Source organism: Bacteroides sp. NSJ-48 (genome assembly GCF_014287405.1).
Classification (GTDB): domain Bacteria; phylum Bacteroidota; class Bacteroidia; order Bacteroidales; family Bacteroidaceae; genus Bacteroides; species Bacteroides stercoris.
On sequence record NZ_JACOOD010000013.1, the window covers coordinates 57,672 to 111,308 of the forward strand.

Sequence of the window (53,637 nt, forward strand, 5' to 3'; positions counted from 1 at the left end):
AACCCCGATTCCAACGGACCTACTTCCCTGTATTTTTTCAAGACTGCCGTTGAACCGCATATCGGTGATGTGCAGTATTTCAAGGTTATGAGCGGCAAGGTACACGAAGGAGAAGACTTTACCAATGCCGACCGCGGTTCTAAGGAGCGTATTGCGCAGATTTACGCATGTGCAGGAGCTAACCGTATCAAGGTGGAGGAAATGGTAGCCGGTGATATCGGCTGCACGGTGAAACTGAAGGATGTGCATACGGGCAATACGCTGAATGCCAAAGGGGCTGAGAATCGTTTCAACTTCATTAAATATCCGAATTCCAAATATTCCCGCGCCATCAAGCCGCTGAATGAAGCCGATACGGAAAAGATGATGGTTATCCTGAACCGTATGCGCGAGGAAGACCCGACATGGGTTATCGACCAGTCCAAGGAGTTGCGCCAGACCATTGTGCACGGACAGGGTGAATTCCACCTGCGTACATTGAAATGGCGTTTGGAGAATAACGAGAAATTGCAGGTTAAGTTCGAAGAACCGCGTATCCCGTATCGCGAAACCATCACGAAGGCTGCCCGTGCCGACTATCGCCATAAGAAACAATCCGGTGGAGCAGGACAGTTCGGTGAAGTTCACCTGATTGTAGAGCCCTATTATGAAGGCATGCCGATGCCGGAAACCTATAAGTTCAACGGGCAGGAGTTCAAGATGAACGTGAAAGGCGTTGAGGAAGTTCCGCTGGAGTGGGGCGGCAAGCTGGTGTTTGTCAACAGTATCGTGGGCGGTTCTATCGATGCCCGCTTCATGCCGGCTATCCTGAAAGGTATCATGTCCCGTATGGAGCAAGGTCCGCTCACCGGTTCGTATGCCCGCGATGTGCGCGTTATCGTATACGACGGTAAGATGCACCCGGTGGATTCCAATGAAATTTCCTTTATGCTGGCCGGTCGCAATGCGTTCAGCGAAGCGTTCAAGAATGCCGGTCCTAAGATTCTGGAACCGATATACGATGTGGAAGTGTTTGTTCCTTCCGACAAGATGGGTGATGTGATGGGTGACCTGCAAGGACGCCGCGCCATGATTATGGGTATGAGTAGCGAAGCCGGTTATGAAAAGCTGATTGCCAAAGTGCCTTTGAAAGAGATGTCGTCCTATTCTACGGCTCTGAGTTCGTTGACGGGCGGGCGCGCTTCGTTCATTATGAAGTTTGCCAGCTACGAACTTGTACCGAGCGATGTACAGGATAAACTTATCAAGGAATTTGAAGCAAAGCAGGCTGACGAATAAAGTATTTTAATAAATCGTGAAAGCCGTTGTTCGCTCATAGTGAGGAATAACGGCTTTTTTATTAACACTGGTTAAGAATGAAGGAGAATGTGAATGCTAATATTTAATTTTTTATTAAATTTGCAAACCAAAGGTGTCTCATTTTGTTATAATGCTCGTAATACAACTTAAAAAACACACTACGGTTAATTAACGAGAACACCCGGTTAAATCAGGTTAATTTGTTAGGAGTGTTAATTAGGGAGTGTTAATTTTGTGACTATGAAAAAGTCGACAATATGGATATTAGGCGTCGTTATGGGCCTTTCCTTTATCAGTTTGCTGTATCTGCAGATCAGCTATATTGAGGAAATGGTGAAGATGCGTAACGAGCAATTCGATGAATCGGTGAAGCGTGCCTTGATGGCTGCTTCGAAAGATGTGGAGTCTGCGGAGGTCGACCGCTGGTTGCGGGAGGATATCTCCGAGGCTGAGAAGAAAGCGTGGGAGCAAAGCTCGCAAGGCAAAGGAGTGGTGCAGACGCAGCGTTTTACGGTTACATCGCCGGATGGTACAAGGTATTCGGCTATCGAACTGAAGACATTTACCAACGAAGCATCAGAACTGCCCAGGGCAATGATTTCGCGTAAACACGGAACGAAAACGATACCCCAGACATCGCGTTCGCTGGCGGATGCCATAAAGAACCGTTATCTGTATCAACGCGCCTTGCTGGATGAGGTGGCCTGGCAGATGATTTACCGTGCCAGTAGTCGGCCGATAGAAGAACGGGTGAATTTTAAGAATCTGGACCAGTATCTGAAATCGGGGTTGATTGACAATGGTATCGAGCTGAACTATCACTTTAAGGTGATAGACCGGGACGGCAGGGAAGTGTATCGCTGTTCGGATTATAGCGATGAAGGCAGTGAGAGTTCCTACTCGCAGCCCTTGTTCCTGAACGACCCGCCTGCCCGTATGAGTATCGTCAAGATACATTTTCCCGGCAAGAGGGATTATATCTTCGATTCGGTCAGCTTTATGATTCCATCGATGATATTCACCTTTGTGCTGTTGATAACGTTCATCTTCACGATTTATATCGTGTTCCGCCAGAAGAAGCTGACGGAGATGAAGAATGACTTTATCAATAATATGACGCACGAATTCAAGACGCCGATTTCAACCATTTCGTTGGCGGCGCAGATGCTGAAAGACCCGGCGGTAGGCAAATCTCCGGCAATGTTCCAGCATATATCGGGTGTCATTAATGATGAGACGAAGCGGTTGAGGTTCCAGGTAGAGAAGGTTCTCCAGATGTCGATGTTCGACCGGCAGAAGGCGACATTGAAAATGAAGGAATTGGATACCAATGAACTGATTACCGGCGTAATCAATACGTTTGCCTTGAAAGTGGAACGGTACAACGGGAAGATTGAGTCGGACTTGAAAGCAACCGATCCGATAATCTTTGCAGATGAAATGCACATCACGAATGTGATTTTCAATCTCATGGATAATGCGGTGAAGTATAAAAGACCGGATGTGGACTTGCAGTTGATGGTGAAGACCTGGAATGAACCGGGTAAAGTGATGATTTCGGTGCAAGACAACGGTATAGGTATTAAGAAAGAAAACTTGAAAAAGATATTTGATAAGTTCTATCGCGTGCATACAGGTAATCTGCACGATGTTAAGGGGTTCGGACTCGGACTGGCTTATGTAAGGAAGATTATTCAAGACCATAAGGGGACCATCCGTGCGGAAAGCGAACTGAATGTTGGAACTAAATTTATTATTGCATTACCTCTATTAAAAAATTGATTGATATGGATGAGAAACTGCGTATTTTATTGTGCGAAGATGATGAGAATCTTGGCATGCTTTTAAGAGAATATTTACAGGCAAAAGGTTACGCTGCCGAGTTATATCCCGATGGAGAAGCAGGATACAAGGCTTTCCTGAAGAATAAATATGACCTGTGTGTGTTTGACGTGATGATGCCAAAGAAGGATGGCTTTACTTTGGCACAGGAGGTTCGCGCAGCAAATGCGGAAATTCCTATTATCTTCTTGACGGCCAAAACCTTGAAAGAAGATATTCTGGAAGGTTTCAAAATCGGTGCGGACGATTATATCACCAAACCGTTCAGTATGGAAGAGCTGACTTTCAGAATTGAAGCAATCTTGAGACGTGTCCGTGGCAAGAAGAACAAAGAAAGCAGCATTTACAAGATTGGTAAGTTTACGTTTGATACCCAGAAACAGATTTTGTCAACGCCTGAAAAGCAGACCAAACTGACTACAAAAGAATCCGAATTGCTGGGCTTGCTTTGTGCACACGCCAACGAAATCCTGCAACGTGACTTTGCATTGAAGACTATCTGGATTGACGATAACTACTTCAATGCGCGTAGCATGGACGTATATATTACCAAATTGCGTAAGCACCTGAAAGAAGATGAATCTATCGAGATTATCAATATTCACGGAAAGGGATATAAACTGATAACTCCGGAAGCCGAGTCCTGATGGGGAGCCGGCTTCGGACAATGGGAAATAAAAAAAGGCGGTTGCAGTGCAATCGCCTTTTTTTATTTCTTTTTCTCGGTATTAATCCGCAATTCTCTTGTTGATAAGAATGTAAGAAATCAATCCTATTACAATTAAAACAGCGCTGGTGCCCAAAATCGCGTTGTTGTTTACATTGCCGGTAAAAGAACATGCAACCAAGATTACAGCTCCTACCAAGATTAATATCAATCCCAGATTTTTTAATAAGCCTTTCATGTGTGTGTATTTTAATAGATTATTATTTTCGTATTCTTGTCACAAAGAAAAGCATAATTCTTTAACAAGCGAAATTATTTTTGCAAAAAAACTATTATTCGCTTAATTTAGTTGGTTTTCAGCTCTTCCCTATGGATTTACGGTTAGTCTTTCGTATTGAAAAATATTTTTCTCAGCACTTCTTGGCTCACGCTCAGCTCTTCGATGGTGATGCCTTGCAATGCTTCCTTTAACGTCTGGTTGGCTATGACGCGGGCGCGCTCTTCCAGTTCCTTTCCGTCTTTAGTAAGGTGTATCAGATTGGTGCGGCGGTCTTTTTTATCGGAAATGCGTACTACAAGATGCTGGCGCTCCATATTATCTATAAGGCGGGTCATGCTGGGTTTGTCTTTAAAGGTTGCATTGCACAACTCTTGCTGCGTAACTCCGTCTTTTTCCCATAAGAAGATAAGGACAGTCCACTGCTCCGGAGTGATTTCCAAACCATTCTGCCTGAAGTTGCGTGATAATTTACGGTTAATCGCGGCAGATACCTTACCATTCAGAATAGCGAATATCAGCCGGATGTCAAAGTTAAATTGCTCTATCATGAAATTATTGTTTAAACAACTTTGCAAATATAGTACAACTTGGATACAATACAAAATAAGTCCGCTTATTTTTGCAGTTCAAAATAAAATGCCTACCTTTGCACCCGCATTTAATAAACAAATAATTTATTTATTTAATTAAACGAGTATGAATCAATACGAAACCGTTTTCATTTTGACTCCCGTTTTGTCTGATGTTCAGATGAAGGAAGCGGTAGAAAAATTCAAAGGCATCCTTACTGCTGAAGGTGCTGAGATTGTAAATGAAGAAAACTGGGGACTGAAAAAACTGGCTTATCCTATCCAGAAGAAGTCAACCGGTTTCTATCAGCTGATTGAGTTCAATGCAGAACCTACTGTAATTGAGAAATTGGAAATCAACTTCCGTCGTGACGAGCGCGTAATCCGTTTCTTGACTTTCAAGCAAGACAAGTACGCTGCAGAGTACGCTGCGAAGAGAAGAAGTGTTAAATCAACTAAAAAGGAGGATTAATCATGGCACAACAAGTTCAATCAGAAATCAGATATTTAACTCCGCCCTCAGTAGACGTTAAGAAGAAAAAATACTGCCGTTTCAAAAAGAGCGGTATTAAGTACATCGACTACAAAGACCCTGAATTCTTGAAGAAATTCTTGAATGAGCAAGGTAAAATCCTTCCGCGTCGTATTACCGGTACTTCTTTGAAGTTCCAACGTCGTGTAGCTCAAGCTGTGAAGAGAGCACGTCACTTGGCGTTGCTGCCTTATGTAACTGACATGATGAAATAATAGGAGGAGGAAAGTATGGAAATTATATTGAAAGAAGACATCGTAAACTTGGGTTATAAGAACGACATCGTAACCGTTAAATCCGGTTATGGTCGTAACTACCTCATCCCGACAGGAAAAGCTGTCATCGCTTCTCCTTCTGCAAAGAAAATGCTGGCTGAAGAGCTGAAACAACGTGCTCACAAGCTGGAGAAAATCAAAAAGGATGCTGAAGAACTGGCTGCTAAGCTGGAAGGCGTATCCTTGAAGATTGCTACTAAGGTTAGTGCTACAGGTACTATCTTCGGTTCTGTAGGCAACATCCAGATTGCCGACGAGCTGGCTAAACTGGGTCATAACATCGACCGTAAGATTATCGTTGTTAAGGATGCAGTGAAAGAAGTTGGTAACTACAAGGCTATCGTTAAGCTGCACAAGGAAGTTTCTGTGGAAATTCCTTTCGAAGTAGTTGCTGAGGAAGCATAAATATAGAATTCTATATAAAAGGAAAAGTCCGGTTTCTGAAAGGAAGCCGGACTTTTTTTTGTTTTCTCCCTTTCCCGGTTATTCATTTGGGACGGAGTGAAGTTTCATGATAAGACAGATGCTTAACTTAAATGGTAAGATGTCTTCTTGTACTGATTGGATATAAAAAAAGTCTGTCCGTACTTTCGTACGTCAGACTTTCAATTCTCTCTAATTGTTGTTCTGAAATTATTCAGCTACAACTGCTGCGCTATCTGTTGCAGTAGTATCAGCTACTGATGCTGCTGCCTCAGCTGCTGCAGCTTCTACAGCTGCGATTGAGTCAGCGATACGGATTGAATCAGCTGTTGCTTGTTCAGCGTTAGCTGCTTTGTTACCACAAGATGCGAAAGATACTGCTACGATAGCTACGGCCATCAAAACTAATTTTTTCATTTTCTTTACTTTTAAAACGTAATACAATCAATTGCTTTATTAAAACGCTGCAAAGGTATGTACTTTTTGGATATGTTGTTCTCCAAAACCCAACTTTTTTTATACTTTTTTTTGAGGAAAGCCCATTTTACCCTCTTCAAGCATGTTCTATAACATATTAATCCTCTGCAATGCTGTTGTATAAATACCTTTTGATACTTCTTTTCGGGGTTTTCTCAAATTCTGTAGGATAAAGCTGTATTTGGCTGACTTTTTCGTAAGCGGCAACGCTGTTGTTCAGATTCTTGAGATTTTCATCCATGATGGTCTTTAGATTTTCCGGATTGTTCAACCCTAAAGAATCCAGTGCTTCATAGTCGGCATAGACCAGAGCTACCAATTTCCTGTTGCGCTCAATCACAAGGCTTTCCAAAACGAATGGCATATTGTTGAGGCGGGCTTCTATTTCTTCCGGGAAGATATTCTGTCCGCTGGAACTGAGAATCATAGTCTTGCTTCGTCCGCGGATGTAGAGGTTGCTATTGTCGTCCAAAGTGCCTAAGTCGCCGGTACGCAGCCAACCGTCTTCGGTAAAGACTTCCTTCGTAGCTTCCGGATTTTTATAATAGCCTGCCATCACATTTTCACCGCGTACCTGTATTTCGCCAAGCTGGTCATCCGGATTTTCTTTATAGATACGGGCTTCCATAATATCGAGCACCCGTCCAGAGGAAGTTGTTACAAATTCGTTCCATGGAGCGTAGCTGATAAGCGGAGCGCATTCCGTCATGCCGTAGCCGATGGTGAAAGGGAATTTGATGCGATGGAAGAATTCTTCCACTTCCGGATTCATGGCAGCGCCACCGATAATCACTTCTTTGAATCGGCCACCTAATGCATCTACCAGTTTTTTGCGGATTTGTCCATATATCTGTCCGTCCAGCAAAGGAATGCTGAGCGCCCATTTCATGGACTTTTTGTTGATAATAGGCTGAATGACGTTCTTGTATATCTTTTCGATAACAAGGGGGACGGTTATAATCAGATTGGGCTTTACTTCTTCAAACGCCTTCATCAGGATTTTGGGAGAAGGAATTTTCCCTAACAGTGTAACGTGAGTGCCCACGGCAGTAGCGGTCAGAAAGTCGAAAGCGCAACCGTAGGCATGTGCCAGCGGAAGGAAAGAGAGGACTTTATCACCTTTCTTCAGCAATCCGGTACGTATGCCGAAAGTTACGTTACCTGCCAGATTGTTTCCTGTCAGCATAACGCCTTTGCTGAACCCTGTCGTACCCGAGGTGTAGTTCAGCAGCATTACTTTATCATTGGAGAGGTCTGTATACGTCACATTTTCTTTTGTAAAACCGTTGGGGTAGGTTTCTTCCATTTTATCGTCCAGATGTTTGAGGAAACGCTGGATGGTTTCTCCGTCGCGCTGGTACAAGCAGCGGAAGTCGTTGAGCGAGAACACGCCGCGCAATCCGGCAAGCCGCTCTTCCTCCAGATGCTCCCAAATGGCATCGCTGGTGAAGAGGAATATCGATTCGGAATGGTTAACGATGTGGTGCACATCGTTGGGGTTGAAATCCTGTAAGATAGGAACCACAATGCCGCCATAGGTGATAACAGCCATATAGGAGATACACCAGCGGGCATTGTTTTTGCCGATGACCGCTATCTTATCGCCGCGGCGCAAGCTGCAATGTTTGAACAGCAAATGTAGTCTGGCGATTTCTTGCGCCACTTCTCCATAGGTGTAATTCCCGTTTTCTCCATAATCGGTATAGCAGGGAAGGTCCCAATTCTCGCGGAAACTATGCTCGTATAGCTTGATGAAGTTTTCTTGTATCATTGCACGTTTTTTGATGAATTGTGCAAAAGTAGGAAAAATATAATAATAATGTGTACCTTTGTCGTGAAAATGTGATTTAGACTCATGATAGATACCAGTATATTTCAAGATAAGACAGCGGTTTACTATACGTTGGGGTGTAAACTGAATTTCTCGGAAACTTCGACTATCGGTAAGGTTTTGCGGGAGGCAGGCGTGCGTACGGTGCGCAAGGGAGAGAAGGCGGATATATGTGTGGTAAACACTTGTTCGGTCACCGAGGTGGCGGATAAGAAGTGCCGCCAGGCAATTCATCGTTTGGTGAAGCAGCATCCGGGAGCTTTTGTGGTGGTAACGGGGTGCTATGCCCAGTTGAAGCCGGATGCCGTAGCAAAGATAGAAGGTGTGGATGTAGTGCTGGGTGCGGAGCAGAAGAAAGACCTGCTTCAGTATCTGGGCGATTTGCGGAAGCACGAAAGCGGTGAGGCGCATACCTCTGCCTTGAAAGATATCCGGTCGTTTGCTCCGTCGTGTTCGCGTGGTGATCGTACCCGCTTCTTCCTGAAAGTGCAGGACGGTTGCGATTATTACTGTTCTTATTGCACCATTCCTTTTGCCCGCGGCCGCAGTCGTAACGGAAGCATCGCATCTTTGGTGGAACAGGCTCGTCAGGCAGCCGCCGAAGGCGGTAAGGAGATTGTATTGACAGGGGTAAATATCGGCGATTTCGGAAAGTCGACGGGAGAAACCTTCTTCGACCTGGTGAAGGCGTTGGACGATGTGGAAGGCATTGAGCGCTATCGCATATCTTCTATTGAACCTAACTTGCTGACGGACGAAATCATTGAGTTCGTATCCCGTTCCAAGCGGTTTATGCCTCATTTCCATATTCCGTTGCAATCGGGTAGTGATGAAGTGCTGAAACTGATGCGCAGACGATATGATACGGCGTTGTTTGCTTCTAAAGTGAAACGGATAAAGGAAGTGATGCCCGATGCCTTTATCGGTGTGGACGTGATTGTAGGAACGCGTGGAGAAACGGAAGAATACTTTGAGCAGGCATACCGGTTTATTCAAAGTCTGGATGTGACGCAGCTTCATGTGTTCAGCTATTCCGAACGTCCGGGTACGCAGGCTTTGAAGATAGAGCATGTGGTGTCTTCCGAGGAAAAGCACAGACGCAGCCGGCTTCTGCTGGATTTGTCGGACGAAAAGACACGTGCGTTTTATGCCCGCCATATCGGGCAGACAATGCCTGTGCTGTTGGAACGTTCTAAACCGGGAACGCCGATGTACGGTTTCACTCCGAATTACATCCGGGTGGAAGTGCCGCATGATGATGCGCTGGATAATCAGGTAATTCCGGTGCGTATGGGCGATTTTAATGAAGAAGGCACGGCGCTTTCGGGAGCGTTTGGCGATAAGTGATTTACTCAGTAATCTGTAATAAGGAATTGACAAGGTGAAATCAAGGTTGATTTATTGGTTGACTTATGCGGGCATGTGGTTGTTGGCCTTATTGCCTTTTAAGGTACTTTATATACTGTCCGACGGGCTTTGCTTTTTGATGCATCACGTCGTGCACTATCGGCGCAGAGTAGTACGTGCTAATTTGTGCAATGCGTTTCCTGAAAAATCCGCGGCTGAACTGCGGGATATAGAACGTGAGTTCTACCGTTATATCTGTGATTATATGTTGGAGGAGGTGAAGATGCTGCGTATGTCTTTCAAGGAACTCTGCCGACGCATGGAATATGACAATAAGGAAGAGTATCTTGCCATGATTGAAAAACATGGGGGTATTGTGTTGCTGATACCGCACTATGCTAACTTTGAGTGGATTACGGGAATGAGTAGTATCATGCAAGAGGGAGATATACCGGTGCAAATCTATAAACCGTTGCATAATAAATATATGGATGCTATGTTTAAACGCATCCGTACCCGTTTTGGCGGTTACAATGTAGCCAAACATTCTACGGCGCGCGAGATTATAAAACTGTGCCGTGACAACAAGCGTGTGGCGGTAGGTATGATAACCGACCAGTCGCCCAATCCTAACGAGGCGCATTACTGGACAACTTTCCTGAATCAGGATACCGTCTTTATGGATGGTGCCGAACGTATTGCCAAACTTATGGACTTTCCTGTATTCTACTGTGAACTGCAAAAGCAGGGAAGGGGATATTGCCGGGTTCGTTTTGATCTGATAACCGAAACTCCGAAAGCGACTGCCGACGGTGAGATAACGGAACTTTTTGCCCGTCGCCTGGAACAGACAATCCGTCGCGAACCGGCTTATTGGTTCTGGTCGCATAAGCGTTGGAAACTAAAGCGTGAGGATACCATACAACATGGATAAGATTGCTGTTGTCATATTGAACTGGAATGGGTGTGAAATGCTTCGTTCGTTTCTTCCTTCCGTAGTGCGCTATTCCAAGACGGAAGGTGCGAAAATTTATGTGGCGGATAACGGTTCGACAGATGCTTCCGTTGATATGCTTCGCCAAGAGTTTCCTGACGTGCATCTTATTATATTAAAAGAGAACCTCGGTTTTGCCGAAGGGTACAACCTTGCCTTGCAGCAGGTATCTGCAGAGTATGTGGTGCTGCTTAATTCCGATGTGGAAGTGACCGGACACTGGCTGGCGCCACTTGTAAGCTACATGGACGCTCATCCTGAAGTTGCGGCATGCCAGCCTAAAATCCGGAGTTGGCGGCAAAAGGAACTGTTCGAATATGCAGGAGCGGCCGGCGGATTTATAGACCGTTACGGTTATCCCTTTTGCCGGGGGCGGATAATGAGTGCAGTAGAGAAAGACAACGGACAGTATGATACTGTCGTTCCTGTGTTTTGGGCTACAGGCGCTGCCTTGTTTATCCGTCGGAAAGACTATTTGGATGCCGGCGGATTGGACGGACGTTTTTTCGCTCATATGGAAGAGATAGACTTGTGCTGGCGACTTCGTGCCCGCGGGCGGATGCTGGTTTGTGTACCCCAAAGTACCGTTTATCATGTAGGCGGTGCAACCTTGAAAAAGGAGAATCCTCATAAGACTTTTCTCAATTTTCGTAACAATCTTGTAATGCTCTATAAGAATCTGCCGCAAGAAGAATTGGGGCCTGTAATGCGTGTGCGCGCAGTGCTTGATTATGTTGCGGCTTTGAGTTTTCTGCTCAAAGGGCAGTTTCCCAATATGTGGGCAGTGCTTCGCGCACGTCGTGCATTCCATTTGCTCCGTCCTTCGTTTGCGGATGCCCGTAAAGAGAACTTGAAAAAAACATCACTCCCGATGATTCCCGAACGAGTAAAAAGTAGTATCTTGGTAGGGTTTTATCTGCGTGGGAAGAAATTTTTCTCTCAGTTGTAGGAACTGTTATCTATTCTTGATTGTTTGTTTTGTAAAAGTTATTTGCTTATGGAAAAATTGGTTAGAAAGATTGGCCTGGTGGCGCATGATGCCATGAAGAAAGACCTCATAGAGTGGGTACTTTGGAATTCGGAATTGCTTATGGGGCATAAGTTTTATTGTACGGGTACTACGGGAACCCTTATTTTGGCAGCATTGAAAGAGAAGCATCCCGATGTCGAATGGGATTTTACCATTCTCAAATCCGGTCCTTTGGGCGGTGACCAGCAAATGGGCTCGCGCATTGTGGACGGGGAAATTGATTATCTTTTCTTCTTTACAGATCCCATGACTTTGCAGCCGCACGATACCGATGTTAAGGCTTTGACCCGTCTTGCCAGCGTGGAGAACATCGTGTTTTGCTGTAACCGCAGTACGGCAGACCATATCATTTCGAGTCCGCTCTTCCTTGATCCTACTTATGAACGTACTGTTCCCGATTATAGCAACTATGCCAAGAGGTTCGAGAACAAGCAAGTCGTTGCCGAGGCGGTTGAATCGGCTAAGAAAAGAAAGAAGAAGCAATAATTCATTCTGTGCATATAATGAGGCGGGGATGTCCGAAGTGCCTGTACAGGGTTGCTTTTGTTTTAAGTAGTTATTGCTGTCGCTTCCCGTGAGATGCAAATCTCTATTCCCGCCGCTTCGATGTCTGCCCCCATTGGCGGATTGCGCTTTGATAACTTTAATTCAATATTTTCTATTTGGGGGAAATCGCCGAACAACCGTTTCACAATACGTCCTCCGACATGTTCCAATAGCTTGGAAGGAATTTTCATTTCTGCCTTTACGGCTTCATACACATCTGCGTAGCTCACGGTATCCGCCACATCATCGGTCTGCATGGCAGGTGCGATGTTTACTTGCAGTCGCAGGCTGACAGTGAATTCGTTACCTGCCAGTGTTTCCTGTTCGCCTACACCGTGGTGGGCGAAAAAGCATATCCGGTCTAAAAATATGTAGCTTTTCATAAACGAAAAAATAGTCTCTCATGCAAACTTATGGATAATATTTTTGTTCTACAACTCGTGGAGCACGATTTCTATGCTTTTTTGCAAAAAATGGCGTGAAAATTTTCATTCTAATTATATTTCTATAACTTTGCATTGAAGTTCGGTAGCGACTGTAGCTTGATTTTTTAAGGAGAAAAATATATTAGAAGCGTTGTGCTTTGTCCTCTAAATGGAAACCTAGGAAATTTTCATTATTTAACGAAGGACAGCACAGTGGATTCTCACGTTTGTAGCGTGGGACTGCTGTCTGTTTTCGTTAAAGGGCTATTCCTAGGGCCTCCATTTAGAAACAGCACGCAGCTCCACGTTTCTGTTTCTAACCGGTCCTTTCGGAGTTTGGAGGACGCATGCTTCCGGTCTGCCTGTGCAGACAGAAGTTTATAAGACGTTTATGCAGATAAGATTGTTGCTGTTTCTGTTGTGCATATTTCTCATGACTCCGATTGATGGGTATGTAAAAGCCGGTAATGGGGAAGATACCTTGTACTACGCCGGGCGAACATTCAGTCCGAATTCGAGCATCGGGCGCAATAACCATTCGTTGTTGCTGAAGACCAATGCTGTGGCGTGGGGAATGGCGGTTATGAACGTAGCGGTGGAGTATGATATTTCGCCTGCAATTTCTGTCCTTATTCCTTTTTACTATTCTCCTTTCAATTATTTTACTTCTTCCCGCAAACTGCGCACTTTCTGCGTGCAGCCCGAAGTGCGTTATTGGTTCGGGCAGGTGGATGGTCTTTTTACCGGTGTGCATATCGGGGTGGCTTCTTACAACTATGCTCTTAAGAACAGTACATATCGCTATCAGAATAGCGATACGGGTACTCCATTGCTGAACATGGGGCTTACTGCCGGTTACCGGCTTTCACTCGGAAAAGGCGGGTGCTGGTGTCTGGAGTTTTCTTTGGGAGCGGGATATGCTTATCTGGATTATGACCGCTTTTTTAATATTCCCGGTGGTGCTTATGTCGATACTCGTCATAAGAATTTTTTCGGCATCGACCATGCGGGTATTTCAGTGGGCTACCGTATTGATTGGAAAGGAGGCCGGCGATGAAACAACTGTTTGTGGCTGTCTGTAGCTTGCTGTCTGCACTCTTGTGGGGAGGATGCAGCGTACGCGAATTGCCGGAAGGAGGTGGGATAGACCCTACAATCGTACATACCGAAATTGTCCTGCTACCCGGTTCCGATATGACACAGTTCGATGTTCCGGAGCTCTCTACACGTACCGCCGATGTGCACAAGTACAAGGTGCGTTATATTGTGGAAGTATATGCCGATGACAGGTTCGACCAAAGCCTGCAATTCCGCCGTCAGTTGATTTGTGAGGAAGGAGATGCAGGAGAAGTGGCATTGGAATGTGAACTTCATGCACGTAACTATCGGGTGGTGGCATGGCGGGACTTTGTACTTGCTGCCGAGGTTTCCGGCAACACTGCTGCCGACTGTTTTTACACCACCTCCGATTTTGCTGCCGTCAAGCTGAAAGGCGATTATACGGGTGGAACCGACTATAAAGATGTGTTTTGCGGGCAGGCAACCCTTGACCTTACCCCTTATCGTTGCCGTTTGGCAGTCCGTCATCGCGAAGAGATACAGTTGGAACGTCCGCTGGCGAAAATAGAGTTGATTACTACCGATGTCATCAAGTACCTCAACAAGTTGGAACAAATGAAGTCTGTCCGTCCTGCGGGCATAGAAGATTTTACGGTGCAACTGGTTTATACCGGTTATTTCCCCACAGGTTTTAATGTCGTTTCCAATCGTCCCAATGAGGCGGTCACGGGTATACAATTCACTTCCGTTCCCATTGTTGTTTCCAACAATGAGGCTTGTCTGGCTTTCGACTATGTGCTGGTGAATGGTACGGAGTCTTCCGTTACGCTGGAAATGGTTATCTGCAACGAAAAGGGACAGGAGGTGAATCGTGTCGGCGGCGTGGAAGTGCCCGTCAGACGGAATAGGATTACTACGGTGCGTGATGCGTTTCTTACCCGTGAGTTCGCTCCCGGCATCGGTATCAACCCCGGTTTCGACGGAGAGATAAATGTGGTGGTTCCCTGACGGCTTATTTAAACAGGACTTCTTCAAACAGAATAAACAGATGTCTCATTTTAAACAAAACGAACATGAAAAAGTGTTTTTTATTAATGGCAGGTATTATCTTGCTTACATTCACAGCCTGTCAGAGTGACGAGCTGGCGAATGGCGGAAGAAACGGCGAAGTAGCCGCCTCTTTCAGTGTACAGTTGCCTGGGAACGGGAACGATGCTGTAACCCGTGCTGTAACGGCGGGTGACGGTACATCGGTGAATCGTTGTATCATGGAAATCTACCTGAACGACGAACTTTATAGCCGGCAGATAGGTACGATTCAACCGGATGGTCTGACGGCCGGCTTTGATGTCCGCCTGGTTACTTCACAGACTTATAAGTTCGTGTTCTGGGCAGACCACGTCGAGTCAGTGGAAGATGAAGCCATAAAGACCGATTTGCATTACAACACTGCCGACCTTCGTAACATTTCCATGAAAGGGGATTATAACGGAAGCAGCAAGGATGATACGCGGGATGCTTTCTTTGCCAGTCTGGAGAAGCTGGTGACTAATGCTTTTTCAGAAAGTGTGGAGCTGACCCGTCCGTTCGGACAGTTGAACATCAAAACGGAAGATCTGGCTTCTATTCCTAATAATCAAAAAGAAGCATTTGTTCCGGTAACGGCGGGCTTGTCATTCAAGAACCTTTATACCGGTTTTAATGCAGCCACGGGTGACTTGCTCGGCGAACCGACGGCTGTAGCTTACAAAGCTGCTTCGGATGTGGTGGATGCCAACGGTAACCTGACTGTAGACTATCTCTTTGCACCGAATACTGCGGGCGGACAACATTTGGCAAATATGACGCTTGCCGTATACAACGCTGCCGGTGAGCAGATTACCACGAAAGACCTGAATAACATACCTGTTCAGCGTAACTACAAGACGAATGTAACGGGTAATTTACTGACGGTTGACAGTAAGGTAAACGTAACGGTAGCTCCTGCATTCTCTTCTCCTGCTTTAAGTGAAACAGTAATAGAGGTAGCATCCGTAAGCGAAGTGGCTGAAGCCTTGAAAACCAATACTAATGTGGTTGTAACGGAAGCGCCGAAAGAAGCAGCGACTATTTCACTGCCCAAATATGAGAGTGGGGATGTTGCGGTATCCATAACATTGCCTGAAACATCGAATGATATAACCATTAATTATGTAAGTGATGAAAGCGGTGGGAATGCTCCTAAGGAACTGAATATAACCGCCCCTTCCGCCAGCAAGATAATCATTGACGCTTCGGAGTCTACCGTAACGTTGAACGGACAGTCTTATACGGCTGTTGAGGCTACTACAGCGGATAATACGCTGATTGTGGAAAGCAGTGTTACTATCGGAACACTGACGCTGAAGAAAGGCAATGTTAAACTCTATGGAAAGATAACTACTTCTGTATCGAAGGATACAGGTTGGAGCGGGACTATCATCCGCTGTCTTGATAATCAGCAAAGTTATGACAACCTGATAGCCGATAATGTATCGGGTTATACCAGTATTTTGATTGAGCGTGAGGCTTCGTTTGATGCTTCCAAGGCATCTGCCAATGCTTCGGCAACCGTAGGAAAGCCGATGAAGATTGCTGCTAACGCCACGATTGCTCATTTAAAAATGCATGTAGACCAGGCTGCCGTATCTCCTATCGAGATAATAGACGGAGCTGCCAACGTGGTATTCGATGACCTGACAGTATCTTCTACCAATGAACAGTCATTGGTGAAGGTAGTAGGAACCGGTCAGAAAGTCACTATCCGCAACGGTTCTCTGTTGTTGACTTCCGGCAAGTCCAACCAGTCCGGTTTCAATATTCAGAACGGAGGTCATGAGAATACGATTACAGCCTTGTTGGAAGATACTTATATCGGTTTTGGAGCAACGAAAGTGAATGTGGATAAGTCGCAGGATTATACTTATACGGATGAGAAAAAGGGTGACTTTACCAAATCTGCCTGGTCGAGAGCGATTACCGTAGGGTATAATAGTGCTAAAGTGTATGACGGGACGGCTGTGACAAACCTGACTGTAAACCGTTGTGTTTTCGAAGGAGTATATTATGTTATCAACACACTGCATAATGTATCGCTGAATGTCGATGTGGATAACTCCATTCTCGACGGGCGTGCAGCTTTCAATATCTGGTCTACTGCAAAAGCCGGTTCAACTTTTAATGTGAAGAATTCCAAGTTGATAGGGCGTAACTGTTTCTCCGGTTCTACGGAAGAGTTTGCTACGGTTGTGCTGAATGACTACAATAGTAATGATGTAGCATCGGTGAAGTATGTACGTAACAATACGATTACATTGGATAATTGTGATGTAGTGAGTGACAATGCACCACAAACAGAGACGAACTATCAGTATGGCATCAGCATGCGTTCTCCCTATTATAATAAATTGATACTGAAGAATCATACGAAATTCCGTGAAACTCAGACTCCGCGTTTGCCGCATGTAGTAGATTTCAATACCAATGCATGGCGTAATGAAGTGCTTGCCGACGGTTCGGTAAATTTGGACGGATGTGCGGCAGGTGTAACAGTGCTGCCAAGCAATAAATGGAGCGGACACAGTTATGCTTCCGTAGGAACGGTTGCCGATGACGGTAAGATTTATATAGGCGATCCGGATGTGCTGGCCGGCTTTATTCAGGGCGGAGCCAATGGAAAAGGGGCAGAGGTAGTGCTTGTACGCGATTTGGATATGGGCAGCCATAATATAACATTGAGCACTTCATTTAAAAGTATAAGTAATTGCACTTTTAATGGGAATAATCATACCATTGCCAATTATACTTTATCGAACAAGCTATATGCAGGTTTGTTACCTAATGCCATTAGTGTGACTGTCAGGAATCTGACTTTGAAGCATGCGAACATTACGGCTGTTGACGACGGCAAAAACAATGCTTATGCCGGTGGGTTCATCGGCTGTGCCTATGGTACGAACGTGGTAGAAAACTGTACACTCGAAAACAGTACCGTGCAAGGCATCAATAAGGTGGGTGGCATAGCCGGTTTCCAGGCAGAAAATGGAATCAGTATCAGAAACTGTACCGTGAAAGGTTCGGTCGTAAAGGTGGATACAGAGAATAAGGAATATGGTCAATGTGGCGGTATTTTAGGATATATCGGTTCAGTGGCGGCAGCAAATGAGGTAAGCGGAAATTTCATTATCGACACCAAGGTGGAAGCTCCGGCTAATACCAATGCCGGTGAGGAACATCGTAAAAGTAGTATTTGTGTAGGTACATTGCACGGTGTAGCGGGGCAGTCGCTGGTTATAGATATGCCGTTCGGGTATATTCAGGGCTCGACTTTTAATGGGAAGCCGCTTGATAAGACAGAATATATGGGCTTGTTGGGCGGAGTGCGTTTCACGGATGCCCATCCTTCGCTGACTATTAACGGTACAAGATATTGATAGAGAGTGTGTCAAAATACATTTGACGATTTCTTTTAGGCACGGATTTTAGTTTTGACGCACATTCATGGAACTTGTCTCTTTCGCAAGAGGAGATGATGCAACTGTTGCTTTCCGGATTACGGAAGTGTTCTGCGGTTCGGAGAGCATACGGTTTTTTTGTTTGTTTGCCTTCCCTGCGTTGCGAAACGTGGGGAAGTTTTTGTATGATTTAGTCAGTTGTTTGGTATCATAGGTCTGTTTATTAAGTAGGGGTATAGCAGAAAATTCTATGTAAGGAGATGCAATGAGTAAAAAAGCGGTGGAAAACTATTAAAAGGTCTCCACCGCTTTTTTACTCATTATCAGTTAATATGCTGTTTATCGTCCCGTTTGTGCGATCAGCTCTTTTATCTTTTCGTTCAGGCTTTCGGCTTTCATCAGTTGTTCCAGCGTCAGGTGCATACGCCAGCGCCAGTAGTGGCGCGGATTGGCAGGTACATTGATACGTTCTTCCTGCGCATTGGGGTTGCGCCATTTGCCATCCATCGACATCCAGTCCTGCAGGGAGAGGATGGCAAGTATGGAATTGCTTTGCAGGTGCTTGCGTACAACCTCTTCACAAAGTTCGGGCGTGGCAACGGCGGGAGCGGCACCGTAATGTCCGAGCATCGTGTTGTAGTAACGTTGTGTCTGCTGGAAGTCTTCTTCCCACCAGCCGCGCAAGGTGGACATATCGTGTGTGGATATGGTGCAGACAGAGCGATACGGATACCAGTCCGGGTGTCCGAACTCCTGTGCCGGGTCTTTGGGCATGCGTTGTATTTCCAGGGATAGAATGCGTAAATCGTTCATTACCCATGCCACGCAACCGGGAATCATGCCCAAGTCCTCACCGCATACCAGCATCCGGGTAGATTGCGTCAGTTGCGGCAGTTTGTTCATAGCCTGCTCACGCCAGAATTCGTTGTGGCGGTGATAGTAGTACTGGTCGTACAGACGGTTGAAGGCAGCCTTTTCCCAATCGTTCAGGGAACGGTAGATATAGTCGTGCTGCACACCGATACGCGGGTGGTATTTGTACGGGTCATTGCGGTCGGGCACAAACAGTACGTCGCTGATAAGCGCATACAGGCCGTCGCGTATCCAGATACTGTCCTCATCTGTTTTGCCGGCAAAGTAGGCCTCTACCTTGCGCTGGGTATCGAATTCGGGACGCATCCGGTAAATTTCCCACGTATCTGTCGGTTCGATGAACGTCTGCTTTACGTAATCGGTATGCGGGCCGAACATCTGTCCGAGGAAATACTCGTGTATGTAAGGTTTCAGGAACTCATCGCGGAAAGAGAGACCGTAACTCTCTATCTCTTCACGCGTCATGGGCAGGGCGGGCACGAACTGTCCCAGCAGACCGTGCACGGCGTGCATCGGAATTTCCCAGATTCGGAAGAAACCGAGGATATGGTCAATGCGGTAGGCATCGAAGTATTCCGCCATTTTATGGAAGCGCTTCATCCACCACGCATAGCCGTCCTTTTCCATGACATCCCAGTTGTAGGTGGGGAATCCCCAGTTCTGTCCGTTTACGGAGAAATCATCGGGCGGTGCGCCGGCTTGTCCGTTCAGGTTGAAATAGTGGGGTTCTGTCCATGCTTCTACGCTGTTGCGGCTGATGCCGATGGGTATGTCACCTTTCAGCACAACACCATTGGCACGTGCATGTTCGGTAGCGGCAAGCAGTTGCAGATGCAGGTTGAACTGGATATAAAAGTAGATGGCTATATGCGGATAATCGGCTGATTCCGGTTGGCAGAGCTTCTCAATCTCTGCGGCATCGTAGCTGCTGTATTTAGGCCACTCGCGGAAGTTGGGCGTTTTATAAACATCGCGCAGGTAACTGAAAACGGCGTACGGTTGCAGCCACTCTTTGTTTGATTCAAAAAAATCGTGGAAAGCTGCCGAGCTCAATACTTTTTCTCCTTCTTGCTTGAAGATAAGATGAAAATATTCCCACTTGGTTTTGTTGACGGCTTCGTAATCGACGGCGGGCAGGGCATTCAGCTCTTTCTGCCGTTTGTTGAAGTCTGCCATGGCTTTTTTATCCTTCAATGTTCCCAGTTGCTTCAAGTCGGTGTACATCGGATGGAAAGCATAGATGGAGATGCTGTTGTAAGGATAGGAATCCGTCCATGTATGCGTCATGGTAGTGTCGTTAATGGGCAGAATCTGTACGGCTTTCTGTTTGGTGCTTACCGCCCAGTCAATCATACGCTTCAAGTCGCCGAAGTCGCCCACACCAAAGCTCTTTTCGGAGCGGAGTGAGAATACGGGCACGGCAACACCTGCGCCCTTCCAGGCGGGAAGGCTGAAATATACGTAGCGGTCTCCGACAACAAGGGTTTCGTTGGCGCCTGTTTGCGGGTCTGCCATATATCGGTTCGGATTGTTTTCCCAGCAAACGGCACGGCGTTCTTTCTTGTTATATAGAATGAATTTATATTCCAGCGGGAAGCTGATTTTGGTGGCATCCACCTCTATCTGCCACTCCGGGAAGTTGGCATCACTCATAAGTACGGCTTTGTCCGGGTTCCACTCTCCGAATATAGGCTGGTTTCCGCAGATGCCCAGGCAATGGTCACTGTCTATGCAGGGTGCGTATGCCTTTATCAGCAGCCCTTTCTTGTGTCCTTTGGGTGCGGCGTTGCGTTCGCGGTGTGCCAGAAGAGATTCCGTAAAGGCGGAAGTATAGAAATACTGCTGCTCCGGCAGGTTTTTCCAGCAATCCTGTATCCGGTACGTTTTCTTGGAAGTTCCGGAAAGGTAAAGCGTACGGGGCAGGCTGTTCCACTCTGCACGTGTATGCCGGCCGTCGCGGAAGATATGGTAGCTGTATCGGACAAGTCCGTCTTCCGGCATTGCAATGTTTACTTCCGCAGTCCAGTGAATACCGTCTATGGTCTGTAGCGGCAAAGCTTTGTCGGGATGTTCGTTTCCGAGTTCGGGGATGGAGCCTGAAACTCTGACTTCTTCACCCCAATTGGTTCTGTACTCGATATTGAATAATAAAATCATATATATTAGATTTAGAAACAACAATAGCTGCAATGATTATGCAAGTATAGAAAATATTCCTCATAATCATGCAGCTATTGCCGGCTATCTCATTTAAATTCCTATGCAAACGTTTGTGCTTGCCTGAACCTTATCCGCAACGGGATGTACCGCAGGTGGTGCAGATCAGGCAGCCTTCCTGATAAACCAGTGTCTCGTTGCCGCAATTCGGGCATTTTTTGCCTTTAGCTTCTGTTCCATCCGTTACGTATTTCTTCAAGGCACGTTCCACACCGTTTTTCCAGGTATTGATGTTCTCGCTGTCCAGTTGCAGTGAGCTTACCAGTTTCATTACCTGCTCGATAGGCATGCGGTAGCGCAGTACGCCGGAGATGAGTTTGGCATAGTTCCAGTATTCTTTGTTAAACTTTTCGGACAGTCCCTCAATAGTTACCTTGTAGCCGCGCTTGTTTTCGAACTGGAAGTCGTAACGCTTGTTGCCGTTTTCGTCAACGTTCTTGATGATGTGTCCTGTTGAAACGTTCTTCGGAAGGATGATTCCTTCATCGTCGTCCTGAAGACCGGTGAATATCTCGTAAGGATGTCCGTCGAGCAAGCCAACGAATGCCACCCATTTCTCTTTGTTGTTTTGGAAGCGTACAACGTCTGCTTCGAGTACTTTGGGACGGGTTTCGACAACCGTAGGCGGTTTGCATGGGGGCAGCTCCTCTTTTTTGTCCTTTTGGGTAGAGATAAGCACGCCCGAACGTGAGCCGTCGCGGTATACCGTACAGCCTTTGCACCCCGATTTCCACGCTTCGACATAGAGGCGGTTCACTAATTCCTCGTCTACATCATTCGGCAGATTGATGGTAACGCTGATGGAGTGGTCTACCCATTTCTGGATACGTCCCTGCATTTTTACTTTCATCAGCCAGTCCACATCGTTGGAAGTTGCTTTATAATAAGGTGACTTCTGAACCATCGTATCTACCTCGTCCTGAGTATAATGCTTGGCCGGGTCGTATCCTTGCGCTTGCATCCAGGTGACGAACTTGGGATGGAATACGATGTATTCCTCGAATGCGTCTCCGGTTTCGTCTACGAAATCCACACGTACGTTGGCGTCATTCGGATTGACTTTGCGACGTCGCTTGTATACCGGCAGGAATACGGGTTCGATGCCGGAAGTGGTTTGCGTCATCAAGCTCGTCGTACCTGTCGGCGCAATGGTGAGGCAGGCAATGTTGCGGCGGCCGTATTTCTTCATTTCCTCGTACAACTCCGGGTCTGCTTCGCGCAGGCGGTTGATGAACGGGTTGTTCTTTTCGCGTTCGCTGTCGTATACTTCGAAAGCACCGCGTTCTTTAGCCATTTCCACAGAAGAGCGGTATGCACTCAGTGCTACTGTCTGGTGTACTTTCTCTGCAAATTCGGTAGCCTCTTCAGTGCCGTAACGCAGTCCCAATGCTGCAAGCATGTCGCCTTCGGCGGTGATGCCTACACCGGTGCGGCGGCCTTGTCCGCTCTTTTTGTAGATTTTCTGCCACAAAACGCTTTCTGTATGCTTTACATCTTCGTTTTCCGGATCGGAGTCAATTTTGGTCATGATGCGTTCTATCTTCTCCAGTTCCAGGTCGATGATGTCGTCCATGATACGCTGGGCGAGTGCTACGTGCTTCTTGAACAAGTCGAAATCGAAGTAGGCATCCGGTTTGAACGGATTGACTACATATGAATATAGGTTAATAGCTAGCAAACGGCAGGAGTCGTAGGGACACAAGGGAATTTCACCGCAGGGGTTAGTAGACACAGTATGGTAACCCAGGTCTGCGTAGCAATCGGGTACGGACTCTTTTAAGATGGTGTCCCAAAAGAGTACACCGGGTTCGGCGGACTTCCATGCGTTGTGCACGATTTTTTTCCACAAATCGGTGGCGCTGATTTCTTTCTTGAACAGAGGTGTGTCCGCATCAATGGGATATTGCTGTACGAATGGCTTGCCGTCGATGGCTGCCTGCATAAATGCGTCGGTCAGCTTGACGGATACATTGGCGCCCGTTACTTTACCTTCTGTCATTTTTGCATCTATAAAGGCTTCCGAATCCGGATGCTTGATAGACACGCTTAACATCAGCGCACCCCGGCGACCGTCTTGGGCTACTTCACGGGTGGAGTTGGAGTAGCGTTCCATGAAAGGAACCAGTCCTGTTGATGTCAGGGCGGAATTTTTTACCGGAGAACCTTTCGGGCGGATGTGTGACAAGTCGTGTCCTACACCGCCGCGGCGTTTCATCAGTTGTACCTGCTCTTCATCAATCTTGAAGATTGCACCGTATGAGTCGGCCTCGCCATCCACACCTATCACAAAACAGTTGGAAAGGGAAGCTACCTGGTAGTTGTTTCCGATTCCGGTCATCGGGCTGCCTTGCGGAACGATGTATTTGAAGTGGTCCAACAAGCCGAAGAGTTCTTCGGAAGTCAGTGCGTTGGGGTACTTGGCTTCGATGCGGGCTACTTCATTGGCTATTCTCCAATGCATGTCTTCCGGAGATTTTTCGTAAATATTTCCGAAAGAATCTTTGACTGCGTATTTGTTCACCCAAACCCTTGCAGCCAGTTCGTCGCCTTGGAAGTATCGTAAAGATTCTTCGTAGGCTTCGTCATAAGAATAAACTTTCTTTTCCACGATGCGATAACTCTTAGATTTAATTATGAATAAGTAAAAGTGTAGAAGTTGTACTTATTGCTAACAAATGTGGCTGCAAATCTATGAATGTTTTTTGTTATGGCAAAATAAAAATTGATGTTTTTATTAACCGGTTGTTAGTTTTCAGCTTTAATCGGTTAATTTGTTGGTTTATAATAAAATGGCTTTTTGTAAATTAACAAAAAGTTTTCTAAAAAGAAAATTTTATAAAGAATACTGTTCGGGTAGTTTGTCCTTTTTAGAAAACATGCCTGCACATATTCTAAACTATTGGATGATATTCTGTGTTTCTTTTCATATATTTGCAGAAAAAAGATAGAATGGAAAATCTAAAACAAAGGAGAACAATCCGTAAGTATCAGCAGAAAGATATTTCTTCTGATTTGTTAAATGATTTGCTTGAAACCTCTTTCCGTGCTTCTACGGTTGGAAACATGCAGGTGTATAGCGTAATTGTAACCCGTGACGCTGACCGGAAAGCCAGGTTGGCACCGGCGCATTTCAATCAGCCTATGGTGAAGACGGCGCCGGCAGTCCTTACTTTTTGCATCGACTTGCGCCGTTTTAGCAAATGGTGCGAGCAGCGGAAGGCAGAACCGGGATATAACAATTTTGAATGGTTTGTTACCGGAGCCGTGGATGCTTTGTTGGTTGCGCAAACATTCTGTGTGGCAGCCGAAGAAAAGGGTTTGGGCATTTGCTATCTGGGTACTACCACCTACAACCCCCAAATGATTATTGAGGCATTGGAGCTGCCCGAATTGGTCTTCCCTATCACTACCGTTACCGTAGGCTGGCCGGCAGAGACTCCTGCACAGGTAGACCGCCTGCCTTTGGAGGCCATTGTCCATGAAGAAACTTATCATGATTATACTCCTGAGGATATCGACCGTCTGTATGCCTATAAGGAATCTTTGCCTGAGAATAAACAGTTTATCGCAGAAAATAATAAAGAAACATTGGCTCAGGTCTTTACGGATGTACGTTATACAAAGAAAGATAGCGAGGCTATGTCCGAGAATCTTTGGAAAGTAATGAAACAACAGGGATTTTAATTTGAGTATAACGTATGAGGTATAAAGCGTATCCATGCTGTTTTTTGCATGATGATGACTTTATACCTCATACCTTATACTTTTGTTCCGTACCTTATACTTTTTTCAAGGCGGTCTGAATTTCTTCGATTTCAGCGCGGAATGATTTGTCTACCTCTTTCAGTTGCTTGATTGTTTTGCAGGCATGCAGTACGGTGGCATGGTCTTTATTCCCGATTAGCGTACCTATCTTGGCTGTAGAGAAGTCTGTATGTTTTTTGGCTAAATACATGGCTATCTGGCGGGCTTGCACCACTTCGCGTTTACGCGATTTTGTGTGTATGGCGGCATTTTCCAAACCAAAGTGTTTGCATACGGTGGTGATGATGTCGTCAATGGTTATGGCTTTGCTTTCGCAGTTCACGACTTTGCGTACGATGCGTTGCGCCAACTCCAGGTCGATTTCCTTGTTGTATATCGTAGAATGGGCCATGATGGAGATGACAATGCCTTCCAGGTCGCGCACGCTGTTACCTACATTCTCTGCTATATAATCAATTACTTCCGGCGGGAATTGTAAACCGTCACGATGTATCTTATTGCGCAGGATATTTTTGCGCAATTCTACCGTAGGCTTTTCCAGTTCCGCCACCATTCCCCATTTGAAACGTGTAATCAAGCGTTCTTCCATGCCTTGAAGCAGTACGGGAGCCCGGTCTGAAGTGAGAATAAGCTGTTTGCCGTTTTGATGCAGGTGGTTGAAGATATGGAAGAATGTGTTCTGCGTTTTGGTAACGCCTGCAAATTCCTGAATATCGTCAATAATCAATATGTCAATAGTCTGGTAGAAGTTGATGAAATCGTTGGTCGTATTGTTACGTACAGAGTCGGTGTATTGTACTTGGAATAAATGCGCAGATACGTACAATACGCGTTTCTCCGGATATAATTCCTTGATTTTTGTACCGATGGCATTGGCAAGGTGAGTTTTTCCCACACCTGATGCTCCATACAAAAACAGCGGATTGAATATGGTCTTAGCCGGATTGAGCGCCACTGCTTCTGCAACACTACGAGAGAGTTTATTGCTATATCCTTCAATAAACGTGTCGAAATTGTATTCCGGATTCAGATGCGGATCCAAATCGGGAACAGGTATCTGTGGAATAGCTTTATCTATCGTTTGCTTTTGTGGCATAATAGTACGGTGGGTCGACTCGTAGTTGACGGTCTTTTCAGGCCGTGAACTTTTGTCCACCATAACATTATACATCAACTTTGTTCCCTCTCCGATTACCTTATAAAGGGTCTTACGCAACAAGTCTACAAATTTATCCTCCAGAAATTCGTAAAAGAACTGGCTGGGAACTTGTACAACGAGCGTTTTATCCTCATATTTTAAGGGAACGATGGGGAGAAACCAAGTTTTATATGTCTGTTCCGGAACATTGTCTCTGATGATTTCAAGACAGCGGTTCCACAATCCGACATGATCCTGTCCACTCATAACGGTTACTAATACATTTATTAATTAAGCAAAACTTCTACGTTTGCAAAATTGGCAATCTTATTTGAAAAAAACAAATCTCTCTTTTCTTGCATTTCTCAGGAAAACAATAATCTCTTTACTTTCAGCTACTTATCGGAGTGTATGAAACCTATGCCTTTGCTGGAAGTCTTGCTTTTATGTAACAGCTTGTAATGTAGCGTATTATATCCTATACACAAGCTGCTGCATCCATTGGAAACAGCATGAGTATAAACCTCTTTTTTACCTTTATACGTAGACTTATCAAGGGGTTTCTTTCCCAATAACAAATGAGCCTTCTTATTTAGACAAAATCTATTTAAGAGGAAATTCTACTTATCTTTCTTGCCGAACAAAGAGAAATGGACGTAGCGTTTCGGATGCGATTTCAAGTCTTCCAACAAGCTCGCTGCGTTTGCCGTGGTGGCATTCAGATTGTTGTAAAGCGACGGGTCGTTCAGCAACAATCCTACTGTATTGTCCTTACGGTTTAATTTGTCTGTAAGCATCTTCACGTTGGCCAGCGTTGAGTCTATGCTTTGCATGGCTGTTGCGTAGTCTATCTCTTTCAGGTTGTTGGAAATCAGAACAAAGTTATCTCCGATGGTATTCAGCTTTCCTGTGAGCTGCGGGATGTCTTTATTCATCAATGTTTGCAGTTGTCCGCTGGTTACGGCCAGGTTGGCGGTCAGGTTCTGCACATTGTGCAGGGTGGCAGGTATGGCGGGGTCTGCCAATACCGTATTTAAAGAGCCGAGGATAGAATCCAGTTTGGGCAGCATCTTTTCCAGTTGCGGCATCATGGTAGCCACTTTCTCCATCATTCCGTTGTTGAGGGTGCCGGGAATCGTATCTCCGACCTGATACTTCTCGCGGGGATTGTTGGCAAGAAGAAGATTCATCTTGACGCCGCCTAACATTTCTGTGGCCAGCTCCGCCGTACTGCCTTTGGGAATGCGGAGGTCGGTGTTGACATCTATTTCGGCAACCACTTTTCCGGGTTGGGTATAATCGTAATACAGGTCGCGTACGATACCTACGCGGAAACCGTCGGCAAAGACCGGACTTGATTTGGTGAGTCCGTTGACATTATGGAACTTGACATAGAAATAACTGGAAGGCTTGAACATGTGAATGCCTTTCAGATAGTTGATACCATATACTAATATGCAAAGCGCTGCTATGCCTGCGATTCCAATTCTGACTTCTTTGGTAATATACTTCATGATGTATTTTATTTATTTCTTTTGTTTTTAAATTCTCTGATGGCAGTATTTACGTTTACTTTCCTGCCGTTCTTAAAGGCAATGATGAAAGCATCCTTGAATTTTGCCGTAATTGAACGTTTGGTGCGTAGCACCTTATTGTAATCGGAAGATGCGCCATAGGTGTATTTGTACAGGCCGCCTTCCTTATAATAATCCACATTTTTCAATCCTTTCAGCCGCTTGTCGTTCTTGGCCAGCGGACGGGAAGAGGTGAGTATCTGTATCTTGAACACAGGGGCTTTGTCCTCTGTCTGCGCAACGGTTGCTTTTTCCGAAGGCTGGGGGGCCGGTTTGTTGTTCCGGGCGGTCGCTTTTTTCTCTGTCTCGGGTGTGGCATCGGCAGGAGCGGGCGTTTTCTCTTCCGGCTGTGGCAGGTCTTCCGGCAGAATGGTCTGGCTGCTTCCGTTCAACCGGATTTCCTGTTCGCGCTTATAAGTGAGGAAAGCGCGGAAGATGCCGTTGGCAAGAGTATTGGTGCCTGCGTCCGTGTTTAGATACCGTTCTTCTTCGGGTGTGGAGATAAAGCCGAGCTCTACCAGAATACTGGGCATGGCACTGGCTTTCAATACCAGAAAACCGGCCTGGTGCACGCCCCGGTCTACCCGGCGGCAGGTGTTGCGGAAATGCTTTTGTACAAGTGATGCCAGATGTACGCTTTGCGACATATATTTATCCTGCATGAACTCGAAGATAATGTAGGACTCGGCGGAATTGGGATTAAATCCTGCATAGCGGGTCTTATAGTCGCTTTCGTAAAGAATGACCGAGTTTTCCCGCTTGGCAACTTCAAGGTTGGCATCCGATTTTGCAAGACCTAACGTCCAGGTGGATGCGCCTTTGGCGGTCCGGTTATTGGCAAGCGCATTGGTATGAATCGAGATGAATAGGTCCGCTTTGGCATCGTTGGCTATTTCCGCGCGTCGGTTTAGGGGAATAAAGACATCCCGCGTACGGGTATATACGACTTTTACGTCCGGGCAGTTCTTTTGTATCTGCTTGCCGAGCTTGAGTGCGACATTCAGGTTTATGTTCTTTTCTTTGGAGATTCTGCCGATGGCGCCGGGGTCGTGTCCGCCGTGTCCGGCGTCGATGACGACAACAAAATCCTTCGCCCCGATATTGCTGCAACAAAAAGGCGCAATGAGCAGTCCCAGGCAAAGGCTTATATATAAGATATGTTGTCTGTATCGTTTCATATTAAAATATCGTTGCAAAGATAGCGCAAAGGTCTATTATCGCCCTGCAAAAGTAATGTAATTTTATAGAAAACTCACACTTTGCTTTCAAGTTTTATTCGTAACAGCTTCTTTTTAGGGAGATTTAGTCTTTGCGTTTGCAAAATTTACATGTTTTCTATACTTGCTTCTATTTGGCGGTTGGCTGTGCATAATTCGTTAGACCCGGGTCATCCGTTCGTTAGACCTTGGTTGAACGAACGGATGACCCGGGTCTAACGAAAGGGCGACGACTGTCTAACGAATTAAAAATACTACGTTCTGTGTCAATGCTTCTCTTTTTTCCCTTTTATTCTCTGCGATGAGTCTATTTGTTGAGAATATCTGTAACTTTGCGCACAAATATTAATTGGTAGATACAGGTATGCTTCTTCGTCTTATAAAGAATTGGACATTGCCTTTGGCGATGCTTGCCGGTACGGCCGGATATTTCTTCTTTGCGAAAATTCCCTGGTTTGCACCGGTAAAACCTTGTTTAAACGGGTTGGTGGCTCTCCTGACTCCGGCTTTGATTTTTGCACAATTACTGTTAACCTTCTGTAAGGTAGAAGTGCGTGATTTGAAACCGAAAGGGTGGCATGGCTGGCTGTTGCTGTTTCAGACGGTGGCGTGTCTGGTTGTGGCGGCTTTGCTGGTGTGCTGTCCGATGGAGGAGATGTATCGGGAAGTTTTTGAAGGGGCTATGGTATGCCTTATTTGTCCTACGGCTACCGCTGCTGCGGTCATTACCGGTAAGCTGGGCGGAAGTGCGTCGAGTCTTACCACGTATACGTTGTTGTCCAATCTTTTGGCTGCGGTGGTTGTTCCGTTGGTATTTCCTTGGGTTGAACCTCATGCGGATGTTACTTTTTTTGCGGCTTTCTTGAAAATACTGAGTAAGGTGTTTCCGCTGTTGCTTCTGCCTTTCTTCATGGCCTGGTTTCTGCGGGTGTTTGTCAAGAAAGTGCATAGATGCTTATTGGAGTTCCACGATGCTGCTTTCTACTTATGGGCGGTGGCGCTTGCCATTGTATCGGGGCAGACGGTGCGTTCGTTGGCGAACAGTGATGCTCCGGTGTTTGTGGAAGTCCTGATTGCTTTAGCAGGTTTGGCAGCCTGCTGTGTCCAATTCTATTTAGGCAAGAGAATCGGCGGGCATTACAATGACCGTATCAGTGGCGGACAGGCGCTGGGACAGAAGAATACGGTGCTTGCCATTTGGATGTCCTATACTTATTTGAATCCGCTCTCTTCCGTAGGACCGGGTTCGTATGTGCTGTGGCAGAACATCATCAACAGCTGTCAGTTGTGGAAAAAGAGAAAAAATGAGATAAAATATTAAATATAAGATATTGGTATTTAGTATTTTATGTTTATTGAGTGTAATTTCCTTTATTTTCCTTGTTTTCTTGTTTAGTCTAATAAATGCCTTTATTTTGTTACTATTTTGTTACCCGTATTCATTGGAGTAACAAAACAAATCGCTATATTTGTATCGGTAACAAAATAAGAACATAATTATGGCGAAGAAAAAACAAGAAGTTAAATTGAAAGAACCTGTAAGGATTAGATTCAAGCAGCTTGCCAATGGCAACCAGTCTATTTATTTGGACTATTATACAGGTGATGTTATTAGAAAAGAAAATTATGTTGGCGGTAAACGGCAATATGAATTTTTGAAGTTGTACCTTATACCCGAAAAAACGAGGGAGGATAAGGCGAAGAACGAAGCTACATTGGCTCTTGCAAAAGCGATTCAGAGTAAGAGGATAGTGGAGTTACAAAATGATGCACACGGTTTTCAGAACACCAACAAGTCAAAAGCGAATGTGATTGATTATTTAATGAACATGAGAAGCCAATCTAAAGAACGTGGCAGCTTGAACTATGAAAAGACTGTTGGTAATACCATCCGTGAACTAAAGTTGTTCAGAGGGGATTACATAGCTTTTCGTGATATAGATAAGGACTTCTTAAATAGCTTTGTGGATTTCTTGAAACAAGCGAAGAAAGCAAGCAAGTTTGGTTTGTTAAAGGCTGGGGGTGTATTAAGTAATAATTCCGTTATTGCTTACTATGGGGTGCTGCGTACCGCTATAAATAGAGCCTATAAAGAGGGGATTATTACGGTCAATCCAACGAAAGAGTTTGATTTTGCCAGTAAGGTAAAAGCGGAAGTCAGCCGCAGGGAGTATTTGACAATAGAGGAATTGAAGCGGCTTATCGGGACAGAGTGCAAGTATGAGATAATGAAACAAGCCTTTCTTTTCAGTTGTTTGTGTGGGCTGCGTGTAAGCGATATAAGAAAATTGAAGTGGAACGATTTGCAGAAAAGCGGTGAAAGAATAAGAATTGAAATAAAGATGCAGAAAACAAAAGAACCGCTTTATCTGCCTATATCCGATGAAGCGTTAAAGTGGTTGCCGCAACAAAATGAAGCAAAAGGCGATGATTTGATTTTTCCTTTGACGCATGAGGGAACTATAAATAAAATACTTCAAAAATGGGCGAAAGACGCAGGGATTATTAAGCATATCTCGTTTCATGTTGCAAGACATAAAGGATTTCCTTTCTTGCTAAAATTCAATAGCTTACAAAATATCTCGGCTTAATAGGTAACGATTTAGAAACCAGCGAAATTCTGTGTTTTACCTCGTTTTGCAGTAATTCAAAAGAACGCTTTTCCTAAATGCAAAGGTAATATTATTTTTTGAATAACAAACCTTTGCAGATAGTCAAATTCAACAAAATCGGCTATGGTTGCCTGAATTTATATTTCAATCCATATTCTTCAAGTTTGCCATATAGAGTTGTTCTGCTTATTCCAAGCAGTTCGGCAGCGGCACTCCGGTTGCCGTTTGTCTGTTTTAACGCACGCAATATCCGCTCCTTATCCTCCGCGTCATTGCGCAGGGCGAAGCTGACAGGTGAGGTCAGTTTCGTCACGGCAAGTTCCAGATGCTCTTTCGTGACCACACCTTCCTGCGCCTGTAATACGGCTCCCATTATCTTCTGCCGAAGCTCACGCACGTTGCCCGGCCATGTGTATATCAGTAATGCTCTCCGGAGTCTCCTGAACCTTAAAATTGACGCAAACCTCCATGACATCATCCGCATCCGGTTTTATGTTGCTCATCTGCATCTGGAGATTGGCTCTGTGCGGACTGGATAACAGCAAGTTGTTTTCCGGGATCTGTGATTCCACGCTTCCGACCTTCGCCTTGAACTTTATCTGCACATTATCCATTGCAAGATAATGATGGGATATCAAGGCTATAAGTGGAATATCAATAGTCTTGTCTCCAACCATGATTTTTTTTCGATTGGAACGTATTTGCGTTATTTGCATTTGTTCCTTCAAAAAGTCTGGTCAGATTTTGTATCTGATGATTCTGCAATGTATCTTGTGCACAGTTTACGGCGTATTGCAAACCATTCATAATATCAGAGAATGAATTGGTTTGAACACTGTCCGGCTCATCGTCATTATTTTTCTTGTCTCTGTGAAAAAGTCCCATGTTTTTAATTTAATTACTTGATTTGTTGTCTTTAATGAGCACTAATCTTGACAATGTCCGGCTTACAGCTTCCATATTTACACTGGAGTCTATATTATTATTGACAATGCCTTGATGCCAAAACCAATATGGTGGATTCTCCGTGTGTTCCATCACGTCCTCCTTTCTTTATTGGGGTTATACTTCGGTTCTTTCCGTTGCGGGCGGAACTTTTTCCGCCCGCAACAGCTTACTGCTTCCTCAAGGTAGGCAATGCTCCTTTAAGTTCGTAACGCCACTCTGAGCCTGCGTTCTGCAAGGCGGTGTTCATGGCATCAACGGCTTTCTGCCAGGTAACGACAGAGCCGTCCACCTTCGTGGCTCCGGTGCTTTCCCTATTGTAGCCGATGCCTTGTTCATGATTGTTCTTCCAATAGCCGGCGGTCACGGTGGTGTAGTTATTTCCCAAAAAGCCGCCGATATGCATATAGCCAGTGCTACTACCCGTACTGGTTACGTTGCCCGTGGCATAGCAGGCAAGGAGGCTGCTTCCTGCGTTCATTCCCACCAGACTGCCGCCAGCGATATTCTTTTTGGGGTCCATTTCTATGATCACGTTGCCTGTGGCATAGCAAGCGGTCAGGGTGGCACTCGAATTCGTCTGACCTGCCACGCCGCCGACATCGACCGTTCCCTTCACTGTGGCAGAGGAACTGCATCCGGTGATGGAACCGCCTATTTGAACACCCACCACACCGCCGACATACACCGTGCCGCTGACGCTGCCCGACACCGAGCAGTTTTCAATGGTGCCCCAGCCATATCCTACCACGCCGCCAATACTGCCGCCATATATTTGATTGCTTGTTATCTGTACGCCCTCCATCACCACGTTCTTCACCGTACCAGCTCTATTGAGCCAGCCGAACAGACCTGCATATTCGTCATTTGTTGTAAAGGTCAGCCCCGTAATGGTATGGCCGCCACCGTCGAAGGTGCCTTTGTATGAGTTGTCGTAGTCTGTGCCTATCGGCGTCCAGTCTTTGCCTGTGAGGTCAATGTTTTTGTCGAGGGTAATGTTAATGTCGGTCTTACCTCCGTTCACTAATTCGGCAACATTCATCAGGCCATCGGCGGAGGTCACGGTGTAGCTGCCGTTGCTCTCTATGGTATAGCCCAGGTCTTTTGCCGCAGCGAGGGAGACGGTGTAGGTATATTCACCGCCCGCCTGCCAGTCGGTAGCATTCTTCATCTTATAAACGAAGGTCTTGCCGTTAGTGAAGGTGCAGGTAATGAAGGTCGTGCCAGCTGCCACACTTTGCGGGGCTACGATGGCGGTGTAGGTGTTGCTGCCCTTGCTGTACGGGACGATTATATCCGGGTTGTCGCCTTCGGTGGAGAGTCCCGTCAGCCGCACGGATGCCAGCCCCTCGGTGTAGTCCGTCAGAACGATGGTCACCCGCGCCGTGCGGTGGGTGAAGCGAAGCGTGGGGCTACCGTAGGTCACCGTCTGTCCGTCGGCTACGATGAGGTCGCTGCCCTCAAAGTCCTTCTGGGCACTTTGGTTGGCTTTTACCTTTACCGCAGGCGGAGTTGTCTCGCCAGCGGTGTAGGGCCACCACGCTGTGACGGTGATGTCGTTGTGGTTGGTCCAGTAGTACGGGTCGGTGGAGGTCAGCGTGGCGCTGGTGGGGTCGGCGGTGGAGGGCGTCACGTTGTACGTCTTCACCGTGCCGTCCATCAGGACTGCCACGCTCTGCACACCCTCCCAATTGCCGTCCGCTGGGGCACGGGTGCCGACGGTGGCTGTCGCGACGGGATTCAGCCCCGTGGCGGTGAAGACGATGGGTGTGCCTTCCGCCCCTTCTGGTAGGAAGCCCGCTTCATCCTGCGTGCAGGCGGCGAGGGCAAACAGCAGGGCGATGGCTGCGAATATATGAATGGTTGTTCGTCTCATGATGCGTGTTGTTTAGGGGTTGTTATTGTTTCTTTTGCAGTACGGGCAGGCCGTCGGTGCCGAGTGCCCACTGGTAGTCGCCAGCAGTGAGGGCGGTGTTCATGCCGTCGACGGCTGTCTGCCATTTCACGGTCGCGCCGTCTACCTTCGTGGCAACTACCGTTCCTCCTTCATTACGGAGTACTCCTAGCCCGGCATTGCCTCCCCAATAACAGGAAGTTATATTCTTGTAGTTGAAACGCACTATAGTTCCACAGCCAGACTCATCTTTCAATGTGCCGTTGAACCAGCAAGCGATGATATCGCCATAATTTGCATTGGCTATACCACCACTATGTACAGTAAGTTTTCCCGTCACAGAGCAGGCAATGATTTGGCCATGATTTCGGTCCACCATTCCAGCAGATCCTCCACTACTGCCATCCAGATTCACATCTATGAGTTGTAGGTTCTTTATCACTCCACTTTGATTTAAAAAAAGAAAAAGTCCAAACCTCGCTGCTGAAAAGTTTAATCCCGTAATGCTGTGTCCCTGCCCATTAAAGACGCCGGAGTAGCCTGGCCATGTGTCTAAACGTGTCCATTCCCTACCAGTCAGGTCGATGTCGGCGGTGAGGGTGCAATTTATCGATTCATCTTTTTGTATGGCTTTGTTCCATGCCAGTAGGCCGTCGGCGTTATAGACCGTGTAACTGCCGTCGTTCTGTATAGAATAGCCTAAATCCTCAGCCTCGCCGCTCTCGCCGCCGCCGTCAGCCCAGTTGCCGATGGTGCAACCCTCTAACGTCAGGCCGGTGGCGTTCACCTTAACGGTATATTTATAGCGACTGCCTGCTGCCAGCACGACGTTGTTCTGCGGACGGAAGTAGAAAGTGCCGCTGCCGAGTTCCACCCTGATGAACGGCTTGCCTGCCACAACGGTCTGCGGAGCGGTCAGTGCCTCGTAGGTGTTGCCGCTTGCGTTGTAGGTCTTGATGGCGGTCGGGTTGCCGTTATCGGCAGACAGGCTTACGAGGCTCACCGTGGCACCGGCGACGCTCGTGAATCCCGTGCCGGGCTTCAGATCGATTGCCACGCGTGCCGTGCGGTGGGTAAATTCAAGTGTCGGGTCGTCAAATTTCACCGTCTGGTTTTCGGCAGAGATGAAGTCGCTGTTCTGGAAGTCAGCCAATTGGCTCTGGTCTTCAGCCACCTTCACGGCAGGCATCTGGGTGATGTCAGCATTATTGAAGGGCCACCATGCCGATACGGTAATCGGGTCGCGGCTGGTCCAGTAGTGTGGGGCGTTCTCGCGTGAGAGCGTGGCACTCTTGAAATCGGTAGAAGCCGTTACGGTGTATTCCTTTACAGCGTCGCCCATCTTGAGTGCCACAGTCTGTACGCCCTGCCAGTCGCCGTCCACGGTGGCGCGGGTTGATGGGGCTGCCTGCGGCGTTGCCTCTACGGACAGTCCAGTGGCACGGATGAATACGGGGTATTCACCTTCGGGCAGACGGTTGTCGTCGGTCAATTCGTCCTGCGTGCAGGCAGCGAGGGCGAATAGTAGCGCGGTGGCTGCGGGGATAAATAATCTATGTCTCATAATTCTTCATTCTTAATTCTTAATTATTAATGTTTTACAGGTCTGCGCCCACTTCTCCGCCGTCTATATCGTTCCACTTTGCAATGGTGGCTTCGCTGACTTCAAGGACTTTGTTGCGTACCTTGACGGTATAGGTGTAGTTTTTGCCCGCCTGCAGTGCGCCTTCGGGCACGGTGAGTGTGGCATGATATTCCTGACCTTTGTAATTCACAACCAACGGCAGGGATGCAACTGTCTGCGGGAAGAGGATGATTGATGACGTGAGATTGCCGTCTGCCAAATTCATGGCCAGTTCTCCGGTCTGTGCCCCGTTGTCTGCGGTGGCAATACCGTCGGCCGTGTTGAACGTACCGGTGAGTAACAATCCGTCCAGCGTGTAACGTTCAGGCTTGACCACGCTGAAATTCACGCCGTCGCCCGCCTCGAAGGTAAGGGTTATCTGGCTCATGCGGTGGTGGAAGGAGTTGTCTTCACCGCCTTTGGCGGTTTTGTCGGTGAAGCTTACTACCGGGTTGTTTTTGTCTCCCGTGGCTCCTGAAGCAAAGAGGAAGTCGATGGCAGGCTGGTTCTGCTGCGCCGTGGCATCGGTCGTGGCTGTGAGGATGCCTCCCGCCGCGTTGTACGGATAGTAGGCGCGGAAAGTATGGGTCTTTGTATCTTCGATATAGATAACCTTTCCTTCTGCCTCAAATTTCCCGTTTTTCAAGATGAAAGGCACGTTGCCGTACTGGGAATCGTTGCCGATGTCGGTGATGCCGATACGGTCGCCAGCAGTCCAGGTGGTTCCGCTGGCGCGGGTGGCGAGGGCGATGTCGGCGGTAAACTGGGCGGCCACTGGGTCACCGTTCAGGTTCTCGTTGTCGTTGTTGCAGGCTGCCAGTGCGAGGACGAGCGTCGCAAGTGCAAAAAATCTTGTCTTCATTATATCTGTCATTATATTAGTTACAAATCGGCATTTACATCATCACCTTTCACTTCTTCCCAGCCGTTGATTTCGGCTCCGTCCACTTCCATGCCTTCGGGAGTCTCAACCAGCGTTCCGCCGAGGGTCAGCGATGCGCCCTTTCCGGTGTTGAACTCCTTGAGGGCTTCCGTGAGGTCGCTTTTCAGCGTGGTGGGGGTCGGGTTGCCGTCAGCATAGCGGATTTCACCCGTCAGCAGTTGTTCCGTGCCTGTCACACCCAGTAGCCGCACCGTGGCTTTCCACTTGCCAGCATCGTCACCTTCGGTAATCTTGGTGAAGGGCAGCACGACGTTCGAAGCGGCTCCGTAGGTATCAGTAGCGAAATTGAGTGTTCGGGCTGCACCCGTCAGATGGGCAACAATCTCCGTGATGCGTCCGGCGGCATCACCAGTAGGTTCGACGACAAGCGTCAGTTCGCGTACCTGCTGCTTCATTGCGGCGGTCAGCGGATAGTCCTTGTCTTTCTCGATGGTCACCTGTTCCGTATAGGTGAAGAACCATCCCGGGGCATTGTTCACAAAGGTATCCGTGCCTGCCCGGGTTCCCGTGGCTGCGGCAATGGTGGCTGTGGTGCCGTTCACCGTGATTCCTTCAGCCGGGTTCCACACCGCAAGGGTGTAGCTGCCCGGAGCAAACAGATGGTCGGGGGCATGGGTGGCGGAAGTCTCCGTACCCGTATAGTCACCCATGGTGACCGTCCATGTGGCAGGTATGTCGATACCTTCACCGCGGGCCGACCAGTCGGCTGTCACCGCAATCTTCCCGTAGTCGGGATGCGGCGTGTCATAAAGCGTGTCCTTCACGCAGGAAGAGAGCAGCACGGCGGCTGCCATTCCCATCATATTTATATATTGTCTTGCTTTCATATTCTATTCCTCCGTATTAGAATAACTTCCATACCAATGTCACACCGGCATTGATGGGACCACACCAATCTTTTGTCTCGTTGCCGCGGCGTACACGTACACCGTCGATGACTTCATATTTTTCGAAATCGGCATTCAGGTAGCCCAAACCGAGGTTGAAATCAAGAGCCAGTGCCTTGTTCAGCCGCAGCTGATAGCCGGCGGTGATGCCGCCACCCATCAGGTCGCCCTGCTTGCCTGTTTCGGAGAGCTTGTAGTTGAACTGTCCGGCCTTGAACATCGCGCCCAGATACCAGGCTTTCTTCTCACCCATATAGTAACGCACTTCCGGAGCCACTTCCCAGAGTGCATAGCGGTGGTCCTTGTCGCTCCACGTCCATGAAGTCCACGAGCCGTTTACGGCAATGCCCCACGATGGGCAGATGCGCCATTCCACGCCAAGATCTGGTGTCAGGGTAGCCCAGCGCAGCAGGTTGGCACGCAGGGAGAGATGATAATCAGTTGTGATTTTGGTTTCCGACGGCGTGTCGGCAAGTGTATTTTGTTGAGCGGCTTTCTCGGCTTCTGCCTTTTCAGCGGCAAGTCGGGCTTCTTCCGCCTTGCGCTGCTCTTCGGCAAGCCGTTCCTGTTCGGCACGCTTCTCGGCTTCCAGTCGTTCGGTTTCCGCCTTGCGTCGTGCTTCCGCATCCGTCGCGGCAGTTCCCTTTACCGGTACCGTCAGGCGCACGGTGACAAAATCACCCTCAGTCGCATGGTTCGGGTAATGAAATTCTCCTCTTTTATTTCCGCACGGATAATCAGTTCGGATTTCACACGGTTGGCACGGATCTTCGCCGTGGCAAGGTTCTCGGCTTCACTGCCCAGTGAATTACAGTATCCGTCAACCAGTAGCGGCAGCTTGCCGTCAAGAATTGTGGTTTTGTTGTTTTCGATACATTCCAACAGGCGGGCAAGTTCCGTGTCATTGCCATTCCAAGGCACGTAGAACATGTCCTTCTGCGGAACGAAGCGGAAGGTGTAAACTGTGTCTGTTTTCTGCTGCGCAAAAGCCGGAAAAGCTGCCGGTGCCAGCCACGAAAACAAAATGAAGAATAGGATTCTTTTGCTCATTTTTTATATGCTTTTTAAATTTCCAATCCAGACTTAACATACAAAATAAGCGAAAAGATTTAAATTCAGCCCGATTCTTGCCTATAAAAAATGTCTCAATTGTCAGAATCGCACATCTTTGTGATTTAGAACATTTTGGTTTTGTCGTTCAGACTATTTTTTTGTCGTTTGGTCTATTTTCCCCATCCACACACCGTATTATTCCGCCTCTGTTTTCCTCCATTTGACAGGGGTACAGCCTGCATTTTCCTTGAACAGCCTTATAAAATGGCTTGGTGACAAAAAACCGGATTTCTCGGAGATGTCGGCTATCGTCAACCTCGGATATCGCGCAAGCAGACGTTTCGCATATTCTATACGAAGTCCGGTAATCCAATCGCGGAACGACATGTCATACGTAGTTTTGATGTACCCGGACAGGTAGGTGCGGTTGGTATGAAGCACATCTGAAAGCTCCTTTATGGTAAGGCCGGGCCGGATATAACCGTCCGCATCGATCCAACCTTTGATTTTTTTCGCCATTTCGGCATGGAAAAAAGGAGTATCCTGCCTCTGTGCCTGTTCCCGGTTTGTGGTGTCACACAGGTCTTCCTCTTCAGAAGTCATGCCATCCTCCATCGCGTTTTCCACCTGTTCGTAAAACAGCAGATAGTTCAGATAGCAAAGGAAGAGATAAATGTAGAACGGTACCGATGACAGAATCCAGATATAGATGTATTCATCAGGCAGGAATGTCAGCAGTCCGCATCCCACCCCGAATGTGACAGCCCAGTAGGTGAAAATGGAAAGCCATTTGATATAGGCACCGATGTCGTCCGCACGGGTGTCATCGAAAATGCGGATGACCCTGTGATAGGCCCGGAGAAGCCTACGGGTCAAGAACAGCCCATAGATAACCAACCATGCGGCCAAGGCAAACATCACCGTTGTCTGTAAACCACCTTTTGGTAACAACAGCAGAACGATGCCGGAAAGGATGGAAAACAGTATCCATAGACAGATATGCGTCCGTAACCGACATTTGGTGATATAAAAGCGGTCAAGCAGAGTGGTGAGGGCCGAACTGAACAACCAGTAGCACAAAAAATAGGTGGACAGGTTCATCAGGATGGCGGCATCGGTATTCTTGAACCTGATCCCAAAAAAGAAATGTACCGAATAGTTGGCGGCAAGTAACAGTATGGCTACCCCCATAATTCGCCGGGAACGCAGATAATTATTGAAAATGGCTTTTTCCGGGGTTGGAGCCAACAAAAAATAAAAGCCGAAGAACAACATCAACGGTAGCGCAATACAAAGTGAATAACTGTATATAGATGGTTCCATTTTATTATGCCTAACTATTTTGAATGCAAAATTAGCGAAAATACTGAATATATGGCGGATTTGCCATGACGATTTACTTTCAACACCCTATTTTGATATAATCGAGGGCTTGTTGTATGGTATCCTTGCCATTATGTCATATTGATGGAAAAAGGCAGGAAAAGGAATGGTATGTTCCCAATCCTGCCATATATATCCGCACACTCGTTCACATTTTTATACCTTTCGGTTTGCACTCGTCACGGACGTTGAATCCCGGCCGCCCGATGATGATATGGTCGGCAATAAAATTGCCAGACGGACTGCGTTCATTCACCGGGCTGCGTATCTGCGGCACATCTTCGGTGTGTTGTGGAGCTACGTTTCGTACACCTTCCGCATCCGGTTTGACCTCCTGTCCGTCATTCTCCTTTTCGGCGACTTCGGGCGTAGGCGGCTCAAGCTCCAACTGTATCTTTCGGTCGAGTGCTGCAAGTTCGGACTTCAACTGTTTCAGTTCGTCCTCCTTCTTCCATACCTTCCCGGCTATCTCCTACAACTGTGAGACCTCCTTTTCCTGCACCTCGTTCTTCGCCTTGTACTGGTCAATGATGGACGGAATCCTCTCCAATGCGTTCAGGAAATTGCGTGCGGCGGCTACCGGGTCAGCCATCGCCAGCATGCAGCCTATGTCATACAAGGATACTGATACTACGGGAGAACCTGTCGAGCATGTGACAGAACCGGACAAGCAAATTGCGCATTCGGCTCTCGGTGACTACGGACCATTCAGTGTGAAATATGCCACGAAGGACTTTCTCAGCTACGGGAACAAAAAGTTCCGCATATAGATTCTGATTTTGCTTGTTACAGATGGAAGCAACGGCAATATGCCAGAGGAGGCCGGGCTATACAAAAAAATAAGGGGCTGTACACATGCGTCAGCTCCTTGTTTTTAAGGGGATATTCGACTTTTAGCCCCCAAAAAGATCAATATTGTTATGTACAACCGTCCAACCTGCGGGTAAAGTGCGCAACTCGGACCTGGACAGCAAGCTGAAAAGAGGCACAAGTATGTAGGCAACCCTGTTATAGCACCGGAATCTGCTGTGTCGCATGAATCAACCGTAGTCCCCGTGAAAGGCATGGCTATACCGCCAAGGGCTGTGGATGAAGTCGCAATGCGGAAAGCCGTCCTTTCCCAGGCAGTTCTCAGGAAGTCTTAAGAAAGAGGGGATAAACATCTGATACGGACAACTCGCAATACGATACGCAACGATGAAAGTGGTGAACAAATCTGGCACTAACGGATGCGCCTCTTTTATATGATTATAATATTAACAAGAAATGCCCGCCATTGTTCTTAAATGCGAATTATAACTTCTTACTGTTGGAAGATTATCTATAAATCGGGCATGAGGGTAAGAGTGCTTACAAACAATTCGGCCCGCTTTATTGGGGGCTGCCAAACCTCGACCGGCACCTGTACCACCCGCGGATATAAATTCGGACCGGAGGTATGGATGGTATTCCGCACACCGGACCAACGTACCCTTGCGGACAGTCCCGAGCCCGGCAAGCCATAATTCCGTCGGGTCAATTGAACAACCGCCTCTCGGAATATGTTCATATCATGGGCCGGTCCCGTATGCAGCTATTTTCCGGGGTACATGACATTGAGGACATACCGCCTGATGCCGACATCCGAGGTTATGTTTAAATTTGTATATTAATTTATATTTTTATATATTTGCAACAGTTGTTGTCTAATTTACATCAGAATGACACGTGTTCGGAATATGGGAAGAATACTGTCCGCATTCCTCATGCTGGGAATTTCCTCCATGTGCGGAGCCCAGATATATAAATACTTGGGAATAGAGGACGGATTGAGTAACCGGAGGATTTACCGTATCCAAAAAGACGGGAGGGGATACATGTGGTTCCTCACCCAGGAGGGGATGGACCGTTATGACGGCAAGCGGATCAGGCATTACACTGTTCTTGACGGCAATCTGAAGGTGGCCCCGCAAGTCAATCTGAACTGGCTCTACACCGACACGGAGAACACGCTGTGGGTTGTGGGAAGGAAAGGCCGTATTTTCCATTACGACACCCTCCATGACCGTTTCCGGATGGTATACAGGATACCCGGTCTTCAGGATGACTTCGCCACGGGCATGCTCTGTTACGCCTATATGGACCGTGGGGACCGCATATGGCTCTGTCAGGGTGACCATATCATCCGCTATGACACCCGCACAGGCATTGCGCAGCGGCTGGTCTCCCGTTTAAGAGGTGATATAACCGCTATCAGCGAGACGGACGGTACAAACCTTTTCATCGGTACCGTGAACGGACTTTTTCCGGTACGGGAAAGGGACGGTGTCCTTGAGGCGCTTGCGGACACGGACAGCATCCGGACGCCGGTCAGCGAACTCTACTACCACCCCGGTTCGAAGAAACTGTTCGTGGGAACCTTCAGGAAAGGCATACTTGTATACGGAGTGTCCGCAGGCAGTACGCTGCGGAATGTGGCCGTCAACCGGATCACCCCTCTCAATGACCGGGAGCTGCTGATAGCCACGGGCGGAAGGGGGGTATACAGGATGGATATGGACTCGCTAGTGCCCAAACCCTATATAACTGCCGACTACGCCAGCCACAACGGCATGAACGGAGACAATATCAATGACATTTATGTGGATGGCGGGGACCGTATCTGGCTTGCCAACTACCCCGCCGGAGTCACAATCCGGAATAACCGCTACCAGAGCTATGAATGGTTCCGGCACTCACCGGGCAACAGCCGGTCGCTGGTTAACGACCAGGTGCACGATGTCATCGAAGACAGCGAAGGCGACTTGTGGTTCGCCACCAGCAACGGGATCAGCCTGCTGCAGCCTGCGGTAGGACGGTGGCGCTCCTTTCTCAGCCGGTCCGATGGGATACAGGATGGCGGGAACCATATCTTCCTGACGCTCTGCGAGGTCTCGCCGGGTGTCATCTGCGCCGGCGGGTACGCTTCGGGCCTGTACAGGATCGAAAAGAAAACCGGGAGGGTGGAATACTTTCCCCCCTCCTTTGCAGCAGAGGGGCGTCCAGACCAGTATATCAATGACATCGGAAAAGATTCTGGAGGATGTATATGGACAGGGGGCTGCCACAATCTCAAACGTTTCGATCCCCATGACGGCACAGTACGCCTGTACCCGGTCCCGGGCCCCATCACCGCCATACTGGAGAAGGCTCCGGAATGGATGTGGATCGGTACCGGCATGGGGTTGTACCTGCTTGACGGGCACGGGGGGACCTGCAGACATATCGCATTTCCAGTCGAGGCGGTTCATGTCTATGCACTGTACCAGGCACCGGACGGGCTCCTGTATATCGGCACCGGCGGGGCGGGACTTCTCGTCTATGACAGCGTGGAGGACAGGTTCGTCCGCCAATACCAGACCGAGAACTGCGCCCTGATATCCAATAACATCCATACCATTGTCCCCCGTGCGGACGGCACCCTGCTACTGGGGACCGAAAACAGCGTGGCCCTGTTCCGGCGTGAGAGCGGCACTTTCAGAAACTGGACGGCAGAACAAGGGCTGGCAAGCGTATGCCTCAATGCCGGGGTATCCACTTTCCGGCACGGGGAAAGCTTCGTGTTCGGGAGTAACACCGGAGCCGTCATGTTCCCCTCCGACATGAGGATACCCGCCCCGCATTTTTCTCGGATGCTCCTGCGGGATTTCATGATCTCCTACCGCCCCGTCTATCCCGGGGACAAGGGATCCCCCTTGAGGGAGGATATTGACAATACCGTCAGGCTGGAACTTGCATATGACCAGAATACCTTCTCCCTGGAAGCTGTCTCCATCAACTACGACTATCCCTCGAACATCCTATATTCATGGAAATTGGAGGGGCTCTACGAGGGCTGGAGCCATCCGGTCCAGAGCGGGCGGATACAGTTCACGAGCCTGCCCCCAGGCAACTACACCCTGCGTATCCGTGCCGTCTCCAATGAGGAGAAATACAAGGTGTATGAGGAAAGAAGCCTCGGTCTGAGTGTCGCCCGGCCGCTGTGGGCGGGTACATGGGCCATTGCCGGATATGCGTCATTGTGTGTGTTGGCTGGGGTGGTGTCTTTTCGTGTTGCCATGTTGCGCAGGCAGAAAAGGATATCAGACGAAAAGACGTGCTTCTTCATACATACTGCCCATGATGTCCGTACTCCGCTTACGCTGATCAAGGCTCCGCTGGAAGAGGTGGTGGAGAAAGACATGGTGAAGGCGGAGGGGATGGACAATGTACGGATGGCCCTGAAAAGCGTGGACGGACTTCTGGGATTGGTCACCAGCCTGATAGATTTCGAGAGTACGGACAACTACACCTTGAGACTTCATGTCTCGGAATATGAGCTCAACAGTTATCTGGAGACGACCTGTGAGGCATTCCGCACATATGCCTCCATCAGGGACATCGATATCACCCGTGAGAGCGGCTTCCCTTACCTAATGTCCGGTTTGACAAGGACAAAATGGACTCTATATTGAAGAATATACTGTCCAACGCACTGAAGTACACTCCACGGGGCGGGAGTATCCAGGTCCGTGCCTTCGCGGACCGGCATGTATGGGGTGTGGAAGTGGAAGACACGGGGATTGGCATTCCACCTGAGGAACGGAAGAAACTGTTCAGGAACCATTTCAGGGGCAGTAATGCCGTCAATCTGCAAGTGGCGGGAAACGGTGTCGGACTGATGATGGTACATAGGCTGGTAAGGCTGCACGGAGGCAGGGTCCGCGTTACCAGTACCGAGGGGAAGGGGACCATGGTATGTGTTATTTTTCCCCTGAGGAGCAGACGCCTTGACAAGGCATGCCCCGTTGCTTCGCCCAGGAAACAGGATACCGGGGAAACCCGCATGGGACCGGATTGCGGCCCCATGCGTGAGATCCTTCCAACAATGACCGGCGGGGACCGGCAGCGTATTCTTATTGTGGAGGACAATGACGATTTGCGGACCTACCTTGAGGGGCTGCTGAAAGAGGAATACCTGGTCCAAACCTGTTCCAACGGACGGGACGCGCTGCTTGTGGCGAGAGAATACAATCCGGACCTGATACTTTCGGACGTTATGATGCCTGAAATGGGAGGGGACGAACTTTGCGCGTCCGTCAAATCCGATATTGAGACATCCCATATCCCGGTCATGCTGCTGACCGCCTTGGGAGATGAGAAGGACATGCTGGAGGGGCTGGAAAACGGAGCTGACGCCTATATCACCAAACCGTTTAGCATAAACGTGCTCAGGGCGAATATCAGGAACATACTGGCAAACCGGGCACTGCTCAGACGGGCATACGCCGGTCTTGAGGACGGAGTCGGACAGGTTCCGCCGGACTGCCACAATACCCGGGACTGGAAATTCATGGCCTCCGTAAGGGAATGCGTCATGAAGAATATCGACAACCCCGGTTTCTGTGTGGACATGCTCTGTGGCATGCAGAACATGAGCCGCACCGGATTTTTCAACAAGTTGAAGGCGCTCACCGGCCATGCCCCGGCTGACTATATCCGCTCCATGCGGCTGCAATATGCGGCACAACTGCTCAGGGAAAAAGACTGTTCGATAACGGAAATCTCGGATGACTCGGGGTTCTCCGATGTCAGATATTTCAGGGAGGTGTTCAGGAAGTACTATGGAATGAGCCCGAGTGAGTACAGGAATTCGATGAGAGGATAACATCACGGGCAGACAGACTCCAGGATATGGCAGGTCTTATTGTCGGAGATGGTGTATGTTTCGCTCCGCACCGACAAGCCGGGCACGGTTAACTCGTTCACCGTAATGATGAAGGCGAACAGCCGCCCTGCCCCAGTATTGAGGCTCGTGCCTGATAGGGATAGTAGAAATAATAGTGTTCGTCCAACAGCCCGCCTGCGAGCGGTGTCGGACTTTCAGTTTTCCATACGAGACCGCCCGTGTCGGCATCCCTCTCGGCTGTCAGTTTCACGTTGGAATAGACTGTTTGAGTGCCCCGCACCACGTATAGGCCGCAGGCCCCGCCTTCGGAAAACTTGGTTTGGCAGCCATTCTCCACAGTACGGGTGGTTTTGCGAACAGCCGACGTATATCCTACTATGGTAGTTCTCCAATGTTTGCATGCTACGTTGTCCTTTCAACGCATCCTGTGTCCGCTCCAACAATGGAGAAAGCAACCTTTTCTTTTTCCTATCCATCATTATTCCTTGTTTTTAGTTTACTACTGTATTATAATGGTAAAGAAGGAAAAGGATTTTGGATAATTGGGATATTTAACATTTAACAGTATGGACATGCTGATAGCCGCATCCATGATTTTACACTCATGTGATGCAATTGGGAGGAGGCAAGTCATTTAAAGGAAATTAACGGTTTCCTATCAGGATAGTAAAATCACGATCCTGACAGCAAAAGAACAAACTAATATATTTATTTGAATAACCCGTAATGACAAATCAAGCGACTTCGGAGCTTAGGAAGCGGACGGTTTAGCGGCTTAATTGCCGTTAAACCGTCCGGTTTTCGTTTAACGAAAACACAACTTGCTGTCCGCAGGAGCGGACCATGTTTCTCCAATAATTATTGTGTATCAGACCATTGTGTGGCTATTTTCCTGTGGTTTGTGGGGCTTTTCCATCAGATATTTGCCGGCTGTTCTCCCCATTAAAGGATAGATATATCTCCATGACCATGTGACTTACGCCCATAATTCGGGGATAAGGAGGCGAATATACGGAAAATCTGCCCTTTACATGCCCTATTGTCCATTAATGGATTGCTACTTCTACACTTCTGCAAATGGAGAATGGGCATGTAGCCGTGTACGACTTATGTTTTTTCTTCATTGTCTCCATTAACGGATTGCTACTTCTACACTTCTGCAAATGGAGAATGACATGTAGCCGTATACGCCTTATTGTTTTTTCATCGTCTCCATTAACGGATTGCTACTTCTACACTTCTGCAAATGGAGAATAACAGGTAGCCGTATACGCCTTATTGTTTTTTCATCGTCTCCATTAATGGATTGAAACTTCTACACATCTGTAAATGGAGAATAACAGGTAGCCGTATACGCCTTATTGTTTTTCTTCATCGTCTCCATTAATGGATTGATATTTATACACTTCTGCAAATGGAGATTTTGAGATATCTATATCCGGAAGGATGCGTGCTCCCTTCGCTCCCGGCTATCCCTATTTTGATATCCGGCTATATCGCAATTCTGTGATAGCATTATCCGGATAGCGTATCATACGGCTATATACAAATATGGCTACACTATAATTCATGGTTGTGATGGAGATGGCTTTTCCTATCCGGTAACAGACCATGATGCCACGAGGAAAAAAGCGACAGCCGCAGAGAAAAAACGGATGGCAGGAACCATTATGGAATCTGGTAAATAGAAAATCCGGTACATGCGAATTCAGGCGATCATCCCGGATGGTAACCTGTCAAAGAGGCTTTTGAGACATTTGAAATACCGATAATAAAAAAAACGAGATCAGGTATTTTGGCGGATGGCGGCAGGATTGCCGCCTCCGGCCCTTCCGAGTTTGTACGCGTCCTGCGTGAGGGCAGCTGGTTTGACAGCGGGTGCACCGACGGGGAGTACATGGTGAATTTCTCCGGGCGGTACAGGGAACTGCACGGGGTGACGGTGAGGACCGATACGCCGGAGCATTTCATGGACGACCTGAAAAAGTACGGTTACATCAAGGGCTGAACAGTCCGTTCCTTTATTATTACACTCCCTGCCGGTTTGGGGTCGCTTCACTTCCGGTGGGGATTTTTCTTTTTTCATCGTCGTGACGCACCCGTCCTTCAGGTTTTCCAAAGGGGGTCGTGAAAACCGACCGGCTACGGAGTATTTTTCCTTCCCATATGACAAAAACCGACTATCCATGACTATTCCTGCCAGTGTGCCGGTCGCGCTTGCCTCTCATGGTTTCTTCCCTTATATTCGCACTGACATTTAAACAAGTTGAAAAATATGGAAATATGCTACATCGAGGCCGGTGTCCTTGAGAGGATGCTGGCACGCGCCGAGAACCTGTCCGCACATGTGGACAGATTGTATGAGAGAAACCGCTGTAAGGAACTCGGAGAGTGACTGGACGGCCAGGATGTCTGCCTGCGCCTTGACATCTCGCCACGTACCCTGCAGACACTCCGCGATACCGGACGGCTGGCGTTCACCCGCCTCCAGCGCAAGTTCTATTATAAGCCAGAGGATGTGGAGAAGCTGATGGCCTACGTCGGCATCAGACGCAAGGAGAAGGCAATGAGAGAAGGAAGGAAGAACGGAAACCTTTAAAGAGCGGAAGAGATGGAAGGCATTATCGACAAGGAGAACGAACGTGTCCGCAGGTTCTTTGCCCTGCTGGACAACATGGAGAAAAAAGTGGAGCGTCTTGCCCGTGACAACCGTCCTCCCTTCAACGGGGAACGGTTCCTGACTGACAGGGAGCTTTCCGGAACGTTGAGGATCAGCCGCAGGTGCCTGCAGGATTACAGGGACCAAGGGCGGATTCCCTATATCCAGCTTGGCGGGAAGATCCTGTACAGGCAGTCGGACATCGAGAAGCTGTTGGAGGAGAACTATCACGCAGCATTGGTATAATATCGTATTCAAGTTTAAGGATTGCCGCCGGAATCGTAAATACAATTCCGGCGGCAATTTTTTTATTTAGCCTGCGGCTTCCTTGCCGGCCGCAGGTTTTCTTCTTTCCATCAGCCGGTCCATGTCCGAGGATATCTTCCGGTCGGTGACCTGAGCGTAGACCTGCGTGCTGTCGATATTCGTATGGCCCATTATCCTGGCGATGCTCTCTATCGGAATGCCCGCGGTCAGTGTCAGGGTCCCGAACGAATGCCGGGCCATGTGGTAGGACAGGTTCTCTTTCATGCCTAATGCCACGCCCATTCCATGTACCTCGTACCAGAGGACATCGCGGACCGGCAGCGGGAATACCGGCCTGTCGTCATCCGTGGTGTTGTAAAGATCCAGTATCTGTCCGGCTATGGGATGCAGCGGGATGAACGCCTCCACGTCCGTTTTGGCGCGGCGGATGCGGATATACCTTCTTCCTTCCGAGGTCGTTCCGATGTGACGGGGATGGAGAGCCCTCGTATCCGCGTAGGCCAGACCGGTCAGCGAGGAGAAGATGAACGTCCTGCGCGCCAGCTCCATCATCGGGTCGGGCAGCGGGGTTTCCATCATCCGCTTCAGTTCACTGCGGCTGATATGCCTTAGTTTAGGTGCTTCTTTCCTCTCGTATGCCACGTCCTCTATCGGGTTGGCACGCAATACTTCCCGGTCCACGGCGATGTAGATGAGCCGGTTGAGCCAGCACAGGCAGTGGTTCACGTGTCCGTTCCTGTGTCCCAGCTCCTTCTTGAGAAAGACCTTGAACGATTCGGCGAACTCTTCGGTGATGTCCGAAAAGGCGATGTCCTTCATCCCGCGGGATTCGATGAACTGCCTGAGGTTAAGCTGCGTGGTCTTCGACTGGCGGTAGGTGGAGGTGGAATTGATCTCCTTGGAGCGGACCCTGAGCCGTTCGCGTTCCACCTCTCCGGCCTGCAGGAGGTATTCCGGCACGGAATTGGCACCGGATACGGTGGTCTTGAGCAGCTCGGCCGTGACCACTCCCTGGTTCCTCAGCAGGTTCCCATACGCCTCTTCCAGCCGGCTTCGGAAGGCGGCAAGGCGGTTGTTCTCCCTGGCTGTTTTGATTTCACACTTCTTGCTGTCCCAGTCTCCGGGTTTGCAATAGATGCCTGTCGTGACTGCCGATTTCTTTCCGTCGATGCTGATCCGGCAGAGGACGGCGGTCGTGCCGTCCGATTTTACCTTGTTACGGTTGATGTAGAATAAAAGCTTGAATGTACTGCGCATGATAATGATTGTTTAATTGTTTAAGGATTAAAGAATAAGTTTCAAATCGCGGGTTGCCTCGACGAACCTGTCCATGTCCTCGAACAGTCGCTTCGGAGTTACACGGGCATATATCTGGGTGGTCTTTATGTTGGAGTGTCCCAGCATTTTGCTGATGGTCTCGATCGGCACTCCCTCCTCGAGCGTGACCAATGAGGCGAAAGAATGCCTTCCCATGTGGTAGACAAGGTCCTGGCTCAGCCCCGCCATCAGGCGCAGGGATTTCATGTTGGCCCTGAGCGTATGGTAGTCCTGCGGCGGGAAGAGGGTGATGCGGGTATCGTCACGATACTTCCCGATCAACGCGAGTGCTTCCGGCAGCAACTTGACGCGTCCGAGGTAGTCGGTCTTCTTCCGCCGGTATTTCAGCCAGAGGCTGCCCTCGTCATCCTGGAAGAGGTTCTCCCGGGTGATGCTTACCGCATCGGCATAGGCGGTGCCGGTGTAACAGGCGAAGAGGAAGAGGTCCCGGGTGATGACATGTGACCTGCGTTTTTCCGGTATCTCCAGATCGCGTAGCTTCTCGAAATTCTCCCGGCTGAGTGCTTTCGGTGTTGTCTCCTTCTGCTTGGGCAGCTTGAAGTGGCAGAAATGGTATTTCTCCGAGTGCCCCTCCTTGTAGGCGATGCGGCAGATCTTTTTCAGGATGGACAGGTAATGGCGCACCGTCTCCATTGCCAGTTTCTTCTTTTCCAGGCAGAAGTCCTGATAGTCACGGATGAACTGCTCGTTGAGCTGTCCGAAGGCGAGGTCCGAGACCTTGAATTCCGTTTTGATGAATTCGGCAAGGGTGCGCCGGGTGTACACGTAGGTCGACATTGTCGTCGGTGCACGGTCCACGCCGACACGGGCCTTCATCTCCTCATTGTGCCGGTCGAGAAGTTTGAGCAGGGTCATCTGCATGCCCGCGTTACCCTGGAACATGTCCCTGACCGCGGCGGCATCGAAATCCTTTTTCCTTTCCATGAGGGAATTGAAGGCCGAGTGTACGGCAAGCAGCAGCCTCTCTATTTTTTCATTGGTCTCCACCGCTTCCCGGCTCTTGCCATTCAATCGGCTCTCACGCGCGTTCCATAGCCCGGGGGTACAGGAGAGCTTGCAGCTGAACTGCGCCATCGTGCGGTTGAGGGTGATCCGTCCCATGATCGGGGCCTTGCCGGTCTTGTCCGGCTCGCTCTTTTTCAGGTAGAGCAGCACCTTGAATTTTTCCACTTTCATAACGCTCTTTTTTAGGTTGTAAAAATACTCCTTTGAAAAGCGTCCTTTGGCATGCAAAACATTGATAAACAGTGAATACAAATCTGCTTTGTTCCTATCGGTAAAAATTCGGTTACCTGCCGTTGTTTTCGAAACAGGCGGCTAACAGTCTGGTAACTGAAACGTCGCAATATTTTGTTTTCTTTTGCAGGTCTGTCTGTTCTGCAAATCTTGCAAAATGCTTAATTATAAACGTTTTACGTTTAATTATCGTCATTCTGTTTTTTATTGCATTTCTAAATATTACTTATACTGCCCGGCATACCCATGCTACCATGATGCTTACATTGGGGGCTGACTTGTACACAGTTAGCAAATTGTTAGGACATAAAAATATTGCCACAACTCAAATTTATGCGAAGATTGTCGATAAGAAAAAAGAAGAAGCTATAAGTTTGATACCGAATTTGACGGACTGATTTAAAAAGAAAGTATGGTTATATCACAGTTACCGTACTTTCTTTCTTTTTTTGTCTTTGTTTAGCCGGAAAAATATATCTTTGTTTCTACTAACTGAAACATAGATTATTATGACAGAAGAAGAACTGAAAATAAAATTCGACCATATACAAGGTATATTCAATCGCTGTATCAATCATGCCAGCCAAGTTATGATAGATAATATTGCCTCTAAGTCCTTATATTTCGACGCAGAACAGGCTGATAAACTGGAACAGCAAGAATATGTTCGTACCACTGATGAGTTGGTGCAGTTATATATTCGTTATTCTGTGTTGAATGATATTCAATATTTTTATTCTGTATCTGATTTCTTTTGGGAAAGCGGTTTTTATGAATCCTTGAAATCCGATGAGAAAAGAAAATACATGTCGTTTAATCCTCTTTCATTTGATTATTCCCGGTATGAGCAAGATAATACGGTTTATGATGAAGAACTGCCTTATTTTTCTGTAATAGTTAAAACTGTTGTATTGGAAAAATATTCTGCGTACTTGCGAAAAAAGAAAGAAAGTAAGGTGCAAGCGGAAATGCAGCCACAACAGAAAGAGCCGCAACCAATTCAAGATAAATGCCAAGAGCCTAAAATTATCTCCCATATTGCTGAAACAGAAAATCCGTTTAAGTCTATTTTAAACGACAGACAAATAGCATTGTTGGTGGATTGTATCAATGAAGTGGAAATTTTCAATGCTCCTATGACTTTTGAAGATTTGAAAGCAATACTTTCCTGTAAGCCAAAAGTTATATTTAGGTCTAATAACAACAGGCAGGTAGCTTTTCTTTTTTCGGAATTAAGCAATCGTGGTTTGATAACACCTAACTGGCAATCTGTTATAGCAAAGAATAAGTTGTTTGTTACGAAGAATATAAAGAAAGATAAATATCTGAATCAAGGTGATTTAGCCACAGCCGCCAATTATGTAAAAGGGGTGGAACATGAAAAAGATTATGTAACCATCAGCAATTATATCAAACAACTGAAAAAACTTTAAGAATAGGTTAATACCTCAAACATAGCTTAATCCACTATCAAGCTATTCCTCAATACTTTTGCCCCCGTAATCGATTACAAGAAACTGGAGGGCATGCACTCCATATTGTCTAACGCAAATACTTTTGTTATATGGAAACAAGTATTGAGAAGCGAGTTGCAGAACTCGAAAATTTAGTGTTCCTTTCAAAGAATGTGCTTAGTTTTGATGAAGCGAGCAAGTTCTTGAACCTTTCAAAAAGTTACCTGTACAAGCTGACTTCGGGTAACTTGATACCCCATTACAAGCCGCAGGGCAAAATGCTTTATTTTGAGAAAGCGGAATTAGAAGCGTGGTTGCGTCAGAACCCGGTGAAGACGCAGGCGCAGATAGAGCAGGAAGCGCAGAAATATATCCTTAACCGTCCCTTAAAGAAATAGCGGCTATGGAAAATAGAAAAGCGACAGAAGCCGGGCAGGATGTCACCATGCAGAAAGAGGATTTTGCAGCCCTTTGGAAAACCATCCATCTAAAGGTGACGGACACTTACGAAGTGCCGCCCGAAATACTCTGGGTGAACGGCTCTACCATTGGCACGCTGGGTAATTTCAGCGCATCCACAGGAAAAGCCAAGAGCAAAAAGACATTCAACATTTCCGCCATCGTTGCGGCAGCGTTGAAGAATGACGAGGTACTGAAGTATTCGGCATATCTGCCACCGAACAAGCGGAAAATCCTCTATGTAGATACCGAGCAGAGCAAATACCATTGCCATAAGGTCATGGAGCGTATTTTGCGACTTGCCGGACTGCCTACCGACAAGGACAGGGACGATTTTGTTTTCAT

The 53,637-nt window shown here is 47.6% G+C and carries 42 protein-coding genes and 5 pseudogenes (1 of these 47 cut by a window edge); 25 read left to right on the top strand and 22 right to left on the bottom strand.

Annotated features, from left to right (window positions below):
* The 3 genes from H8S52_RS08255 to H8S52_RS08265 all read left to right on the top strand — a co-directional run.
* Window positions 1-1,278, top strand: partial view of a translation factor GTPase family protein gene (locus H8S52_RS08255; RefSeq protein ID WP_005657363.1) — the 3' portion only. 879 nt of this gene lie to the left of the window's left edge; 1,278 of the gene's 2,157 nt are visible here — the last part of the coding sequence; its start codon lies off the left edge, out of view; its stop codon occupies window positions 1,276-1,278.
* Between the two features lie 261 nt (window positions 1,279-1,539).
* The gene (locus tag H8S52_RS08260; RefSeq protein ID WP_005657362.1) at window positions 1,540-3,081 is read left to right on the top strand and encodes a sensor histidine kinase KdpD; all 1,542 of its coding nucleotides are present in this window, start codon (window positions 1,540-1,542) and stop codon (window positions 3,079-3,081) included.
* 5 nt (window positions 3,082-3,086) lie between these two features.
* Window positions 3,087-3,788: a response regulator transcription factor gene (locus tag H8S52_RS08265; protein WP_005657361.1), complete on the top strand. Its 702-nt coding sequence runs from the start codon at window positions 3,087-3,089 to the stop codon at window positions 3,786-3,788.
* Between the two features lie 81 nt (window positions 3,789-3,869).
* Here the strand turns inward: H8S52_RS08265 and H8S52_RS08270 are convergent, their stop codons facing one another.
* Window positions 3,870-4,046, bottom strand: a complete 177-nt coding sequence (locus tag H8S52_RS08270; RefSeq protein ID WP_005657360.1) for a hypothetical protein — start codon at window positions 4,044-4,046, stop codon at window positions 3,870-3,872.
* A 143-nt stretch (window positions 4,047-4,189) separates the two neighbouring features.
* Complete coding sequence (locus H8S52_RS08275) at window positions 4,190-4,636, bottom strand: MarR family winged helix-turn-helix transcriptional regulator (RefSeq protein WP_022103713.1); 447 nt, start codon at window positions 4,634-4,636, stop codon at window positions 4,190-4,192.
* Between the two features lie 148 nt (window positions 4,637-4,784).
* Between H8S52_RS08275 and rpsF the strand changes: the two genes are divergently transcribed.
* The 3 genes from rpsF to rplI are packed head-to-tail and all read left to right on the top strand — an operon-like array spanning window position 4,785 to window position 5,869.
* Entirely contained in the window at window positions 4,785-5,129 is a 345-nt protein-coding gene (gene rpsF, locus H8S52_RS08280; RefSeq protein WP_005657357.1) for a 30S ribosomal protein S6, read from the top strand.
* Between the two features lie 2 nt (window positions 5,130-5,131).
* Complete coding sequence (rpsR, locus tag H8S52_RS08285; protein WP_004288442.1) at window positions 5,132-5,404, top strand: 30S ribosomal protein S18; 273 nt, start codon at window positions 5,132-5,134, stop codon at window positions 5,402-5,404.
* 15 nt (window positions 5,405-5,419) lie between these two features.
* Window positions 5,420-5,869: a 50S ribosomal protein L9 gene (gene rplI / locus H8S52_RS08290; protein WP_005657356.1), complete on the top strand. Its 450-nt coding sequence runs from the start codon at window positions 5,420-5,422 to the stop codon at window positions 5,867-5,869.
* A 228-nt stretch (window positions 5,870-6,097) separates the two neighbouring features.
* Here the strand turns inward: rplI and H8S52_RS08295 are convergent, their stop codons facing one another.
* Entirely contained in the window at window positions 6,098-6,304 is a 207-nt protein-coding gene (locus H8S52_RS08295) for a hypothetical protein (RefSeq protein ID WP_005657353.1), read from the bottom strand.
* Between the two features lie 157 nt (window positions 6,305-6,461).
* Window positions 6,462-8,135 (bottom strand): long-chain fatty acid--CoA ligase, encoded by a 1,674-nt coding sequence (locus H8S52_RS08300; RefSeq protein WP_186909623.1) that lies wholly within the window; start codon window positions 8,133-8,135, stop codon window positions 6,462-6,464.
* 84 nt (window positions 8,136-8,219) lie between these two features.
* On the opposite strand from H8S52_RS08300, the gene mtaB reads away from it, so the two are divergent.
* From mtaB to H8S52_RS08320, 4 genes are read left to right on the top strand one after another with little or no spacing between them, the layout of a single operon-like run.
* The gene (mtaB, locus tag H8S52_RS08305) at window positions 8,220-9,542 is read left to right on the top strand and encodes a tRNA (N(6)-L-threonylcarbamoyladenosine(37)-C(2))-methylthiotransferase MtaB (RefSeq protein ID WP_186909624.1); all 1,323 of its coding nucleotides are present in this window, start codon (window positions 8,220-8,222) and stop codon (window positions 9,540-9,542) included.
* A 34-nt stretch (window positions 9,543-9,576) separates the two neighbouring features.
* A complete protein-coding gene (locus tag H8S52_RS08310) occupies window positions 9,577-10,476 on the top strand; it encodes a lysophospholipid acyltransferase family protein (RefSeq protein WP_117741688.1) in 900 nt (299 codons plus the stop codon).
* Complete coding sequence (locus H8S52_RS08315; RefSeq protein ID WP_117902098.1) at window positions 10,469-11,485, top strand: glycosyltransferase family 2 protein; 1,017 nt, start codon at window positions 10,469-10,471, stop codon at window positions 11,483-11,485. The genes H8S52_RS08310 and H8S52_RS08315 overlap by 8 nt, the downstream gene beginning before the upstream one ends.
* A gap of 48 nt (window positions 11,486-11,533) precedes the next feature.
* A complete protein-coding gene (locus tag H8S52_RS08320; protein WP_005657341.1) occupies window positions 11,534-12,052 on the top strand; it encodes a methylglyoxal synthase in 519 nt (172 codons plus the stop codon).
* Window positions 12,053-12,114: 62 nt separating this feature from the next.
* On the opposite strand, the gene folB is transcribed toward H8S52_RS08320, so the two are convergent.
* Complete coding sequence (gene folB / locus H8S52_RS08325) at window positions 12,115-12,495, bottom strand: dihydroneopterin aldolase (RefSeq protein ID WP_186909625.1); 381 nt, start codon at window positions 12,493-12,495, stop codon at window positions 12,115-12,117.
* 433 nt (window positions 12,496-12,928) lie between these two features.
* Here folB and H8S52_RS08330 point away from each other — a divergent pair, with 433 nt between their 5' ends.
* From H8S52_RS08330 to H8S52_RS08340, 3 genes are all read left to right on the top strand, one after another.
* Complete coding sequence (locus H8S52_RS08330) at window positions 12,929-13,594, top strand: DUF3575 domain-containing protein (protein ID WP_022103307.1); 666 nt, start codon at window positions 12,929-12,931, stop codon at window positions 13,592-13,594.
* Window positions 13,591-14,604: a DUF6562 domain-containing protein gene (locus tag H8S52_RS08335; RefSeq protein WP_186909626.1), complete on the top strand. Its 1,014-nt coding sequence runs from the start codon at window positions 13,591-13,593 to the stop codon at window positions 14,602-14,604. Before H8S52_RS08330 ends, H8S52_RS08335 begins: the two co-directional genes overlap by 4 nt.
* Before the next feature lie 65 nt (window positions 14,605-14,669).
* Entirely contained in the window at window positions 14,670-18,047 is a 3,378-nt protein-coding gene (locus H8S52_RS08340; RefSeq protein WP_186909627.1) for a DUF6562 domain-containing protein, read from the top strand.
* Between the two features lie 360 nt (window positions 18,048-18,407).
* Here H8S52_RS08340 and H8S52_RS08345 read toward each other — a convergent pair whose 3' ends face one another.
* A complete protein-coding gene (locus tag H8S52_RS08345) occupies window positions 18,408-21,098 on the bottom strand; it encodes a 4-alpha-glucanotransferase (protein WP_186909628.1) in 2,691 nt (896 codons plus the stop codon).
* 130 nt (window positions 21,099-21,228) lie between these two features.
* Window positions 21,229-23,766 (bottom strand): adenosylcobalamin-dependent ribonucleoside-diphosphate reductase, encoded by a 2,538-nt coding sequence (locus H8S52_RS08350; protein ID WP_186909629.1) that lies wholly within the window; start codon window positions 23,764-23,766, stop codon window positions 21,229-21,231.
* A 341-nt stretch (window positions 23,767-24,107) separates the two neighbouring features.
* Between H8S52_RS08350 and H8S52_RS08355 the strand changes: the two genes are divergently transcribed.
* Window positions 24,108-24,842, top strand: coding sequence for an NADPH-dependent oxidoreductase (locus tag H8S52_RS08355; RefSeq protein WP_118086326.1), 735 nt, complete (start codon window positions 24,108-24,110; stop codon window positions 24,840-24,842).
* 94 nt (window positions 24,843-24,936) lie between these two features.
* On the opposite strand, the gene dnaA is transcribed toward H8S52_RS08355, so the two are convergent.
* The 3 genes from dnaA to H8S52_RS08370 form a co-directional block, all read right to left on the bottom strand.
* The gene (gene dnaA / locus H8S52_RS08360; protein WP_005657328.1) at window positions 24,937-26,328 is read right to left on the bottom strand and encodes a chromosomal replication initiator protein DnaA; all 1,392 of its coding nucleotides are present in this window, start codon (window positions 26,326-26,328) and stop codon (window positions 24,937-24,939) included.
* 353 nt (window positions 26,329-26,681) lie between these two features.
* The gene (locus H8S52_RS08365; protein ID WP_005657325.1) at window positions 26,682-27,575 is read right to left on the bottom strand and encodes an MlaD family protein; all 894 of its coding nucleotides are present in this window, start codon (window positions 27,573-27,575) and stop codon (window positions 26,682-26,684) included.
* 8 nt (window positions 27,576-27,583) lie between these two features.
* Complete coding sequence (locus tag H8S52_RS08370; RefSeq protein ID WP_186909630.1) at window positions 27,584-28,813, bottom strand: N-acetylmuramoyl-L-alanine amidase; 1,230 nt, start codon at window positions 28,811-28,813, stop codon at window positions 27,584-27,586.
* Window positions 28,814-29,216: 403 nt separating this feature from the next.
* On the opposite strand from H8S52_RS08370, the gene H8S52_RS08375 reads away from it, so the two are divergent.
* Both H8S52_RS08375 and H8S52_RS08380 read left to right on the top strand, forming a co-directional pair.
* Window positions 29,217-30,173, top strand: coding sequence for a bile acid:sodium symporter (locus tag H8S52_RS08375; protein ID WP_117741682.1), 957 nt, complete (start codon window positions 29,217-29,219; stop codon window positions 30,171-30,173).
* Between the two features lie 178 nt (window positions 30,174-30,351).
* On the top strand, window positions 30,352-31,443 hold the full coding sequence (locus tag H8S52_RS08380; protein ID WP_118435073.1) for a site-specific integrase: 1,092 nt from the start codon (window positions 30,352-30,354) through the stop codon (window positions 31,441-31,443).
* A 142-nt stretch (window positions 31,444-31,585) separates the two neighbouring features.
* On the opposite strand, the pseudogene H8S52_RS08385 reads toward H8S52_RS08380, so the two are convergent.
* The 9 genes and pseudogenes from H8S52_RS08385 to H8S52_RS19955 form a co-directional block, all read right to left on the bottom strand.
* Window positions 31,586-31,897: pseudogene (locus tag H8S52_RS08385) on the bottom strand (helix-turn-helix domain-containing protein); the annotation flags it as partial.
* Window positions 31,854-32,180: a DUF2589 domain-containing protein gene (locus H8S52_RS19950; RefSeq protein WP_310592099.1), complete on the bottom strand. Its 327-nt coding sequence runs from the start codon at window positions 32,178-32,180 to the stop codon at window positions 31,854-31,856. The pseudogene H8S52_RS08385 and the gene H8S52_RS19950, both read right to left, overlap by 44 nt.
* Window positions 32,181-32,578: 398 nt before the next feature.
* Complete coding sequence (locus H8S52_RS08395; protein WP_186909631.1) at window positions 32,579-34,285, bottom strand: fimbrillin family protein; 1,707 nt, start codon at window positions 34,283-34,285, stop codon at window positions 32,579-32,581.
* A gap of 22 nt (window positions 34,286-34,307) precedes the next feature.
* Entirely contained in the window at window positions 34,308-35,867 is a 1,560-nt protein-coding gene (locus H8S52_RS08400) for a fimbrillin family protein (RefSeq protein ID WP_186909632.1), read from the bottom strand.
* A gap of 34 nt (window positions 35,868-35,901) precedes the next feature.
* Window positions 35,902-36,789, bottom strand: a complete 888-nt coding sequence (locus H8S52_RS08405) for a fimbrillin family protein (RefSeq protein WP_117589737.1) — start codon at window positions 36,787-36,789, stop codon at window positions 35,902-35,904.
* A gap of 20 nt (window positions 36,790-36,809) precedes the next feature.
* Window positions 36,810-37,697 carry a FimB/Mfa2 family fimbrial subunit gene (locus H8S52_RS08410; RefSeq protein WP_117589731.1) on the bottom strand — a complete coding sequence of 296 codons (888 nt, stop codon included), beginning with the start codon at window positions 37,695-37,697 and terminating at the stop codon, window positions 36,810-36,812.
* Window positions 37,698-37,713: 16 nt separating this feature from the next.
* A pseudogene (locus H8S52_RS08415) lies at window positions 37,714-38,807 on the bottom strand (DUF3575 domain-containing protein).
* 198 nt (window positions 38,808-39,005) lie between these two features.
* Entirely contained in the window at window positions 39,006-40,133 is a 1,128-nt protein-coding gene (locus H8S52_RS08420; RefSeq protein WP_118104841.1) for an AraC family transcriptional regulator, read from the bottom strand.
* A 208-nt stretch (window positions 40,134-40,341) separates the two neighbouring features.
* Window positions 40,342-40,791 (bottom strand): annotated as a pseudogene (locus H8S52_RS19955) (DNA methylase); the annotation flags it as partial.
* A 10-nt stretch (window positions 40,792-40,801) separates the two neighbouring features.
* On the opposite strand from H8S52_RS19955, the gene H8S52_RS08430 reads away from it, so the two are divergent.
* Together H8S52_RS08430 and H8S52_RS08435 are read left to right on the top strand one after the other, a co-directional pair.
* Window positions 40,802-40,963, top strand: coding sequence for a hypothetical protein (locus H8S52_RS08430; RefSeq protein ID WP_004314566.1), 162 nt, complete (start codon window positions 40,802-40,804; stop codon window positions 40,961-40,963).
* Between the two features lie 930 nt (window positions 40,964-41,893).
* Window positions 41,894-45,858: pseudogene (locus H8S52_RS08435) on the top strand (ATP-binding protein).
* 97 nt (window positions 45,859-45,955) lie between these two features.
* Here H8S52_RS08435 and H8S52_RS08440 read toward each other — a convergent pair.
* Window positions 45,956-46,216: a hypothetical protein gene (locus H8S52_RS08440; protein ID WP_165859734.1), complete on the bottom strand. Its 261-nt coding sequence runs from the start codon at window positions 46,214-46,216 to the stop codon at window positions 45,956-45,958.
* 1,458 nt (window positions 46,217-47,674) lie between these two features.
* Between H8S52_RS08440 and H8S52_RS08445 the strand changes: the two genes are divergently transcribed.
* From H8S52_RS08445 to H8S52_RS08455, 3 genes are all read left to right on the top strand, one after another.
* Window positions 47,675-47,887, top strand: a complete 213-nt coding sequence (locus tag H8S52_RS08445) for a hypothetical protein (RefSeq protein WP_005825814.1) — start codon at window positions 47,675-47,677, stop codon at window positions 47,885-47,887.
* Between the two features lie 387 nt (window positions 47,888-48,274).
* Window positions 48,275-48,478 carry a helix-turn-helix domain-containing protein gene (locus H8S52_RS08450; RefSeq protein ID WP_074668675.1) on the top strand — a complete coding sequence of 68 codons (204 nt, stop codon included), beginning with the start codon at window positions 48,275-48,277 and terminating at the stop codon, window positions 48,476-48,478.
* A gap of 12 nt (window positions 48,479-48,490) precedes the next feature.
* Window positions 48,491-48,784 carry a helix-turn-helix domain-containing protein gene (locus H8S52_RS08455; RefSeq protein WP_005641696.1) on the top strand — a complete coding sequence of 98 codons (294 nt, stop codon included), beginning with the start codon at window positions 48,491-48,493 and terminating at the stop codon, window positions 48,782-48,784.
* A gap of 66 nt (window positions 48,785-48,850) precedes the next feature.
* On the opposite strand, the gene H8S52_RS08460 is transcribed toward H8S52_RS08455, so the two are convergent.
* Together H8S52_RS08460 and H8S52_RS08465 are read right to left on the bottom strand one after the other, a co-directional pair.
* On the bottom strand, window positions 48,851-50,062 hold the full coding sequence (locus tag H8S52_RS08460; RefSeq protein ID WP_005825818.1) for a site-specific integrase: 1,212 nt from the start codon (window positions 50,060-50,062) through the stop codon (window positions 48,851-48,853).
* Between the two features lie 27 nt (window positions 50,063-50,089).
* On the bottom strand, window positions 50,090-51,319 hold the full coding sequence (locus H8S52_RS08465) for a site-specific integrase (RefSeq protein WP_008670537.1): 1,230 nt from the start codon (window positions 51,317-51,319) through the stop codon (window positions 50,090-50,092).
* 116 nt (window positions 51,320-51,435) lie between these two features.
* Between H8S52_RS08465 and H8S52_RS08470 the strand changes: the two genes are divergently transcribed.
* From H8S52_RS08470 to H8S52_RS08485, 4 genes and pseudogenes are all read left to right on the top strand, one after another.
* Window positions 51,436-51,777 (top strand): tyrosine-type recombinase/integrase, encoded by a 342-nt coding sequence (locus tag H8S52_RS08470; RefSeq protein WP_186909634.1) that lies wholly within the window; start codon window positions 51,436-51,438, stop codon window positions 51,775-51,777.
* 111 nt (window positions 51,778-51,888) lie between these two features.
* Window positions 51,889-52,812 carry a hypothetical protein gene (locus H8S52_RS08475; RefSeq protein ID WP_049702057.1) on the top strand — a complete coding sequence of 308 codons (924 nt, stop codon included), beginning with the start codon at window positions 51,889-51,891 and terminating at the stop codon, window positions 52,810-52,812.
* A 131-nt stretch (window positions 52,813-52,943) separates the two neighbouring features.
* Complete coding sequence (locus tag H8S52_RS08480; RefSeq protein ID WP_005802192.1) at window positions 52,944-53,231, top strand: helix-turn-helix domain-containing protein; 288 nt, start codon at window positions 52,944-52,946, stop codon at window positions 53,229-53,231.
* A gap of 5 nt (window positions 53,232-53,236) precedes the next feature.
* Window positions 53,237-53,637: pseudogene (locus H8S52_RS08485) on the top strand (mobilization protein); the annotation flags it as partial.

Excerpts from the sequence above, each read along its gene's own strand:
- H8S52_RS08475 (WP_049702057.1), top strand. The coding sequence starts at position 51,889 with ATGACAGAAGAAGAACTGAAAATAAAATTCGACCATATACAAGGTATA.
- H8S52_RS08460 (WP_005825818.1), bottom strand. The coding sequence starts at position 50,062 with ATGCGCAGTACATTCAAGCTTTTATTCTACATCAACCGTAACAAGGTA.
- H8S52_RS08395 (WP_186909631.1), bottom strand. The coding sequence starts at position 34,285 with ATGAGACGAACAACCATTCATATATTCGCAGCCATCGCCCTGCTGTTT.
- H8S52_RS08465 (WP_008670537.1), bottom strand. The coding sequence starts at position 51,319 with ATGAAAGTGGAAAAATTCAAGGTGCTGCTCTACCTGAAAAAGAGCGAG.
- H8S52_RS08410 (WP_117589731.1), bottom strand. The coding sequence starts at position 37,697 with ATGAAAGCAAGACAATATATAAATATGATGGGAATGGCAGCCGCCGTG.
- H8S52_RS08260 (WP_005657362.1), top strand. The coding sequence starts at position 1,540 with ATGAAAAAGTCGACAATATGGATATTAGGCGTCGTTATGGGCCTTTCC.
- H8S52_RS08315 (WP_117902098.1), top strand. The coding sequence starts at position 10,469 with ATGGATAAGATTGCTGTTGTCATATTGAACTGGAATGGGTGTGAAATG.
- H8S52_RS08430 (WP_004314566.1), top strand. The coding sequence starts at position 40,802 with ATGTCATACAAGGATACTGATACTACGGGAGAACCTGTCGAGCATGTG.
- H8S52_RS08320 (WP_005657341.1), top strand. The coding sequence starts at position 11,534 with ATGGAAAAATTGGTTAGAAAGATTGGCCTGGTGGCGCATGATGCCATG.
- mtaB (WP_186909624.1), top strand. The coding sequence starts at position 8,220 with ATGATAGATACCAGTATATTTCAAGATAAGACAGCGGTTTACTATACG.
- H8S52_RS08300 (WP_186909623.1), bottom strand. The coding sequence starts at position 8,135 with ATGATACAAGAAAACTTCATCAAGCTATACGAGCATAGTTTCCGCGAG.
- H8S52_RS08400 (WP_186909632.1), bottom strand. The coding sequence starts at position 35,867 with ATGAGACATAGATTATTTATCCCCGCAGCCACCGCGCTACTATTCGCC.
- H8S52_RS08370 (WP_186909630.1), bottom strand. The coding sequence starts at position 28,813 with ATGAAACGATACAGACAACATATCTTATATATAAGCCTTTGCCTGGGA.
- rpsR (WP_004288442.1), top strand. The coding sequence starts at position 5,132 with ATGGCACAACAAGTTCAATCAGAAATCAGATATTTAACTCCGCCCTCA.
- H8S52_RS08375 (WP_117741682.1), top strand. The coding sequence starts at position 29,217 with ATGCTTCTTCGTCTTATAAAGAATTGGACATTGCCTTTGGCGATGCTT.
- rplI (WP_005657356.1), top strand. The coding sequence starts at position 5,420 with ATGGAAATTATATTGAAAGAAGACATCGTAAACTTGGGTTATAAGAAC.
- rpsF (WP_005657357.1), top strand. The coding sequence starts at position 4,785 with ATGAATCAATACGAAACCGTTTTCATTTTGACTCCCGTTTTGTCTGAT.
- H8S52_RS08455 (WP_005641696.1), top strand. The coding sequence starts at position 48,491 with ATGGAAGGCATTATCGACAAGGAGAACGAACGTGTCCGCAGGTTCTTT.
- folB (WP_186909625.1), bottom strand. The coding sequence starts at position 12,495 with ATGAAAAGCTACATATTTTTAGACCGGATATGCTTTTTCGCCCACCAC.
- H8S52_RS08340 (WP_186909627.1), top strand. The coding sequence starts at position 14,670 with ATGAAAAAGTGTTTTTTATTAATGGCAGGTATTATCTTGCTTACATTC.
- H8S52_RS08265 (WP_005657361.1), top strand. The coding sequence starts at position 3,087 with ATGGATGAGAAACTGCGTATTTTATTGTGCGAAGATGATGAGAATCTT.
- H8S52_RS08405 (WP_117589737.1), bottom strand. The coding sequence starts at position 36,789 with ATGAAGACAAGATTTTTTGCACTTGCGACGCTCGTCCTCGCACTGGCA.
- H8S52_RS08420 (WP_118104841.1), bottom strand. The coding sequence starts at position 40,133 with ATGGAACCATCTATATACAGTTATTCACTTTGTATTGCGCTACCGTTG.
- H8S52_RS08270 (WP_005657360.1), bottom strand. The coding sequence starts at position 4,046 with ATGAAAGGCTTATTAAAAAATCTGGGATTGATATTAATCTTGGTAGGA.
- H8S52_RS08380 (WP_118435073.1), top strand. The coding sequence starts at position 30,352 with ATGGCGAAGAAAAAACAAGAAGTTAAATTGAAAGAACCTGTAAGGATT.
- H8S52_RS08295 (WP_005657353.1), bottom strand. The coding sequence starts at position 6,304 with ATGAAAAAATTAGTTTTGATGGCCGTAGCTATCGTAGCAGTATCTTTC.
- H8S52_RS08330 (WP_022103307.1), top strand. The coding sequence starts at position 12,929 with ATGCAGATAAGATTGTTGCTGTTTCTGTTGTGCATATTTCTCATGACT.
- H8S52_RS08335 (WP_186909626.1), top strand. The coding sequence starts at position 13,591 with ATGAAACAACTGTTTGTGGCTGTCTGTAGCTTGCTGTCTGCACTCTTG.
- H8S52_RS19950 (WP_310592099.1), bottom strand. The coding sequence starts at position 32,180 with ATGCAAATAACGCAAATACGTTCCAATCGAAAAAAAATCATGGTTGGA.
- H8S52_RS08355 (WP_118086326.1), top strand. The coding sequence starts at position 24,108 with ATGGAAAATCTAAAACAAAGGAGAACAATCCGTAAGTATCAGCAGAAA.
- H8S52_RS08345 (WP_186909628.1), bottom strand. The coding sequence starts at position 21,098 with ATGATTTTATTATTCAATATCGAGTACAGAACCAATTGGGGTGAAGAA.
- H8S52_RS08365 (WP_005657325.1), bottom strand. The coding sequence starts at position 27,575 with ATGAAGTATATTACCAAAGAAGTCAGAATTGGAATCGCAGGCATAGCA.
- dnaA (WP_005657328.1), bottom strand. The coding sequence starts at position 26,328 with ATGAGTGGACAGGATCATGTCGGATTGTGGAACCGCTGTCTTGAAATC.
- H8S52_RS08275 (WP_022103713.1), bottom strand. The coding sequence starts at position 4,636 with ATGATAGAGCAATTTAACTTTGACATCCGGCTGATATTCGCTATTCTG.
- H8S52_RS08480 (WP_005802192.1), top strand. The coding sequence starts at position 52,944 with ATGGAAACAAGTATTGAGAAGCGAGTTGCAGAACTCGAAAATTTAGTG.